This window comes from Paractinoplanes maris, from assembly GCF_023544465.1.
Lineage (GTDB): Bacteria > Actinomycetota > Actinomycetes > Mycobacteriales > Micromonosporaceae > Actinoplanes > Actinoplanes maris.
Genome location: NZ_JALPVL010000003.1, coordinates 329,520 through 381,362, shown reverse-complemented (window position 1 = coordinate 381,362; position 51,843 = coordinate 329,520). Strand labels below are relative to the sequence as shown.

Annotated in this window: 74 protein-coding genes (2 of these 74 running past the window's edge); 16 read left to right on the top strand and 58 right to left on the bottom strand. The window is 70.4% G+C overall.

All coding sequences use genetic code 11. From position 1 onward, the window contains the following. The 3 genes in view from NAG42_RS10880 to NAG42_RS10870 are tightly spaced (at most 52 nt apart) and all read right to left on the bottom strand, a layout consistent with a single transcriptional unit that may run on beyond the window. Positions 1–399, bottom strand: the start of a protein-coding gene (locus NAG42_RS10880; protein WP_250030020.1) for a DUF3500 domain-containing protein. Its footprint begins 729 nt before the window's first position; 399 of the gene's 1,128 nt are visible here — the first part of the coding sequence; its start codon is at positions 397–399; its stop codon lies off the left edge, out of view. A 38-nt stretch (positions 400–437) separates the two neighbouring features. Continuing rightward, complete coding sequence (locus NAG42_RS10875) at positions 438–1,253, bottom strand: hypothetical protein (protein ID WP_250030018.1); 816 nt, start codon at positions 1,251–1,253, stop codon at positions 438–440. Between the two features lie 52 nt (positions 1,254–1,305). Beyond that, positions 1,306–1,998 carry a DivIVA domain-containing protein gene (locus NAG42_RS10870; RefSeq protein ID WP_250030016.1) on the bottom strand — a complete coding sequence of 231 codons (693 nt, stop codon included), beginning with the start codon at positions 1,996–1,998 and terminating at the stop codon, positions 1,306–1,308. A 120-nt stretch (positions 1,999–2,118) separates the two neighbouring features. Between NAG42_RS10870 and NAG42_RS10865 the strand changes: the two genes are divergently transcribed. Next, positions 2,119–2,460, top strand: coding sequence for a hypothetical protein (locus tag NAG42_RS10865; RefSeq protein WP_250030014.1), 342 nt, complete (start codon positions 2,119–2,121; stop codon positions 2,458–2,460). Between the two features lie 6 nt (positions 2,461–2,466). Here the strand turns inward: NAG42_RS10865 and NAG42_RS10860 are convergent, their stop codons facing one another. The 6 genes from NAG42_RS10860 to NAG42_RS10835 form a co-directional block, all read right to left on the bottom strand. Then, entirely contained in the window at positions 2,467–3,258 is a 792-nt protein-coding gene (locus NAG42_RS10860) for an ABC transporter permease (RefSeq protein ID WP_250030012.1), read from the bottom strand. Then, positions 3,255–4,202, bottom strand: a complete 948-nt coding sequence (locus NAG42_RS10855) for an ATP-binding cassette domain-containing protein (RefSeq protein ID WP_250030010.1) — start codon at positions 4,200–4,202, stop codon at positions 3,255–3,257. Before NAG42_RS10855 ends, NAG42_RS10860 begins: the two co-directional genes overlap by 4 nt. An 80-nt stretch (positions 4,203–4,282) precedes the next feature. After that, positions 4,283–4,618 carry a dihydrofolate reductase family protein gene (locus NAG42_RS10850; RefSeq protein WP_250030008.1) on the bottom strand — a complete coding sequence of 112 codons (336 nt, stop codon included), beginning with the start codon at positions 4,616–4,618 and terminating at the stop codon, positions 4,283–4,285. 94 nt (positions 4,619–4,712) lie between these two features. Next, positions 4,713–5,150, bottom strand: a complete 438-nt coding sequence (locus NAG42_RS10845; protein WP_250030006.1) for a hypothetical protein — start codon at positions 5,148–5,150, stop codon at positions 4,713–4,715. Between the two features lie 132 nt (positions 5,151–5,282). After that, positions 5,283–6,569: a hypothetical protein gene (locus tag NAG42_RS10840; RefSeq protein WP_250030004.1), complete on the bottom strand. Its 1,287-nt coding sequence runs from the start codon at positions 6,567–6,569 to the stop codon at positions 5,283–5,285. Between the two features lie 200 nt (positions 6,570–6,769). Beyond that, positions 6,770–9,589, bottom strand: a complete 2,820-nt coding sequence (locus NAG42_RS10835) for an ATP-binding protein (RefSeq protein ID WP_250030002.1) — start codon at positions 9,587–9,589, stop codon at positions 6,770–6,772. A gap of 90 nt (positions 9,590–9,679) precedes the next feature. Between NAG42_RS10835 and NAG42_RS10830 the strand changes: the two genes are divergently transcribed. The 3 genes from NAG42_RS10830 (at position 9,680) to NAG42_RS10820 (ending at position 13,095) form a co-directional block, all read left to right on the top strand. Beyond that, positions 9,680–10,813 (top strand): AI-2E family transporter, encoded by a 1,134-nt coding sequence (locus NAG42_RS10830; protein WP_250030000.1) that lies wholly within the window; start codon positions 9,680–9,682, stop codon positions 10,811–10,813. A 72-nt stretch (positions 10,814–10,885) separates the two neighbouring features. Then, positions 10,886–11,746, top strand: a complete 861-nt coding sequence (locus NAG42_RS10825; RefSeq protein ID WP_250029998.1) for a family 43 glycosylhydrolase — start codon at positions 10,886–10,888, stop codon at positions 11,744–11,746. Beyond that, positions 11,743–13,095 (top strand): glycoside hydrolase family 43 protein, encoded by a 1,353-nt coding sequence (locus NAG42_RS10820; RefSeq protein ID WP_250029996.1) that lies wholly within the window; start codon positions 11,743–11,745, stop codon positions 13,093–13,095. The genes NAG42_RS10825 and NAG42_RS10820 overlap by 4 nt, the downstream gene beginning before the upstream one ends. A gap of 18 nt (positions 13,096–13,113) precedes the next feature. On the opposite strand, the gene NAG42_RS10815 is transcribed toward NAG42_RS10820, so the two are convergent. The 7 genes from NAG42_RS10815 to NAG42_RS10785 form a co-directional block, all read right to left on the bottom strand. Further along, on the bottom strand, positions 13,114–13,719 hold the full coding sequence (locus tag NAG42_RS10815) for a response regulator transcription factor (protein ID WP_250029994.1): 606 nt from the start codon (positions 13,717–13,719) through the stop codon (positions 13,114–13,116). Next, on the bottom strand, positions 13,716–14,867 hold the full coding sequence (locus NAG42_RS10810) for a sensor histidine kinase (protein ID WP_250029992.1): 1,152 nt from the start codon (positions 14,865–14,867) through the stop codon (positions 13,716–13,718). The genes NAG42_RS10815 and NAG42_RS10810 overlap by 4 nt, the downstream gene beginning before the upstream one ends. Before the next feature lie 20 nt (positions 14,868–14,887). Next, entirely contained in the window at positions 14,888–15,616 is a 729-nt protein-coding gene (locus tag NAG42_RS10805; RefSeq protein WP_250029990.1) for an ABC transporter permease, read from the bottom strand. Then, positions 15,616–16,365 (bottom strand): ABC transporter ATP-binding protein, encoded by a 750-nt coding sequence (locus NAG42_RS10800; protein ID WP_250029988.1) that lies wholly within the window; start codon positions 16,363–16,365, stop codon positions 15,616–15,618. Before NAG42_RS10800 ends, NAG42_RS10805 begins: the two co-directional genes overlap by 1 nt. A gap of 89 nt (positions 16,366–16,454) precedes the next feature. Beyond that, the gene (locus tag NAG42_RS10795) at positions 16,455–16,952 is read right to left on the bottom strand and encodes an AAA family ATPase (protein ID WP_250029986.1); all 498 of its coding nucleotides are present in this window, start codon (positions 16,950–16,952) and stop codon (positions 16,455–16,457) included. 10 nt (positions 16,953–16,962) lie between these two features. Then, positions 16,963–17,568: a ribonuclease FAU-1 family protein gene (locus tag NAG42_RS10790; RefSeq protein ID WP_250029985.1), complete on the bottom strand. Its 606-nt coding sequence runs from the start codon at positions 17,566–17,568 to the stop codon at positions 16,963–16,965. A gap of 74 nt (positions 17,569–17,642) precedes the next feature. Next, positions 17,643–18,992 (bottom strand): cellulase family glycosylhydrolase, encoded by a 1,350-nt coding sequence (locus NAG42_RS10785; protein WP_250029982.1) that lies wholly within the window; start codon positions 18,990–18,992, stop codon positions 17,643–17,645. Between the two features lie 195 nt (positions 18,993–19,187). Here NAG42_RS10785 and NAG42_RS10780 point away from each other — a divergent pair, with 195 nt between their 5' ends. Together NAG42_RS10780 and NAG42_RS10775 are read left to right on the top strand one after the other, a co-directional pair. Continuing rightward, the gene (locus NAG42_RS10780; RefSeq protein WP_250029981.1) at positions 19,188–19,697 is read left to right on the top strand and encodes an RNA polymerase sigma factor; all 510 of its coding nucleotides are present in this window, start codon (positions 19,188–19,190) and stop codon (positions 19,695–19,697) included. Between the two features lie 2 nt (positions 19,698–19,699). Beyond that, positions 19,700–20,764 (top strand): hypothetical protein, encoded by a 1,065-nt coding sequence (locus tag NAG42_RS10775; protein WP_250029979.1) that lies wholly within the window; start codon positions 19,700–19,702, stop codon positions 20,762–20,764. Positions 20,765–21,006: 242 nt separating this feature from the next. Here NAG42_RS10775 and NAG42_RS10770 read toward each other — a convergent pair whose 3' ends face one another. The 5 genes from NAG42_RS10770 to NAG42_RS10750 all read right to left on the bottom strand — a co-directional run bounded on the left by NAG42_RS10770 (position 21,007) and on the right by NAG42_RS10750 (position 25,454). Next, positions 21,007–21,444: a hypothetical protein gene (locus NAG42_RS10770; RefSeq protein WP_250029978.1), complete on the bottom strand. Its 438-nt coding sequence runs from the start codon at positions 21,442–21,444 to the stop codon at positions 21,007–21,009. A gap of 83 nt (positions 21,445–21,527) precedes the next feature. Next, positions 21,528–23,213 carry a glycoside hydrolase family 43 protein gene (locus tag NAG42_RS10765; protein ID WP_250029975.1) on the bottom strand — a complete coding sequence of 562 codons (1,686 nt, stop codon included), beginning with the start codon at positions 23,211–23,213 and terminating at the stop codon, positions 21,528–21,530. A 104-nt stretch (positions 23,214–23,317) separates the two neighbouring features. Further along, positions 23,318–24,184 (bottom strand): methylenetetrahydrofolate reductase, encoded by an 867-nt coding sequence (locus NAG42_RS10760; RefSeq protein WP_250029974.1) that lies wholly within the window; start codon positions 24,182–24,184, stop codon positions 23,318–23,320. A gap of 107 nt (positions 24,185–24,291) precedes the next feature. Next, positions 24,292–24,822, bottom strand: coding sequence for an acyl-CoA thioesterase (locus NAG42_RS10755; RefSeq protein ID WP_250029972.1), 531 nt, complete (start codon positions 24,820–24,822; stop codon positions 24,292–24,294). After that, complete coding sequence (locus NAG42_RS10750) at positions 24,819–25,454, bottom strand: TetR/AcrR family transcriptional regulator (RefSeq protein ID WP_250029970.1); 636 nt, start codon at positions 25,452–25,454, stop codon at positions 24,819–24,821. The genes NAG42_RS10755 and NAG42_RS10750 overlap by 4 nt, the downstream gene beginning before the upstream one ends. A gap of 62 nt (positions 25,455–25,516) precedes the next feature. Here NAG42_RS10750 and NAG42_RS10745 point away from each other — a divergent pair, with 62 nt between their 5' ends. Continuing rightward, positions 25,517–26,302, top strand: coding sequence for an SAM-dependent methyltransferase (locus tag NAG42_RS10745; RefSeq protein ID WP_250029968.1), 786 nt, complete (start codon positions 25,517–25,519; stop codon positions 26,300–26,302). A gap of 76 nt (positions 26,303–26,378) precedes the next feature. On the opposite strand, the gene NAG42_RS10740 is transcribed toward NAG42_RS10745, so the two are convergent. The 5 genes from NAG42_RS10740 to NAG42_RS10720 form a co-directional block, all read right to left on the bottom strand. Then, complete coding sequence (locus NAG42_RS10740) at positions 26,379–26,918, bottom strand: histidine phosphatase family protein (protein ID WP_250029966.1); 540 nt, start codon at positions 26,916–26,918, stop codon at positions 26,379–26,381. 132 nt (positions 26,919–27,050) lie between these two features. Beyond that, positions 27,051–27,797 (bottom strand): hypothetical protein, encoded by a 747-nt coding sequence (locus tag NAG42_RS10735; RefSeq protein ID WP_250029964.1) that lies wholly within the window; start codon positions 27,795–27,797, stop codon positions 27,051–27,053. A gap of 144 nt (positions 27,798–27,941) precedes the next feature. Next, positions 27,942–28,733, bottom strand: coding sequence for an SAM-dependent methyltransferase (locus NAG42_RS10730; protein WP_250029962.1), 792 nt, complete (start codon positions 28,731–28,733; stop codon positions 27,942–27,944). 53 nt (positions 28,734–28,786) lie between these two features. After that, entirely contained in the window at positions 28,787–29,662 is an 876-nt protein-coding gene (locus NAG42_RS10725; protein ID WP_250029960.1) for a Sco1979 family transcriptional regulator, read from the bottom strand. A gap of 33 nt (positions 29,663–29,695) precedes the next feature. Continuing rightward, a complete protein-coding gene (locus tag NAG42_RS10720; protein WP_438872388.1) occupies positions 29,696–30,478 on the bottom strand; it encodes an SAM-dependent methyltransferase in 783 nt (260 codons plus the stop codon). A gap of 206 nt (positions 30,479–30,684) precedes the next feature. Here NAG42_RS10720 and NAG42_RS10715 point away from each other — a divergent pair, with 206 nt between their 5' ends. Then, positions 30,685–31,998 (top strand): NAD(P)/FAD-dependent oxidoreductase, encoded by a 1,314-nt coding sequence (locus NAG42_RS10715; RefSeq protein ID WP_250029956.1) that lies wholly within the window; start codon positions 30,685–30,687, stop codon positions 31,996–31,998. Here NAG42_RS10715 and NAG42_RS10710 read toward each other — a convergent pair. From NAG42_RS10710 to NAG42_RS10700, 3 genes are read right to left on the bottom strand one after another with little or no spacing between them, the layout of a single operon-like run. Continuing rightward, positions 31,942–32,664: a hypothetical protein gene (locus NAG42_RS10710; RefSeq protein WP_250029954.1), complete on the bottom strand. Its 723-nt coding sequence runs from the start codon at positions 32,662–32,664 to the stop codon at positions 31,942–31,944. The two genes, NAG42_RS10715 and NAG42_RS10710, sit on opposite strands and share 57 nt — an antisense overlap. A gap of 60 nt (positions 32,665–32,724) precedes the next feature. Beyond that, positions 32,725–33,396 carry an MBL fold metallo-hydrolase gene (locus NAG42_RS10705; RefSeq protein ID WP_250029952.1) on the bottom strand — a complete coding sequence of 224 codons (672 nt, stop codon included), beginning with the start codon at positions 33,394–33,396 and terminating at the stop codon, positions 32,725–32,727. A 35-nt stretch (positions 33,397–33,431) separates the two neighbouring features. Then, on the bottom strand, positions 33,432–33,860 hold the full coding sequence (locus NAG42_RS10700; RefSeq protein WP_250029950.1) for a hypothetical protein: 429 nt from the start codon (positions 33,858–33,860) through the stop codon (positions 33,432–33,434). A gap of 220 nt (positions 33,861–34,080) precedes the next feature. Here NAG42_RS10700 and NAG42_RS10695 point away from each other — a divergent pair, with 220 nt between their 5' ends. The 4 genes from NAG42_RS10695 (at position 34,081) to NAG42_RS10680 (ending at position 38,565) form a co-directional block, all read left to right on the top strand. Next, entirely contained in the window at positions 34,081–35,175 is a 1,095-nt protein-coding gene (locus tag NAG42_RS10695) for a ScyD/ScyE family protein (RefSeq protein ID WP_250029948.1), read from the top strand. Between the two features lie 129 nt (positions 35,176–35,304). After that, positions 35,305–35,631 carry a DUF3817 domain-containing protein gene (locus tag NAG42_RS10690; RefSeq protein ID WP_250029946.1) on the top strand — a complete coding sequence of 109 codons (327 nt, stop codon included), beginning with the start codon at positions 35,305–35,307 and terminating at the stop codon, positions 35,629–35,631. A 334-nt stretch (positions 35,632–35,965) separates the two neighbouring features. Beyond that, positions 35,966–36,937, top strand: coding sequence for an ArsR/SmtB family transcription factor (locus NAG42_RS10685; protein ID WP_250029944.1), 972 nt, complete (start codon positions 35,966–35,968; stop codon positions 36,935–36,937). Between the two features lie 38 nt (positions 36,938–36,975). Further along, positions 36,976–38,565, top strand: coding sequence for an SLC13 family permease (locus tag NAG42_RS10680; protein WP_250029942.1), 1,590 nt, complete (start codon positions 36,976–36,978; stop codon positions 38,563–38,565). Between the two features lie 16 nt (positions 38,566–38,581). Here the strand turns inward: NAG42_RS10680 and NAG42_RS10675 are convergent, their stop codons facing one another. From NAG42_RS10675 to NAG42_RS10665, 3 genes are all read right to left on the bottom strand, one after another. Then, positions 38,582–38,905, bottom strand: coding sequence for an ArsR/SmtB family transcription factor (locus NAG42_RS10675; protein ID WP_250029940.1), 324 nt, complete (start codon positions 38,903–38,905; stop codon positions 38,582–38,584). Beyond that, a complete protein-coding gene (locus tag NAG42_RS10670; RefSeq protein WP_250029938.1) occupies positions 38,898–39,329 on the bottom strand; it encodes an SRPBCC family protein in 432 nt (143 codons plus the stop codon). The genes NAG42_RS10675 and NAG42_RS10670 overlap by 8 nt, the downstream gene beginning before the upstream one ends. Positions 39,330–39,398: 69 nt before the next feature. Then, the gene (locus NAG42_RS10665; protein WP_250029936.1) at positions 39,399–42,128 is read right to left on the bottom strand and encodes an ATP-binding protein; all 2,730 of its coding nucleotides are present in this window, start codon (positions 42,126–42,128) and stop codon (positions 39,399–39,401) included. Positions 42,129–42,178: 50 nt separating this feature from the next. Between NAG42_RS10665 and NAG42_RS10660 the strand changes: the two genes are divergently transcribed. Beyond that, entirely contained in the window at positions 42,179–43,240 is a 1,062-nt protein-coding gene (locus NAG42_RS10660) for an NACHT domain-containing protein (protein ID WP_250029934.1), read from the top strand. Here the strand turns inward: NAG42_RS10660 and NAG42_RS10655 are convergent. The 7 genes from NAG42_RS10655 to NAG42_RS10625 form a co-directional block, all read right to left on the bottom strand. Next, a complete protein-coding gene (locus NAG42_RS10655) occupies positions 43,233–43,565 on the bottom strand; it encodes a Uma2 family endonuclease (protein ID WP_250029932.1) in 333 nt (110 codons plus the stop codon). The two genes, NAG42_RS10660 and NAG42_RS10655, sit on opposite strands and share 8 nt — an antisense overlap. Before the next feature lie 339 nt (positions 43,566–43,904). After that, positions 43,905–44,135, bottom strand: a complete 231-nt coding sequence (locus NAG42_RS10650; protein ID WP_250029930.1) for a hypothetical protein — start codon at positions 44,133–44,135, stop codon at positions 43,905–43,907. Further along, positions 44,132–44,374 (bottom strand): hypothetical protein, encoded by a 243-nt coding sequence (locus NAG42_RS10645; RefSeq protein WP_250029928.1) that lies wholly within the window; start codon positions 44,372–44,374, stop codon positions 44,132–44,134. The genes NAG42_RS10650 and NAG42_RS10645 overlap by 4 nt, the downstream gene beginning before the upstream one ends. After that, a complete protein-coding gene (locus NAG42_RS10640) occupies positions 44,371–44,580 on the bottom strand; it encodes a hypothetical protein (protein ID WP_250029926.1) in 210 nt (69 codons plus the stop codon). Before NAG42_RS10640 ends, NAG42_RS10645 begins: the two co-directional genes overlap by 4 nt. Positions 44,581–44,582: 2 nt before the next feature. Next, a complete protein-coding gene (locus NAG42_RS10635) occupies positions 44,583–44,840 on the bottom strand; it encodes a hypothetical protein (protein ID WP_250029924.1) in 258 nt (85 codons plus the stop codon). Next, positions 44,837–45,133 (bottom strand): hypothetical protein, encoded by a 297-nt coding sequence (locus NAG42_RS10630; RefSeq protein ID WP_250029922.1) that lies wholly within the window; start codon positions 45,131–45,133, stop codon positions 44,837–44,839. Before NAG42_RS10630 ends, NAG42_RS10635 begins: the two co-directional genes overlap by 4 nt. Next, positions 45,130–45,516: a hypothetical protein gene (locus NAG42_RS10625; RefSeq protein ID WP_250029920.1), complete on the bottom strand. Its 387-nt coding sequence runs from the start codon at positions 45,514–45,516 to the stop codon at positions 45,130–45,132. The genes NAG42_RS10630 and NAG42_RS10625 overlap by 4 nt, the downstream gene beginning before the upstream one ends. Positions 45,517–45,622: 106 nt before the next feature. On the opposite strand from NAG42_RS10625, the gene NAG42_RS10620 reads away from it, so the two are divergent. After that, a complete protein-coding gene (locus NAG42_RS10620; protein WP_250029918.1) occupies positions 45,623–45,841 on the top strand; it encodes a helix-turn-helix domain-containing protein in 219 nt (72 codons plus the stop codon). A 41-nt stretch (positions 45,842–45,882) separates the two neighbouring features. Here NAG42_RS10620 and NAG42_RS10615 read toward each other — a convergent pair whose 3' ends face one another. The 19 genes from NAG42_RS10615 to NAG42_RS10525 form a co-directional block, all read right to left on the bottom strand. Then, positions 45,883–46,113 (bottom strand): hypothetical protein, encoded by a 231-nt coding sequence (locus NAG42_RS10615; RefSeq protein ID WP_250029916.1) that lies wholly within the window; start codon positions 46,111–46,113, stop codon positions 45,883–45,885. Then, positions 46,113–46,283 (bottom strand): hypothetical protein, encoded by a 171-nt coding sequence (locus NAG42_RS10610; RefSeq protein ID WP_250029914.1) that lies wholly within the window; start codon positions 46,281–46,283, stop codon positions 46,113–46,115. Before NAG42_RS10610 ends, NAG42_RS10615 begins: the two co-directional genes overlap by 1 nt. Positions 46,284–46,464: 181 nt before the next feature. Beyond that, a complete protein-coding gene (locus NAG42_RS10605; RefSeq protein ID WP_250029912.1) occupies positions 46,465–46,668 on the bottom strand; it encodes a hypothetical protein in 204 nt (67 codons plus the stop codon). Then, complete coding sequence (locus tag NAG42_RS10600) at positions 46,668–46,898, bottom strand: hypothetical protein (RefSeq protein WP_250029910.1); 231 nt, start codon at positions 46,896–46,898, stop codon at positions 46,668–46,670. The genes NAG42_RS10605 and NAG42_RS10600 overlap by 1 nt, the downstream gene beginning before the upstream one ends. Beyond that, entirely contained in the window at positions 46,895–47,137 is a 243-nt protein-coding gene (locus tag NAG42_RS10595) for a hypothetical protein (protein WP_250029908.1), read from the bottom strand. The genes NAG42_RS10600 and NAG42_RS10595 overlap by 4 nt, the downstream gene beginning before the upstream one ends. Positions 47,138–47,212: 75 nt before the next feature. Next, the gene (locus NAG42_RS10590; protein ID WP_250029906.1) at positions 47,213–47,389 is read right to left on the bottom strand and encodes a hypothetical protein; all 177 of its coding nucleotides are present in this window, start codon (positions 47,387–47,389) and stop codon (positions 47,213–47,215) included. A gap of 105 nt (positions 47,390–47,494) precedes the next feature. Then, complete coding sequence (locus NAG42_RS10585) at positions 47,495–47,734, bottom strand: hypothetical protein (protein WP_250029904.1); 240 nt, start codon at positions 47,732–47,734, stop codon at positions 47,495–47,497. Continuing rightward, a complete protein-coding gene (locus tag NAG42_RS10580; protein ID WP_250029902.1) occupies positions 47,731–47,913 on the bottom strand; it encodes a hypothetical protein in 183 nt (60 codons plus the stop codon). Before NAG42_RS10580 ends, NAG42_RS10585 begins: the two co-directional genes overlap by 4 nt. Further along, on the bottom strand, positions 47,910–48,131 hold the full coding sequence (locus tag NAG42_RS10575; protein ID WP_250029900.1) for a hypothetical protein: 222 nt from the start codon (positions 48,129–48,131) through the stop codon (positions 47,910–47,912). Before NAG42_RS10575 ends, NAG42_RS10580 begins: the two co-directional genes overlap by 4 nt. Then, positions 48,128–48,370 (bottom strand): hypothetical protein, encoded by a 243-nt coding sequence (locus tag NAG42_RS10570; RefSeq protein WP_250029898.1) that lies wholly within the window; start codon positions 48,368–48,370, stop codon positions 48,128–48,130. Before NAG42_RS10570 ends, NAG42_RS10575 begins: the two co-directional genes overlap by 4 nt. Next, the gene (locus NAG42_RS10565; RefSeq protein ID WP_250029896.1) at positions 48,367–48,645 is read right to left on the bottom strand and encodes a hypothetical protein; all 279 of its coding nucleotides are present in this window, start codon (positions 48,643–48,645) and stop codon (positions 48,367–48,369) included. Before NAG42_RS10565 ends, NAG42_RS10570 begins: the two co-directional genes overlap by 4 nt. Then, positions 48,645–48,827 (bottom strand): hypothetical protein, encoded by a 183-nt coding sequence (locus tag NAG42_RS10560; RefSeq protein WP_250029894.1) that lies wholly within the window; start codon positions 48,825–48,827, stop codon positions 48,645–48,647. Before NAG42_RS10560 ends, NAG42_RS10565 begins: the two co-directional genes overlap by 1 nt. Continuing rightward, positions 48,824–49,027 (bottom strand): hypothetical protein, encoded by a 204-nt coding sequence (locus NAG42_RS10555; protein WP_250029892.1) that lies wholly within the window; start codon positions 49,025–49,027, stop codon positions 48,824–48,826. The genes NAG42_RS10560 and NAG42_RS10555 overlap by 4 nt, the downstream gene beginning before the upstream one ends. After that, complete coding sequence (locus NAG42_RS10550) at positions 49,027–49,296, bottom strand: hypothetical protein (protein ID WP_250029890.1); 270 nt, start codon at positions 49,294–49,296, stop codon at positions 49,027–49,029. The genes NAG42_RS10555 and NAG42_RS10550 overlap by 1 nt, the downstream gene beginning before the upstream one ends. Continuing rightward, positions 49,293–49,442 (bottom strand): hypothetical protein, encoded by a 150-nt coding sequence (locus tag NAG42_RS10545; RefSeq protein WP_250029888.1) that lies wholly within the window; start codon positions 49,440–49,442, stop codon positions 49,293–49,295. Before NAG42_RS10545 ends, NAG42_RS10550 begins: the two co-directional genes overlap by 4 nt. Beyond that, positions 49,439–49,654 carry a hypothetical protein gene (locus NAG42_RS10540; protein ID WP_250029886.1) on the bottom strand — a complete coding sequence of 72 codons (216 nt, stop codon included), beginning with the start codon at positions 49,652–49,654 and terminating at the stop codon, positions 49,439–49,441. Before NAG42_RS10540 ends, NAG42_RS10545 begins: the two co-directional genes overlap by 4 nt. Then, a complete protein-coding gene (locus NAG42_RS10535) occupies positions 49,651–49,929 on the bottom strand; it encodes a hypothetical protein (RefSeq protein WP_250029884.1) in 279 nt (92 codons plus the stop codon). The genes NAG42_RS10540 and NAG42_RS10535 overlap by 4 nt, the downstream gene beginning before the upstream one ends. After that, positions 49,926–50,138 (bottom strand): hypothetical protein, encoded by a 213-nt coding sequence (locus tag NAG42_RS10530; protein ID WP_250029882.1) that lies wholly within the window; start codon positions 50,136–50,138, stop codon positions 49,926–49,928. The genes NAG42_RS10535 and NAG42_RS10530 overlap by 4 nt, the downstream gene beginning before the upstream one ends. Then, entirely contained in the window at positions 50,135–50,410 is a 276-nt protein-coding gene (locus NAG42_RS10525) for a hypothetical protein (RefSeq protein WP_250029880.1), read from the bottom strand. Before NAG42_RS10525 ends, NAG42_RS10530 begins: the two co-directional genes overlap by 4 nt. Before the next feature lie 265 nt (positions 50,411–50,675). Between NAG42_RS10525 and NAG42_RS10520 the strand changes: the two genes are divergently transcribed. After that, a complete protein-coding gene (locus NAG42_RS10520; RefSeq protein WP_250029878.1) occupies positions 50,676–50,894 on the top strand; it encodes a hypothetical protein in 219 nt (72 codons plus the stop codon). A 187-nt stretch (positions 50,895–51,081) separates the two neighbouring features. Further along, positions 51,082–51,843, top strand: the 5' portion of a protein-coding gene (locus NAG42_RS10515; RefSeq protein WP_250029875.1) for a Scr1 family TA system antitoxin-like transcriptional regulator. 93 nt of this gene lie beyond the right edge of the window; the window shows 762 of its 855 coding nt (coding positions 1–762); it begins with the start codon at positions 51,082–51,084; its stop codon lies off the right edge, out of view.

Genomic DNA, 51,843 nt, shown 5'->3' with positions numbered 1-51,843 from the left:
GAAACGCCAGCCCCACATGCCGCGGTCGCCCGGAGTGCCGAAGACCCGCAGGTAATACAGGCCCGGGTCGCGACCCCGCTCGCGGTCGAAGCGGGTCACGAAGCCCTCGGTGTGGTCGAGCACGTTCTCCAGGCCGATGGTGGTGGCCACCGTGACGAAGCCGGGGCGGGACAATCCCGAGGCCACCAGCCGCATCGCGGCCTGCTGCTGCGCCGGGCGTTGCTCGTGGAACGTCAGGCCACCGTGGTCGGTCGGGGTGTAGAACCAGCGCCGGCGCTCGTCGTCGGTCGCGCCGGCGGACGGCCCGGGGCCGACGGCGACGGCTCGCTGGTCGTCGGTCAGCCGCTCCAGCCAGCTCTGCGCGGCCTCGGCCATCCGGGCTGCCACGTCCTGCACCATGAGCGCCAATCTATCGGCCCCCCGGTGCCGATCCGCGCTCACCCGTTGCGGTGGTGCTTCTTGACGAAGGTGTAGCCGGGCGCCAGCGGGCCGATGCCCTCGTTCTCGACGGCTTCGCGATAGAGCGCCATCTGCTTCTCGGACGGCTGCGCGCCCCGGGGCAGCTTGCGGATGAAGCCGCTGACCCAGTGGTCGCCGCGATGGGACTCGAACGGGATGGGCTCGACCATCGGGGCGTAGAACACCATCTCGGTCAGGGCCTCGCCCTCGACCGCCGGGTAGGACGGATGGCCGGCCGGGTCGACGCTGCCGGTGACCCGGGTCAGGAAGCCCTCGCGGATGAGCTGGTCGACCGCGTTGCGCAGCAGGAACGCCGCCTTGGCGCCCCGGCCCAGACCCGATCGCCTGCTCAGCAGATCCTCGCTCAGCACGGCGCTGCCGTCCTCGAAGACCCGGCCCATTTTCCGTACGGTGTGCAGGACCTTCGCCCGGTTCGACTTGTCCGGCTCGTAGTCGCGGGTGACGACCTTGGGATCGTACGCATAGAAGTAGTCCACCCCGTCGACGCGCAACGGCTCGTCCAGCGGCTCGGGCCGGATCACGAAGTCACCCCGGCCGGGATGCCAGGTGACGGTGACCAGCACCCCCGGCCGATAGCCGATCGGCCAGCTGAGACCGGTGAGCTGCCACTCGACGTCCTGCTCGAGCACGCACTCGAACGTCTGCCGGTTGTCGAGCACCACGATGACCGTGTCGTGCTCGTGCAGCGCCTCGGCAGCCTCCTCGGGCGCCGCGCACACCCCGGCCTCGAGATCCGCCCGCCACAGCGCGAGCCGGCGGCTGACCGTCTTCATCGGGCGAATCTACCGTGGCCGGCCGGGTGCGCCGGCCACGGCGCGCATGAGGTCAGTCGAGGTCGCGGCCCGAGGCGCTGTCGAGCTCCTGCAGCTGCCGCTGGACGTGGTCACCCAGGGCCTGCTGATAGGTCTGGGCCAGCCGGCCCAGCTTGTCGATCTCGTCGAGGAGCTGGGCCCGCTTGTCGACCAGGCCGTTCATCGCCTCGGTGTGCTTGCGCCGGGCGTCGCTCTCGATCGTGCCGGCGGTCAGCTGAGCGTCGCTGGTGATCTTGTCGGACTCCGACTGGGCCCCGCCGATCAACGAGTCGGCCTCGTTGCGCGCGTCGCGCATGTGGTCGTCGGCGGTGCGCTTGGCCATCATCAGCACCGGCGAGTCGGGCCCGTCACCGGCCGACGGCGGCGGACCGGCCGGCGTCTCGCGCCGGGCCCGCTCGAGCTGGGTCTGCATGCTGCGGGCGTTCTGCTCGGCGCGGGCGCGCGCCTCCTGGAGCCGGCCGAGCTGGGCCGTCAGGTCGTTGAGCTCGGCCTCCATCGCCCGGTTGCTGGGCCCACCGGCGGCGGGGCCGCTCGGGCCGGGCCGCTGAGCCTGGTCGTGCAGAGCGCGGTTCTCTTCGAGGAGGCGGAGGAGTTCCTGCTCGACCTCGTCCAGGAACGCGTCGACGTCCTCCTCGTCGTACCCGCGCTTGCCGATCGCCGGCTTCTTGAACGCCACGTTGTGAACGTCGGCTGGAGTTAGCGGCATCGTGCTCCTCGGTTCCCCTGCTGTTTCGTACCGTGCCGCCGCATCCTACGCACAGAGTCTCGGTGCTCGCTCGGGTGTCATAGCATCAGTCGCCGACCCAACACCCGCGAAAGGTTCGAGGTGGCTGACGCCGACGCCGTACGCCGATTGGCTCTCGCCCTGGCCGACGTGGTCGAGATCGACAGCGAGGGATTCGACTTCCGCGTGCTCAACCGGGGCTTCATCTGGTCGTATCCGCAGCGTGAGCCGGGTAAGCCGCGGGTCATCCGCACCGACATCGCGGTTCTCTACGTCGGTGACGAGGCCGAGAAACAGGCTCTGGTCCTCGGTGAACCAGAGCTGTTCTTCACCGTTCCCGCGTACGACGGCCTGCCTTTGGTGATGCTGCGGCTACCCGAGGTAACCGGTGCGCGGCTGCAAGAACTTATCGGCGACGCCTGGCAGATGCGCCGCGACAGCTGAGCCCGCTCACCGCCCCAGCAGCCGATAGCGACGCACCGCGAGCGGCGCGAAGACGGCCAGTAACAGCAGCGGCCACGCCACGGCGAGCGCGAGGGCGTGCTCGGCCGCCCACGAACCACCGCCCGTCACCGGGTTGCCGAAGAGTTCGCGGGCGGCGGCCACGGTGGCCGAGATCGGGTTCCAGGCGGCGACCGCGCCCAGCCAGGCCGGCATCTGGTCGGGCGGGACGAAGACGTTGGACAGCGCGGTCAGCGGGAACGCCAGCGGGAAGACGATCAGGCTGACCGTGTCCGGGTTCTTGACGACGCTGCCCAGGAAGATGCCGACCCAGGTCAGCGCGAGCCGCAGCAGCAGGATCAGGCCGATGGCGCCCAGCGCGAGCCCGGCGCCACGATGCCACTGCCAGCCGACCAAAAGGCCGCAGATGACCAGGACCGCCATCTCGAGGAGGGCCCGGGTCAGGTCGGCGGTGCTGCGGCCGACCATCAGGGCCGAGCGCGCCGTGGGCATCGACCGGAAGCGGTCGACCACACCGCGGCCGATATCGAGCGAGATGGCCGTGGCGGTGGCGCCCAGCCCGTACAGCTGGGTCATGACGAAGACGCCGGGAAGCAGGAACTCGCGGTAACTGTCACCGCCGACGGCCATGCCGCTGCCGAACACGTAGCCGAAGACCAGGACGAACATGATGGGCAGGGAGAAGTAGATGACGATCTGCTCGGGCTCGCGGACGACGTGCCGCAGATAGCGGCCGGTCATCACCCAGCCGTCGGCGATGGCGGTGGTGGCGGTGGTCATCGGGTCTCCTCGGTGCGGTGGCCGGTCAGGCTCAAGAAGGCTTCGTCGAGCGTGGGACGGCGGACGCCGAGGTCGTCGACGGTGATCGCCGCGTCCCGCAGGGCCTGCGCGGCCCGGACGAGCGCCGCCACCCGGTCGGTGACGGCCACCCGCAGCCGGCGGGTGTCGGGGTCGGCCTCGACCGGGCCGATGCGCTCCAGGAGAGCGACCGCGTCGGGCAGCCGGTCGTGCTCGCGGATGACGACCTCGAGACGGTCGGCCCCGATGGCCGCCTTGAGCTCGTCCGGGGTGCCCTCGGCGACCACGCGCCCGGTGTCGACCACGCACACGCGGTCGGCCAGCTGGTCCGCCTCGTCGAGATACTGCGTGGTCAGGAGCACCGTGGTGCCGTCGGCGACAAGCTTGCGTACGGTGTCCCAGACCTGATTCCGGCTGCGCGGGTCGAGTCCGGTGGTCGGCTCGTCCAGGAAGAGCACCTGCGGTGCGCGGATGAGGCTGGCGGCCAGATCTAGGCGGCGCTGCATGCCCCCGGAGTATTCGGTGGCGGACCGGTTGGCCGCATCGGTCAGGTCGAACTGCTCGAGCAGTTCGTCGGCGCGGGCCCGGGCGGCCCGGTGGCCGAGATGATGCAGACGGCCGAACAGCACGAGATTCTGGCGCCCGGTCAGCGAGCCGTCCACGGCGGAATACTGCCCGGTGAGAGCAATGCGTTCCCGTACGAGATCGGGCCGGCCCGCGACGTCGGCGCCCGCCACCGTCGCGTGGCCGTCGTCGAAGCTCAGCAGGGTGGCCAGGATCCGGACGGCCGTGGTCTTGCCCGCACCGTTCGGCCCGAGCAGCCCGCACACGGTCCCGGCGGCAACGCTGAGCCGGAACCCGTCGAGCGCGGCCACCCCTCGGTAGGTTTTCCGCAGCCCCTCGGCCGCGATGGCGATGTCAGTCATGCCGCGAGGTTGCTGGGCCCCGCTGACGAGCCACGCACGAGCCGCTGACGAGAGCGGTGACCGGAGCTGACCCGGGTGCGCTACCGGTGGACCGTGGGGCGGTAGACGAGCTCCTGGGTGCGGCCCTCGAGTGTCCGCTGCTCCAGCAGCTCGAGGTCGAAGTCGCCGGCACCGCCCAGGATCGGGCTGGTGCCGGTGCGGCCCGAGACGACCGGGAAGATGGTCACCTGGAGGCGGTCGACCAGGCCGGCGGCCATCAGGGCCCAGTTGAGCGACAGGCTGGCCTGCGAGCGCAGCGGCACGTCCGACTCCTGCTTGAGCCGGGTGACGATCTCCACGGCGTCGCCCCGCAGGATGGTCGCGTCCGGCCAGCCGAGGGTGCCGGTCAGCGTCGAGGAGATCACGGTGGCCGGCATGCGCATCGTCCGGCGGTTCCACTCGTCGAGCGCGTTCGGGTCGAGGCCCGAGGGCGGCCGCCCGGTCCGACATCGGCTCCGGAAGTTTCCTGGATCAGCGTTCGGCCGGCGGCTGGTACACGTCGCACTGGCGGCCCTGTTCGGCCTGGGCCGGGTTGCGGCCGGCGCAGAGCCGCACCGAGGGCTTGACGCCCCGGAACAGATAGGAGGCCTCGACCCGGAAACGGGTGGCGCCGGGGCCGCAGTGCCGCCCGAACGTGCGCCACTCCAGGCCGTCGGCGGGACCGCTTCGAGCGACCTGGACGACGGCGCACCGGAACCGGTCACGCCCGATCAGCGTGCCGGTGATCCGGAAGGGTGGTTCGACCTGCTGCAGGCTCGTCCGGTATTCGTACGTCCCGTTCGCGACGGCACTGCCGGCGGCCAGCCGGAACTTCGTGGTGTCGGCGGCGGCCGCGGGCGGGGCGGCAACACTGAGGCCGGCACCGGCGGCGATCAGACCACTGAGCGTACGGGGAACAAGGGACCGCACTGTGTGCTCCTTCGACGAGCGGGCGGCGGCCCGGTCGAGCCCCCGGGGATCAACGCCGCAGCGACCGCTTTGGTCTCGGCCGAACGGCTACGCGGTGAGCGCCGGAGCTGGGCGCTCACCGCATCGGGCCGGTCAGGCGGGCAGGAATCCGTCGCGGCGGCCTCTCGCGCAGTCGCCCTTGGTGGGCTTGGCCGGAATCGGCTCGGTGTCGGCGCCGGGGAAGGCGAAGACGAAGCAGTTCGACCGGAGCTTGTCGGAGTTCGGGCCGGACGGGATATGGCCGCCGCTCGTCAGGAAGCCGGTGAAGTCGGCGTTCTGCGGCCTGCGCAGGGCCCGCACACCGTCCTGGTACACCGCTGTACTCGGGAAGTCGGAGAACACCAGGGTGGCGGAGGTGTGGCCGTCGCATCCGATCCGCGCGTGCAGCGTGGTCCAGATGTACGGTGCGTCGTATCCCGTCGCGAGGTAGCCGGGTCCGCGTTCGGCCAGGTTGAGTCGCGCGCCGGCCCGGAGTGTCACGTGCACCGATCGCTTGTCGGCTGCGGTGGTGACGGTGGGGGTCCTGGACGCGTAATCCGGGTCGTTGACGTAGGGATCGGCCGGGATGTACAGCGCCGGCTTGTGACCCGGGGTCGGGGTGTACCCGAAATTGACGTAGGGCTCGCCCTGCTTCTCGGTCGCCGTCACGGTGCCGCCGGAGCTGCAGGTGACCTTGTACGAGGGCAGCCCCAGAAGACCCCGGTACTCGCGCTTCTTGATCAGTTTCTGCCAGTTGCCGGCGGTCATCGCCCGGGCCGGCTCCGGATTGCCGGTGTTGAGAAGGAAGGCACAGGTCGGTCCGACTCCGATCAGGCGGACTCCGGCCTTCGTCAGGCGCTTCACGCACTTGGTGAAGGTGAGGTCACTGGCGTCCTGCAACGGCATGAACCAGCGGACCACTTTGTAGTCCGGCGACAGCACTGTGCTCACACCCGTGCCCTGATCGGAGCCGCCGACCAGCCAAAGAGCGGTCGATCCGTACGAGACACCGAACGTGTCCTGCAGACCGATGCGGACGGTGTTGACGCCCGGCGCGAGCAGGTGACTGATGTCGATCGGCGCTGACGGAGGCTGGAACTCGTAGTTCTTGAGGAAAGTGTTCTCCGTGCCGTCCGGGCGGGTGACCTTGACGAGGATCTGATCGTCGACCCCGACCTCACCCAGTCCGTCCAGCGTGCCGGCGATGACCCCTTTCCCGTCCGGCGTGTTGAACGAGAACGCTTTGTCGAAGAAGAGCTGGTCGTCCTCGGTGACAGGCGTCGAGGGGATCGCCTCGGTGATCAGGATTGCCTGCGGGGCGGCGTGCGCTGGTCCGGCGGGAACGGCCAGGCCGGTAACCATGAGCGCGGCGGCCACAAGTCGCGGGATGACGGCTCGCATGATTCAACTTCCTGTCGCGGCGTGAGTCGGGTCGCCTGGTGACGGCGACATCGACACCCTGCCGGACGACCCGCAGGCGGCCCATAGGTCGCCGGGGCCGGCCATGGTGGTCGTTCATCGCGGCGCGTTCCCGGGTCGGACTACCCCGAACGAGTCGGTCGTCCGCTTGTCAGGACGCCACTGGAGGCGGTGGCTGCGAACTAGTTCGGGTTCTCCAGGGCGGCCAGGGCCGAGGCGGCTTCGGCGGCGATGTTGGCGCCGTCGGGGCCGGCGGCGCCGGGGGTCACCTGGCGGTACCAGTGGGCGGCCTCGGCCGGGTCGGCGGCGGCTTCGGCGGCCCGGCCCAGGGTGAGCATGATGGTCTGGCGGACGCCGTCGGCGGTGTACCAACCGGTGGGGCACTCGGCCAGGGCGGTCCGGGCCAGGGCGCGCGCGGTGGCATGGTCGCCGTGCTGCAGCGCCAGGCGGGCCTGGCCCAGGCGGGACGACGCGACCACCTCGGGGGCGCCGCAAGCCGTGGCCAGCGACATCGACTCGGCGTAGTCGGCGGCGGCACCGGCCGGGTCGTCGGTGAGCAGGCGGGCGTCGGCCCGGGACCGCAGCATCTCGGCCAGGTCGACCTGCGAGCGCAGCTCGGCGGCCAGCCGCAGTGCCTCGTCCATCGGGGCGCGGGCCGCCTCGTGCTCGCCGCGCGCGACGGCCAGCTCGGCCAGGCCGGACTGCGCCAGCATCGTGCCCCAGCGCTCGCCCAGCGCCTGGAATCCCACCAGGGCCCGGGCGAACTCGCGGCCGGCCCACTCGTGATCCCCGCGGAACACGGCGATCCAGCCGCTGCCGACCGACGCCAGCGACACGCTCCACGGTGAGTTGCTCAGCCGGGCGCGCACGCTGTCCTGCAGCTCGACCATGTCGTCGTACGACGCCGTCGGTGGTCCGGCCGCGAAGGCCGACAGGTAAAGCAGGAACGGCTGGGTGGGTGGATCGTCCAGGGTCTCCAGATAGCGGGCCGGGTGGGGCTGGAACGGGCCGGACAGCCCGGCGTTCAGCTTGCACAGCACGTGTTCCTCGACGAGCCCGGGCGGCGCCACCGGGCCGACCCGGTCGAGCAGCTCGCGGGCCAGAGCCGACGCCTCGCCGCGGGCGCCGCGCAGCCACCAGTAGAACGACAGCGCCGCCACCAGACGCAGGGCGATCTCGTCGGGACCGTGCCGGATCGCCGCGTGCAGGTTGTCCCGGTCGGCGTCCAGCCGGTCGAGCCAGGCCAGCTGGTCCGGGCCCCGCAGGTGGGCGTCCGCGGTGCGGGCCAGCGCGAGGAAGTAGGCGGCGTGCTCGGCGATCGGGGCCGGGCCCTGGCCGGCGCAGAAGGCCCGGATCGTCGACAGCATCCGGTAGCGCGCGCCGTCCCGCTCGATCAGGGACTTGCTGACCAGGCCGTCGAGCACGTCCAGGGTGTCGTCGCCGAGCCCGCACACCTGCTCGACGGCGTCGAGCCCGCCGCCACCGTTGAAGACCGTGAAACGCTGCGCCAGCAGTCGTTCCGGCGGGGTGAGCAGATCCCAGCTCCACGCCACCAGCGCCTGCAGCGTCCGGTGCCGCGACGCGGCCGTGCTGCTGCCCCGCGACAGCACCCGGAACCGGTCGTCCATGCGGCGGGCGAGCTCGTCGACCGGCAGCACCGGCAACCGGGCCGCGGCCAGTTCCAGGGCCAAGGGCAACCCGTCCAGCGTACGAACGATGCGGCGCACCGCGTCCTCGTCCTGCGACGTGAGGGCGAAGCCGGCCGCGGCCGCGCCCCGCTCGGTGAACAACCGCACGCCGGCCTCGACCGGGAGACCCGTGACCGGCATCCGCACCTCACCGGTGACGCCCAGCGGCTCCCGGCTCGTGGCCAGCACCCGCAACCCCGGGCAGGCGGCGAGCAGCCGGCCGGTCAGCGTCGCCGCCGCCTCGATGACGTGCTCACAGTTGTCGAGCACTAGCAACAGCTCCCGGGTGGACAGTGCGGCCAGCAGCCGGTCGACCGTCTCCGGCCCGGCGCCGCGGTCGCGCAATCCCGTGCCGCGCAGGCCGAGCGCGTCCAGCACGGCCCGCGCCACGTCCTGCGGCCCGGTGGCGGCCAGCTCGACCAGGACGGCGTCGCCCGGCTGCCGAGCCGCCACCTCCAGCGACAACCGCGTCTTACCGGCCCCGCCCGGCCCGAGCAGAGTCACCAGCCGGGCCGACCGCAGCGCCTCCCCGGCTCGGGCCAGCTCCTCCTCCCGCCCCACGAAGCTGGTCAGCTGAGCCGGCAGACGGAGGCCGGTGGACCCGGTGTCCCCGCGCAGGACGGCGGTGTGCACCGCGCTGAGCTCGGCCGACGGGTCCGCGCCCAGTTCGTCGGCCAGCACCCGCCGAGCCTCCTGGAACACGGCCAGTGCCTCGGCCGGGCGCCCACCGGCGGCCAGCGAGCGCATCAGCAGGGCCCAGGTGTGCTCGCGCAACGGCGACGAGGCGAGCAGGGATCGCAACTCGCCGGCCGCGTCGGCTGACGGCCGCAGGTGCAGCTCGGCCTCGATCCGGTCCTCGACGGCCTGGCACCGCCGCTCCTCGAGGCGGTCGGCCGCCGCCGCGGCGAAGGGCGCCGATCGTACGTCGGCCAGGGCCTCACCACGCCAGAGCGCGAGGGCGTCGGTCAGCGTCGAGCTCGCGGTGGCGAAATCGCCCGCCCGCAGGGCGTCCCGGCCGGCGTGGGCCAGTCGTGTGAAGCGGTGGACGTCCACCTCGTCGGGTTCGGCCTCGAGCCGGTACCCCGAGCCGTCGTACGTGATGGGAATGTCGCGCCGCAGGCGGGAGACGTTGGACTGCACCGCGTTGACGGCTCCGGCGGGCGGCTCGTCACCGTAGAGATCGTCGATGAGCCGGGGCAGGGGCACCACGCGGCCCGCGTCGAGCAGCAGCCGGGCGAGCAGGGCGCGCAGCCGGGCCCCACCCGCCGCGGTGGCCGGGCCGGCGAGTGTCGGACCCAGAACCCCGTACGGCATGGGCCCCATTCTTGTCCGGGGACAAAATGATCGCGTGATCGCGGGGGAGTAGCCCAGCGGATGAGCGCGGTGCTCTCTAAGGTGAGCGGCATGCCTGCCAAGCTCAACCCCGACAAGGCGCGGTCCGCGTTACGGACCTCGGCCTTACTCTCGGCGCAGACGCTGCTCGTCCTGCTCATGGCGTACGTCGTGTTGTGGCTGATGGGCCGGGCCTGGTCGATCATCTGGCCGATCGTGGTGGCGCTGCTGCTGACCACGCTGACCTGGCCGATCGCCCGGTTCCTGCGCTATCGCTGGCACTGGAAGCCCGCGCTGGCCGCCGGGGTGGTCACCGTGTTGTTCCTGGCCGTGATGGCGGGCATCATCGTCGTGATCGCGGTGCCGGTGGCGTCGCAGTCCGGCGAGCTGGCCGACAAGGTGGTCGACGGCATCCAGAGCGCGCGCGAGTGGGCGTCCGGCCCGCCGCTGAACTTCGGTGACGACGACCTCACCGGCGCCTTCGACTCGGCCGTGGACCGCATCCAGGCCAGCGCCGGCAACATCGTCAACTACACCCTGACCGGCGTCAACACGGTGGTCAACGGCTTGATCACCACGGTGCTGGCGCTGTTCCTGATGTTCTTCTTCCTCAAGGACGGCCCGCGTTTCCTGCCGTGGCTGTCGCGCCAGCTGCCCGGCCGGCTCGCCGAGGACGTCCCGGCCGTGGCCGCGCGGGGCTGGGACACGCTGGGCGCCTTCGTCCGGTCGCAGGCGTTCGTCGGCCTGCTCGACGCGGTCTTCATCGGCCTGGGCCTGTGGATCGTCGGCGTGCCGCTGGTGCTGCCGCTGGCCGTGCTCACCTTCATCACGGCCTTCATCCCGATCGTCGGCGCGCTCTTCGCCGGATTTGTGGCCGTGCTGATCGCGCTCGTGTCGGAGGGCTGGGTCGACGCGCTGATCGTGCTCGGCATCATCATTCTGGTACAGCAACTGGAGGGCAACGTCTTCCAGCCCATGGTGCAGAGCCGCGGCCTGGGTCTGCACGCGGCGGTCGTGCTGCTCGCGGTGACCCTCGGCGGCGGCCTGGCCGGCATCATCGGCAGCCTGCTGGCCGTGCCGGTGGCCGCGCTGATCTCGGTGGTCTACGTCTATGTCCGCGAGCAACTCAGCGACGACCCGCCCGAGCCCGAGCCGGACGTGCCACCGGAGCCGGGTCCGGGCGAGGAGCCGGCCACCACGGTCTGAGCAATGAGGAAGGGGTGCGCCCCTTCCTCTTTTTCGTACCCCGATGTTAACGTTCACCACGAAGGGAGCGCAATGAAGATCATCAATAGCTGTCTGGCCGCCCTCCTCGCACTGGCGACCGTTCTCACCGTCCCGGCCCCGGCTCTCGGGGCCACCACGCTGGTCTACGCCACGTTCAAGGGCGACGCCCAGGCCGACGAGGAACTGTGGCTTTACCAGTCGACCAACGGCGGCACGAGCTACAGCGTGCTGGCCGACACCAACTTCCACGGCCCGACCGGTGTCCTGCGTGACCCGAGCATCCTGAAGTACAACGGGCGCTACTACATCGCGTACACCGTGCAGTCCTGGACGACCAACTCGACGTACTTCAACGTCGCGAGCAGCACGAATCTGACCACCTGGACGAACGTGGCCAGCGTGCCGTCGGGCATCGCCAACACCCGCTTCACCTGGGCGCCGGAGTTCTACGTCGAGGGCAACACCGTCCGCATCATCGCCAGTGTGGCCGCGACGACCTGCGCCGACTGCTTCCGGCCGTACGTCTACACGGCTCAGAACTCGGCACTGAGCTCCTGGAGCGGGCCGGCCCGGATGTGGGGCCTCGGCACCAATCACATCGACACCTCGGTGGTGAAGTCCGGCAGCACCTGGCACGCGTTCACCAAGGACGAGACGGGCAAATACATCGAGCACTGGACGACCACGGCCAACCTCACCGAGGGCTGGGTCAACCGGGGACGGCTGTGGAGTTCCGGGTACGAGGGTCCGTCGCTCGTCCGCCTGGACAACGGCGGCTGGCGCATCTACGTCGACCGGTACAGCACCGGCGGCGGCATTTACACCGCGACCAGCAGCGACCTGAACACGTGGACCGGGCTGACCTCGGTCGCCTGCCCCGGGTGCCGGCACGGGACGGCGATCGCGCGATGAGACGCCGGACGATCCTGGGCGCCGCCGTCCTCGGTGCCTTCGTGCGGCCGGCCCCCGCCTTGGCCGCGACCTACACCGGCTACGCCATGGCCTACTTCACCGAGTCGCCGACGATGGCCGCGGCCAGCTATAACCTGCACCTGGCGGTCAGCTCCGACGGGCTCAACTGGACACCGCTCAACCAGAACAACCCGGTGGCCGACCCGGCCCTGGGCAGCGGCGGCCTGCGCGATCCCTTCATCCTGCGCAAGCAGGACGGCACGTTCGCCGTGCTGGCGACCGACCTCAACGGCACCGACTGGGCGTACCAGAGTCAGTATCTGCACGTCTGGGACTCGGCCGACCTCCGGACGTTCCGCAACTACCGCCTCCTCAAGGTGCACAACCTGGCCACCCACGCGTGGGCGCCCGAAGCGGTGTGGGATCCGGGCCGCGGGCAGTACGCGGTCGTCTACTCGGCCGTGGTCGGCGGGCACAACGTCCTGATGGTCAGCTACACCGCCGATTTTGTCACCGCCACGAGCGGGCAGGTGTTCTTCGACCCCGGTTACGACGCGATCGACGGCACCTTCGCGACGGTCGGCGGGGTGAATTACATGTACTACAAGAACAACACCAACAGCACGCTGCTGGGCACCCGGTCGAGCTCGTTCAACCCGGGCAGCTTCAGCGTCCACACCGGCGCGATCACACCCGGCCGGGGCGTCGAGGCGCCGCAGATCGTCAAGTCCAACACGGCGAACACCTGGCACATGTGGGGTGACACCTGGAGCCCCAACGGCCGGTTCTTCTGCTGGCAGTCGACCAGCATTCCGGGAGGCTCCTGGAGCCTGCTGAACGACCGCTCGTACACGCAGCCGCTCAACTCCAAACACCTGGGCATCACGCCGATCACGGCGGCCGAGCTCTCCGGGCTGACCTCCCATTTCGGTACGCCGTCGTGGCGCCGCCTCAAGTCGTACAACTTCCCGGACCGCTACGTGCGGCACGCGAACAACGTGGCCCGCATCGACGTGTACCCCTTCGACCCGTACCAGGATCAGCTCTGGACTTTGGTCCCGGGGCTGGCCGACCCGGCCGGCGTCTCGTTCCGGTCGGTCAACTTCCCGTCGATGTATCTGCGGCACGCCGGCTACGCCCTGGTGCTGGCGGCCGGCGACGGCACGGCCACGTTCCGCGCGGACGCGACCTTCACCCAGGTGGCCGGGCTGGCCGACGCCTCCTGGGCGTCGTTCCGGTCGTACAACTTCCCCGACCGCTATCTGCGCCACGCGAACAACGTGCTGCGGATCGATCCCATCGCGTCGGCCACCGACAGGCAGGACGCCACCTTCCGGGTCGGCTACTGAGAACTGAGACCAATCTCGTCAGATCCAGCCGTTCGATCTGGCGCGGTGCGCCGCCTCGATCCGGTTGCGGGTGCCGGTCTTGCCGATCGCGGCGGACAGATAGTTGCGGACCGTGCTCTCCGACAGATGCAGGCGCCCGGCGATGTCCGCGACCGTGGCGCCGTCCACTGCGGCGTGCAGGACGTCCCGCTCGCGGTCGCTGAGCGGGTTGGGCCCGGCTGACAGGGCCGCCGCCGCCAGCGCCGGGTCGATGACCCGTTCGCCCGTCAGGACCCGGCGGACGGCTGCGGCCAGCTCCTCGACCGGGCCGTCCTTGACCAGGAAGCCGGTCGCGCCGGCTTCCATGGCCCGGCGCAGGTAGCCGGGCCGGCCGAAGGTGGTGAGGATCAGCACCCGGCAATCGGGCAGTTCGTCGCGCAGCGCCGCCGCGGTGTCGAGGCCGCTGCCGTCGGGCATCTCTATGTCGAGCAGGGCCACGTCGGGGCGCACGCGCAGGGCGGCGTCGAGGGCCTCGGCGGTCGTGCCGGTCTCGGCGACCACTTCGATGTCGGGTTCGAGGTTGAGCAGGAGGGCGAGGGCGCTGCGCATCATGCCCTGGTCCTCGGCGAGCAGCAGCCGGATCATCCGGTCACCGCGGCCGTCCGGTCGGCGGGGATGCGGGCGGTGAGTTGCAGACCGCCGCCCGGTGCGGCGCCGAGCTGCAGTGTGCCGCCGGTCTGTTCGAGGCGCTCGGTGAGCCCGCGCAGGCCGGTGCCCGGCCGGGGCTCGCCGCCGACGCCGTTGTCGCTGATGATCAGTTCGGATCGGCTCGTGTCCGTGCTGACCGTGATGGCGCAGCGGGTGGCCTGGCTGTGGCGCAGGAGGTTCGTCACTGCTTCGCGGAGCACCCAGCGGAAGGTGTCGTCGGCCTGGGCGCCGAGGGGGTGTCCGTTCTCGGTCACGGTGACGTCGATGCCGACGTCGGCCAGGACGGTACGGGCGTTGGTGAGCTCGCGGCTGAAGTCGTGACCGCGGTATCCGGTGACGGCTTCGCGGACCTCGGTGAGGGCGGTGCGGCCGATGCCTTCGATGTCGGCGGCCTCGGCGGCGGCGCGCTGGGGGTCGATCACCGTGAGCCGGCGGACGACTTCGGCTTTCACCACGATCAGCGACAAAGTGTGGCCGAGCAGGTCGTGCAGGTCCTGGGCGAAGCGGAGGCGTTCGCGTTCCACGACTGTCCGGGCGAGCTCGCGCTGGGTGCGACGCAGTTCCTCGACCAGCCTGACGAAGTGCAGGAACGCGATGGCCGAGGCGCCGGCCAGTGCGGTGATCAGCGCGGTGGGGAGGATGTCGCCGGCGGGCAGCCGGTGGGCGGCGCCGATCAGCAGTACGGCGGCGACGCTGCCGCCGGCCCAGGCGAACGCCCGGGCTGGTCGGGTGAGCCCGATCGCGCCGGCCGAGCACACGTACAACAGCGTGGTCAGCCAGCCGTCCGACTCCGCGGCGTACGCGGTGGCCAAGCCGATGCCGAGCAGGGCGAGCAGAACCAGCCCGGCGTGGTGCAACGCCGGCCGGACGGGCACTGCCGCCACGGGTACAGCGACGAGCGTGAGGTAGAGCAGCACAAAGACGATCAGTCCGCTCGCGGCGGGTAGCGCCGGGTGCACTCGGCCGTCCGCGACCGCGGCGGCCGCCGGCAGCAGGAGCCACAGCCATGCGGTGTGGGCGGCCACGAGGAAGAGTCCGCGCCGCCGCCCCCTGCGGTTGACGGGCTCGGGAAGGGAACCGGACACGATCGCCACCGTATCGGCTCTCAGCGGCGTGCGGTGGAGCGCCGGTAGCTCCAGGCCGCGACCGCGGCGAACAGCACGGTCCAGGCCGCGAGGACGGCCAGCCCGGCCGGGGCCGGCAGGTGTCCGGCGGCGGAGCGCCAGCCGAGTTCGGCGTACCGGTAGGTCGGCAGCGCGTGGGCCAGGTGCTGCAGGGCTTCCGGGAAGTAGGTGGCGGGTGCGAGCAGGCCGCCGAGCACCGACAGGGCCAGGAAGGTCAGGAAGTTGACCGGGACGGCGATCTGCGGGGACAGGCCGTAGCCGATGGCCAGCCCGAGCAGCGCGAACGGCACGGTGCCGAGCCACATCAGCAGGAGCAGGGCGAGCCATCGGCCGGCGCTGAGCTCGACGTGGTGCTGGATCGACGCGGCGATGCCTACCGTGATCACCGGTGGGACGGCGGTGATCGAGCCGATCAGGGCCTTCACGGCGACGACCTGCCCGGATGGCAGTGGGGTGACGCGCAACTGGTGCAACCAGCCGGCGGCGCGCTCCTGGGAGACCGCCGACCCGACCATGAGCACGCCGGCCACGGCGCCGTACCCGGCCAGGCCGATCATGACGGCGACCGGCGCGGCCAGGCCTTCGAGGCGGTCGCCCGCGGACCAGCCCGAGAAGATCAGATAGGTGGCGACCGGTCCGATGACGGAGAAGAACATCACCCGGGGGTCGCGGACCAGCCGGCGCAGTTCGAATGTCAGGTAGGCGCGCATCAGTGCTCCGTTTCGGCGGCCTTGGTCGCCGGCATCTCGGTGGTCAGGGCGAGGAAGGCCGCATCCAAACTGTCCGAGGTGCTGACACCGGCCCGGGCCCGGATCTCCGCGGGCGGGCCGTCGGCGACGATGCGGCCGGCGGTGAGCACCACGACGCGGTCGGCGACATCGTCGGCCTCGTGCAGCTGGTGGGTGCTGAACAACACCGTGTGACCGTCGGCGGCGTAGGTGCGGATGGCGGCCCAGAACTGCCGGCGGGCGGCGACATCCATGCCCGTGGTGGGTTCGTCGAGCACGAGCAGGTCCGGGTCACCGGCGAGGGCGAACGCGAACCGGGCGCGTTGCGATTCGCCGCCGGAGAGCCGGTCCACGCGCCGGCTCGCCAGGCCTTCGAGGCCGGCTGTGGCGAGGATCGACCCGGTGCCGAGCGGATGCGGATACAGCGCGCGAGCCAGTTCGACCACGTCACGAACGGTGGCACCGGGCACGAAACCGGCGTCCTGCAACATCGCGGCGACCCGGCCGGCTCGGACGGCGTCGCTGACCGGCCCCCCGAACAGGGTCACGGTGCCCGTGTCGGCTGGGACCAGACCCAGCATCATCGCGATGGTGGTGGTCTTACCGGCGCCATTGGGGCCGAGCAGGGCCACAACAGTGCCGGCCTCGACCGTGAGGTCGAGATCGTCGACAGCGCGGACGGCGCCGAAGCGCCGGGTGACTCCGGACAGGTGTACCGCAACGGCATTCATACCGTCCACGCTAGAAAAGCAGGGACGAGGGGAGCAGAGCCACGGATACCCGGTCCGCGGTGACAAATGTCCTGGCCTCCGCGCCGCACTCAATACTGGCGGGGCGAGGCAATCGCGACCAGGGCGGCGACGACCTCGTCGAGGGGGCGCGTGGCATCCAGCTCGTGGGTGCAGCCGGCCCGGAGCAGGGGCTCGACGTGGGTCAGGTCGTCCAGGATCATCGCTCGTTCCACCGCGGTCTTGCCGTAGTCGTTGGTCGTCCGGCGGGCGACCCGGTCCAGGATCACCTCGGCCGGGGCGCTGAGCAGCACGACCGCGTCGAAACGGGGGTAGAACCTCGACTGGTTGCGCACACACCCCTGGACGAAGAGGGAGCGGCCGTCGTCGGCGTCGAGCAGCTCGGTGATCCGGTCCTCGGCCCAGAGCCACTCACCGCGGTGCAGCTCGTCGGACGAGCCGGCGTCTTCGTGATACTCGCGCCAGCCCGGATCGTCGGTGTCGACGACGCGGTATCCGCGCCGGGCGAGCTCGGCCAGGGCCGACGACTTACCCGTGCCGGACATGCCGGTCAGCAGAATCCTCGACATCGCGACGACGCTACCGGCCGGGCGGCAGGGCCGGTGGCGACCACGACGGGTCGGGGTGGAAATCGGTGTGGGTGCCGTCGAACGGCCAGGCGCCGGCCTTGGCCAGGTCGATGAGGCGCTCGCCCTCGGCGCGGATCGCGGCCGCGGTGGGGGCGTCGAAGTAGTCCGGGGTGCCGACGCGGGCGGCGAACTCGTCCTCGTCCTTCCACTCGCAGGTGCGGTCGGGGCTCACCACGACGTCCAGGACGAGGTCGGTGGTGTCGACGCCGGTGGGGTGGCGGGTGGACGGGGTCTCCAGGTTCACGTACCAGCCGCCGAAACCGCCGGCGCCGAGGAACCACCAGATCGAGTGGGCGGCGCCGGGTGGCATGAGCACCAGGATGTCCCAGGTGCGCCACGGCCGGCGTACGAGAAGGGGCTGACGCATCTCGTGCAGCGCCTTGTCGTGCAGGGTGCTGCCGTCGGTGTCGGTCAGCTGGGCCACCTCGGTGCCGGCCGGCATCCACAGCAGCAGACCGGCCTCGTCGTCGGCGATCACCCGCATCGGCTTGGCGAAGGTCGTCCGGCCCGCTCGGACGTATCGGCGTACGACGATCTGACCGGGAGTGAAAGGCATGGGCGCGACTCTAGCGAGCCGGCGGGCGGTCGCTCTCCTCGTGCGGCGACCGCCCGTGGTGTGCCCGGTTCCGATCAGGAGGCGGCGCAGGTCACGGCGGGGACGGCGTTGGTGCCGGTCCAGGAGCCGAGGAAGCCGAACTGCGCGCTGGCGCCGGCACCGAGGCTGCCGTTGTAGCTGACGTTCTTCGCCGTGACGGCCGGGCCGCTGCCGGTAACGGTGGCGTTCCACGCCTGCGACACCGACTGGCCGTTGGCGTAGGTCCAGGTCACCGTCCAGCCCTTGATGGCGGCGGCACCGGCCGTCACCTTGACGTCGGCCTGGAAGCCGCCGCCCCATTGACCGGTGACCGCGTACGTGGCCGTGCAACCACCGGCCGGCGGCGGCGTCGTTGTTGTCGGCGGGGGAGTCGGCGTCGGGCTGGTCGGCGCGGGGGTCGTCGGGCCGCTGCCGAAGATGGTGGCCTGCTTGGCGGTGGCCTTGAGGCCGTTCGGGCCGTTGACGATGCGCTGACCCCAGGTGGTGAGCTGGGTGGCGTCGAAGTTGGTGGTCATGTCGAGGATCGGGTCGGTGTTGCCCGACCACGACCAGGCCAGGTAGCCCAGGTCGCGCTTGACCGCCTCGGACAGGATCGTCGCGTCGTCCACCTCACCCGAGGCGAACTGCCAGCCGAACTCGCCGATGACCAGCGGCCAGCCCTTGCTCGCGAACGTGTCCAGGTAGTTGGTGATCGAGCTCGCCGTGTTGAACACCGCGTACATGTGGATCGACAAGACGGTGTTCTTGCGGGTGTCGGCGTCCAGGATCGTCTGGCCGTTGTCCCGCATGACGTACATCCAGTCCTGACCCCAGTTGGGCGCGTCGACCATCAGCAGGTGCTCGAAGCCGTTGCTGCGCATCTTCTGGATCGCGGCCACCGTCGCGGCCGTCCACTGACCGGGGTTGGTGTTGCCGATCGGCTCGTTGCCGATGTTGATGACGACGTAGTCCTCCTGGCCGGCCAGCACGCTCTTGAGACCGATCCAGTAGTTCGCGGCCTGGTCGAGGGTGTAGGCCGCGCTGTCCTCGCCGTAACCGGTGGTGTCGTGGTTCTCCAGGACGCAGATGAGCTTGTTCTGCTTGCACAGCGCGATCACGTTCGACACGTCGCTCGCGGTGTTCGCCGTCCAGCGGCCGCCGCTGAGCACGACGCGGACGGTGTTGGCGCCGGCCGCCTTGATGTCGGCGAACGAGCCGGTCCGGTTGGCGTACCAGGCGTGCGGGTGGTTGACGCCGCGCATCACGAACGGCGAGCCGTCGGCCTCGACGATGGTGCGCCCGGCGACGTGCAGGCCGGTGGCGGCGTAGGCCGGGCCGGTGAAGAACAGCACGGAGGCGGCGGCGGCGAGCAGGGCGGTGGCGAGGACGCTGAGTTTCCTCTTCATTTCCTACCTCTGGAGTGGGGGCATGACATCACGTCAGCGTGCCCACTCACGCCGTTCACCGCGGTTGCCGCCGGCCCGGGGGTGGGGGCGTCGCCGGTTAACCGCAGTGACCACACCGTAATGCCCGTCATCGATGTCTACAACCTTTTCCCGTACGTCTGGGAACCTCTGAGGGTGCTGCCGCGTGTATCGGACATGGTGGTTCCGACTACAGCCCCCCGATCCGCCCCGGCCGACCCGGGTGTGGACGGGTTCGAGGCGTTCTACCGCGTGCACGTCGACCGGGTTTATCGCGCACTCGCGGTGACGCTGCGGCGCGACGACCTGGCTCACGAGGCGGTCGACGAGGCGATGGCCCGCGCCTATGCGAAATGGGACGTGGTGGGCACGCTCGACAACCCGGCCGGCTGGGTCTTCCGGGTCGGGCTCAACTGGGCGACGTCCTGGTGGCGCAAGCTGCGGCGGGAGAGCCCACCGGTCACCGAGGCCGACCATCCGGCGGTCGCCGACACCAGCCCGGCCGGTGCGCTGCTCGCGCTCGCCGCGCTCCCTCTTCCCCAGCGCGCCGTCGTCACGTGCCGCATCCTGCTCGACCTTTCCACCGCCGAGACGGCCGAGGCCCTCGGGCTGAGCGAGGGGACGGTCAAGAGCCGCCTCTCCCGCGGCCTGACCGCCCTCCGCGCCCAGCTGAGCTCCGAGGAGTGACCATGGACGAGATCCCACGCGACATCGAGGTGGCCGTCCGCGCCGCCGGTGAGCAGTCCAAGGGCTATGCGGGCGAGCTGTCCACGGTCTACCGGCGGGCCCGGCGCCGTCGCACCCGTCGCCGCGCCACCGCCGTGGCGACCGCGTTCACCGTGCTGGCGGGCCTGGTCGGCGGTGGCCTGATCGTGCGGCAGCGCACCGACGCGACACCGCACTACGAGCCGGCCTCCACCGCGCCGGCCCAGCGGCTGCTGCTCTCCGTTCCCGCCCGCACCTTCGTGGTGACCCGGGCCGACTCGACGCCGGTCGAGCTGGGTGGCGACCTCGACGTCGGCGAGCTGTCCGTCGCCGACGACCTGGTGGTTCATCCCGTCGTCGGCGCCGGTGTCTACGACAAGACGATCGGCCTGCCCGACGGCCGGCTGGTGTCGGTGGGCCCGCGCGACCGGCGGCCCGCATCCGCCCTCGACATGCTGCTCACCGTCGACACGCCGGGCGGCCGGCCACAGCAGCGCGCCATCACCCGGGAGGAAGAGCCGGTCAGCCTGGTCGCGGCCGACAGCACCACGGCCTTCCTGTGGCGGCCCTACGGGCTGTACGCGCACGACCTGGCCGGCGGTCTCGAACGGCTGGTCATCGCGTCCGACATGCTCGACCTGCCCAACGGGGACCCGGCCGCTGCCCTCGACGCGGCCGACGTGGCGGGCGACCGGCTCCTCATCGCCGCCAAGAGCCGGTCATGCCGGCCGCTGCTGACGAGCATCGCGCCGCCGCAGGGCATCCGGTTCCTGCCGCTGACGTCGATCGGCTGCAAGCGGGTGACCGGCCTGAGGATGTCCCCGTCGACCGGCCGGGTCGCGGTCAGCTACGAGACATCGGCCGGGACGGTCAATGTCGCCGTGCTCAGCACCGAGGACGGCATGCTGCTGGCCGATCGCCAGATCGTCCGGAAGACCGGCGTGACGGTCGACCTGGCCTGGACCGACGAGCGCACAGTCCGAGGGGTTGCCGCTCCCGGCCCCGGCGACGACCTCTACGAACTGAAGCAGTTCACCATCCCGACCTGAGCCGGTTGGGTTCTGTCCCGCGGATCATGTCGTCGGGGACGGCGCGTAGCCAGTCGAGGATCCCGACGAGGTCGAGGGTGGCTTGGTAGTTCACGCCGAGCTAGTGATAGCCGGCGCCAGTGTTCGCGCCGTGGCAAGGGATCGGCCGCGTCCGTCGGCAAGGGTGAGATCTTCGCAGTCAACCCGCCGCGGGCGCAGCCGATGCCTTCGCTTGTACCGCGAGACGCACGGCCCCGCTTCGCTCAATCCCGCATGTAGTTCTTCGGGATGGAGCAGAACTTCGCGGGATTGTAATAGTTGTGGCAGATCGTCACCTTGATGCGGTCGATGCCGCCCACCAGATTCGGGTCGCCGATCGTGAAGTCGTACTTCACCCAGTCGCCGAGCTCGCTTTCATCGTTCGCCGTCCGCGTCTCGGTCGCGATCTTGGTGGGGCCCGCGTAGGCCTCGAACGCCAAAGTCGTGTTCGTATTCGCCCGGTGGTCGGTCATGACGCCGTTGACGTATGCCGTGCGGTTGTACCAATAGATGTCGCCGAAGGCCGCGCCGTTCGCATACCCGATCGGGCTGTCGACGCTGAAGTAGTCGGATGCCCAGGCGGCCTGGGCGGGCGCCGGACCCGTGGCGACGACGGCTGTCGCCGCCGCCAAGGTCGCGGCGGGCCGGACGCCTGCCGCCACCTTAACCAGGTCGGACGCGGCTTCAACCGGTGCGGACACGGGTTACGCGCCGTCCCGGATGGACATGATTCGCGGGCCAGAATTCAGCTGTCGGCCGGTTTCGTGGTGACGGTGTAGACGGCGCGGTCGAAGTCGGCGTAGGAGCCCTCGCGGCCGAGGTCCTGCGCCCACAGGCCGACGAAGGCTCCGGTGAAGCCCCAGGCGGCGGGCTCGCCGTTGACGACCTGGGCGGCGTACTCGTCGGAGAGGGTGGTCGCGTCGAAGGCGGGCCCGGCGTTGTGCCACTCCGGCTGGGACGGGGCGCCTGAGAAGTCGTACGAGAAGGAGAGGGACGGACCCTCGAAGCGCAACCGAAGGCGGACCGGGCCGGCGGCCGGGACGGGGGTGCGGACACCGGGCACGACAGTGACCTGGCCGGTGTCGCAGGCCAGCAGGTCGAGCACCGGCGTGCCGTCGTCGTCGGCGGTCACGTGCAGGAAATACCAGTTGCGGGTGTTGTAGTAGGCGGTGATACCGGCCAGCTGGCGATAGTTACGGGGCTGGAAATCCATCACCGCCTCGAACTCGCAGTCCGGCGCGACGACCCGGCGGGCGACGAGGCTCGGCCGGTGGCGGCCCATCGGTGACATGCCGCCATGGAGGCGCAGGTGCGAGGGGCGTTCGGTCAGCGAGACCCAGTCCGGCGTGGCCGGGCGGCGCAGCGTCGACCAGTTGACGCCCAGCACCGGCCCGTCGAAGTCGTCGTCCTCGAACCGTTCCGACGACCGGGGCGGCTCGACCGGGATGCCGACGCCGACCGGCGCGGGCACGATGTCGGCGGGCCGGCCGTCGGCGATCCGGGGCCAGCCCTGATCGGTCCAGGTGACCTCCTGGATCGCCGACTCGCGGCCGAGCACGCACCGGCCCAGCTCCGAATACGGGCGGCCGACCAGGTGGGCCAGATACCACTGGCCGGCCGGGGTCTCGACCAGGCTGCCGTGGCCGGCTTTCTGCAGGGTGAGCGAGGGGTGGCCGGCCGCGGTGAGCAGCGGGCCGGCCGGGTCGGCCAGGTACGGGCCGAGCAGGTGGCTCGAGCGGGCGACGGTCACCTGGTGGTCGTAGCTGGTGCCGCCCTCGGCCGTGACCAGGTAATACCAGCCGTCCTTGCGGTAGAGGTTGGGAGCCTCGGTCACGGCGGCCGACGTGCCCTTGAAGATCAGGTGCTCGGGGCCGGTCAGCCGGCGCGCCTCGCGGTCGTACTGCTGGATCGAGATGCCGGCGAAGCGGTTCCGGCCCGGACGCCAGTCGGCCACCATCGACAGCATCCAGGTGGTGCCGTCCTCGTCGTGGAAGAGCGACGCGTCGAACCCGCGGCCGTGCAACACCACCGGTTCCGACCAGGGGCCGGTCGGGGTGGGGCCCGAGACGAGGAAGTTCTGCGGATCCCAGTAGCCGCCGGTGAACGTCGCGACGTCGGAGTAGAGCAGATAGAACTCGCCGTGGGCGTACGTGAGGTTGGGTGCCCAGACACCGTTCGAGTCGCCGGTGCCGGTCAGGTCGAGCAGCCGCTTGTCGTTGAGCGCGCCGCCGAGCGGCGTCCAGTCGGCCAGGTTGACGGAGTGGTGGATCCGCACCCCCGGATACCACTCGAAGGTCGAGGTCGCGATGTAGTAGTCGCTGCCCACGCGCAGAATCGACGGGTCGGGATGGAAGCCGGCCAGCACCGGATTGGTGATGTCGCGGCGCGCGGTGGTGGCGCTGCTGAGCGTGCCCGCTTCGGCACTCGTCATCGTGGCCCCCTGCCGTTCGATCCTCGTAAGTTCCGGACTCTACCGCAAGTTTTCCGCTTCATCGGCTCACCGTCTTTTCGAGTACGTGGCCACGGCTCCCTGAGTTATAGCGTCGGCTCGTCGTCGGCGTCGCGGAAATCGCTGATCCACCGCGCCGTGGCCCGCAAGCCGCCGAACGTGTAGAAGTGCAGCTTGACCTGGCCGTGCCGGTCCGGGTGGTAGTCGGTGGCGAGCGCGCGCAGGAAGTCGTCCGGCCCCGCGGTGGCCAGCAGGTCGGCGCCGTACCGCTGGGCCAGGCCGGCGCTGGTGGCGACCCCGAGCCGAGCGGCATAGCGGACCAGCCGCCGCAAGCCGGCCGGCCCGGGGACGCCGACGCGGATCGGGGCGTCGATGCCGCGCTCGCGAACCGTGGCGATCCAGTCGAGCACCGGGTCGGCGTCGAAGCCGAACTGCGTGATCACCTCGGCGGCCAGACCCCGGCTCCGCAGCGCGGCGAGCTTGCCGGTGAGTGTCAACCACAGCACGGGATCCGGGATTCGCGGGTGGCCCTCCGGATAGCCGGCGACACCTACGCGCCGGACTCCGTGCGGTTCGAGCAGGCCCGACTCGATGACCGACAGCGCATCGTCGAACGGTCCGTGCGGGTCCGGGTCGCCCCCGGCCACGAAGACGTTGTCGGCGGCTCCCGCGCGGTGCAAGGCCCCGAGGAAATCGGCGAGCTCGGCCCGCGACGAGAGCCGCCGGGCCGAGATGTGGGGGACCGGCGTGAAGCCCTGCGCCCGGACAGCCGCGGCGGCCCGCAACCGCAGCGACAAATCCTCACTGCCGAGAAACGTGATGTTGACGCGAGTGCCGGCGGCGAGCAGGTCACGGGCAGCGGTCAGCTCGTCCACGTCCTTGCCGGTCATCTCGAGCGAGTAGTCGTCGAGCAAACCGGCCAGCCTCAGCCCCGCGGCGTCCGTCCCCGTCACCCCTCTCGGTCCCCGCTCCGCTGTCCGGCGGTCCGTTGGTCCCCGCGCCGCTGTCCGGCGGTCCGTTGGTCCCCGCGCCGCTGTCCGGAGGGCGCGCCCCGGTTGCGTCAGTGGCGCAGCAGGGTGGCGGCCAGGACTCGGCCTTCGTCGGTCCACGGGGCTGGGCGCATGGTGGTGGGGTCGAGGCGCACGTTGATGCGGCGACCTTCGGCGTAGACGGTTTCGCCGCTGACGTCGGCATCGCCGTTTCCGGTTGCTTCGCTTTCTCCGGTACCCGCGCCGTTCGCTTCTGCTGCGCCGTTTCCGTTTGTTTCAGCGCCGGTCGCGGAGGTCACCTGGAAGCTGTAGTCGGCGCTGGTCGTGCCCATGCGGTCGAGCCAGAAGCGGATGTTGATGTCGCCGGTGCCGCGGATCGGGCGGTGGAAAGTGATCTGGTATTCGCGCACCACGTTGAAGGCGTCGGGTGTCGTCGGGCGCCCGCCGGTGAACGAGACGCCGCGCTCGGCCCACCAGGCCACGATGGCCCGCTCGACCAGCACGGCATAGCGGGCGTTGTGGAGGACGCCCATCGCGTCGAGGTCGTCGAAGTGCACAGGTTGGGGGACAACGGCGCCGTAGGTGTGGACAGCGGTGGTCATGTCTGCTCCGGAAGGATCGTCGGGTCGGTGGCAACAACTCTCAGGTGACTGAGCAGGGCTCGGCGGGCATGCCGGAAGGTGACGTCGGCACCGAGCACGGGGGCCTGCATGACAGCGCACACGCCGAGCGACTCGGTCTCGTATGCCATGCCGCCCGGATCGGTGCCGGTCCGCACCTCGCCCAGAGCGACGGCATCGGTGGCCAGGTTGGTCAGGAACCCCATCCAGTCGCGCAGCTCGACCGACAGCCGCTCCCGCACGGAACCGGGCCGCTCGCTGAACTCGAAGTGCGCATTCGCGAAGAAGCAGCGCCCCGGCAGGGCACCCGACTCGTAGAAGTCGAGCCGCCGGTTGTGCACAGCCCACAGTCGTCGCAGGCCGCGGGGCGCCTCCAGGGCCGGGCTGATGACCCGGTCGGTCCACTGGGCACGCGCATGGGCGATCACGGCCAGTTGCAGCTCTTCCTTGGATCGCCAGTGCGCGAAGAGGCCGGACTTGCTGACCCCGAGCGAGTCGGCGACCTGGCTCAGCGAGAGCCCGTCGAGCCCGGCCGTGGTGGCCAGCTGCAGGGCGCGATCGAGCACGGCGGTGCGGGTGCGCTCGCCCCGGAGCAGCCTGCCGTCCGATGTCATGCCGTCGACCCTACAAAACGACCGACCGTTCGTAAATATATCCGTCGTGTTGACTGGACCACGTGGATCGTCAACGTGTCAGCTCCCTCGCCCATGCACATCACCCCATCGCCGCGCCGGTCGCCGGGGTCAACGTGAACAAGCTGCTGCGCCGCGCGGGCCGGGGGCCGGCCGCCCGCATCCTCGATCTGGGATGTGGACAAGCGGCGTGGGCACTGCAGGCCCTCGCCCACTATCCGGATGGCCAGGCGGACGGGGTGGATCTGAACCCGTACGCCCTGGAGCGCGCGGCCGAAGCGGCGGCCGTGCGCGAACTGGCCGACCGCCTGACGCTGCATGAGCGGGACGCGCGCACCTATGTCCCCGACGGCGACTACGATCTGGTGCTCTGTGTCGGCTCGACGCACATCTTCGGGGGTTTCGCCGAGACACTGGAGCTGGCCGGCCGGCATGTGAACCCGCACGGCGTCCTGATCGTGGGCGAGGGATTCTGGGAGACGACCCCGACACCGCAGGCCCTGGCCGCACTCGATGCCAAGCCGTCACACTTCACCGACCTGCCCGGCCTGATCGACACAGCCGCCGCCGCGGGTTGGCACCCCGTCCATGCCCACGTGAGCGACGCCGCCGAGTGGGACGACTACGAGTGGTCGTGGACGGGCTCCCTGCTCGAGTGGGCCCTGGAGAACCCGGGCCACCCCGACGCCCCCGAAGCTCTGCGCACAGCCCAGGAACACCGGACCCAGTGGCTGCGCGGCTACCGGGGCATCCTCGGCTTCGCCACCCTGGTACTCCGCCGTCAAAGCGGCGCGCCCACCTTCGCCGGCCACCCCGCCACAAGCAGGTAGCCGCCGCACGTCGCATCAGCGGCCACGAGGAGTGCCCCGCCTCGCTGCGGTGGTTCGCGTCGGTCAGCGGCGTGCTTCAGGGGAGTCGATACTCCCAGCCTTCGGGCTGCCACTCGAAGGTGTCAGCCAGCAGGTCGGGCACGGTGCGGCCGTGGACCACGTGCTCCAGGGCCCGGTAGGTCGCGAGGTGGCCGATCAGCATGACCCGGCTGCCGGCCCAGCGGGTGGGCAGATCGGCGAGGGCGCGGGCCACTCGGGCGATGGCCTCGCGGTGGCTTTCGCCTTTCGGGTACGGGCGGTCGCAGAAATCCTGGCGGTCGGCGCTGACGTCGCTGGACGGTGTTCCGTTGCGTTCGCCGAAGTCGCACTCGCGCAGGCGCCAGTCGTAGAGGATCGGGACGCCGCTGCCGCCGAACGCGATCTCCGCTGTCTCCGCGGCGCGACGCAGATCCGAACTGAACACTGCCACGATGCCGTCGTCCCGGCGCCGCCGTCCCATTGCGGCCGCGTTGAGCCGGCCCTGTGCGCTGAGCCGGCCCGGCAGCCACCCGGTGGCGACTCCGCGTTCGTTGTCCTCGCTCAACGCGTGCGTCTCGTAAACAACCTCGATCGACACCGATGCTCCTCATTTCGACGGACCGCCGCACTCCCCATTGATGCATGCTGGTGCAGGCCCGGCGAGAGGCGCGGACCGGGCCGGCCGCTCCATCACGCCCCGAAATCAGCGGCTCGCGGCGGTGGGGACGGGTCAGTCGAGGGCGGGCATGGTGGCCTTGCCCTTGTCGGCCAGGATGAACGGGGTGTCGATGTCGGGAGTGCCTTCGCCGATGGTCACGGCGGCGACGCCGGTGCCGGTGCCGGCGATCTCGCCGGTCGGGTCCTGGATGATGAAGGTGTCGCGGCCGGTGCGGATCGTGTAGGTGGGCTTGCCGTTCGACTCGCCCGTCTTACGGAATCGGAACAGCTGGTCGGCGGCGGCGGCGTCACAGGCCGTCGTCCTCACGGCGGCGGGGCGGCCGCCGGGGCCGAGCTTGGCCGAGAGGCAGTACGGTTCGCCGCCCTTGCGCAGCTTGGCGGTGCGGATCCAATACTGGTCGCCGCCCGGCTTGACCGCGGTGAGCACGAAGAGTTCGCCGTCGCCGAACTTCTCCGACAGGCCGATCTTGCCGTCCTGGACCACGCCCAGCGTCCCTTCGCTGTTCTTGGGCAGGAGGTAGACCTGGCGGGTGCCGCTGAAGACTCCGCCGCCTCCGCCACCGCCGCCGGCGGCGGCCGCGGTGGTGGTCTTGGTGGACGACGGCGTGGACGTCGGGGCCGGCGATGACGCGGTCGGTGACGACGCGGCCGGCGGTGACGCGGTCGGGGCCGACGACGGGGAGGTTGAGGCCGGGGTGGTGGCCGACCCGGTGGTCTCCTCGGCGGCGGCGCAGGCCGTGGTCAGCAGCAGCCCGGCCAGGACGGCAGTGATGGCCGGGACGCGGGTCGAAATGCTCACGAAGGACTCCTCATGGTCGGGGGCTTGGTGAGCATCTTTCGGGAGATGTCCACCCCGTCCCCGGCCCGGAGTCGTTCATGGCAGTAATAGGGGAGAGCGAGCGAGGCCGCCCCGAGCACCGGCCCGCCGGCCGTCAGGTGGGTGTCAGGGCTTGCGGCCGATGGCGCCGTAGGCCTCGATGGGCTCGATGCCGTCGCCGTCGGGGCGCCATGAGCTGATCTGGGTCAGGCCGGGCTCGACCAGTTCCAGGCCCTCGAAGACCGTGGCCAGATCCTTCGGGCTGCGCAGGATGTAGGGGATGCCGCCGCTGTCGGCCAGCTTCTTGGCGCCCTCGACCACGGCCTGTGACGTGTCGGTGCCGTCCCAGAAGACCAGGTAGCTGCCGGACGGGACGCGGGCCATCACCGTGCTGACGATCGAGCGGATGACCCGCAGGTCGGGCTCGTAGCCCATCACGCCCATGAACATGACCGCGACCGGCTCGGAGAAGTCGAGCGCCTGCTCGGCGTCGGCCAGGATCTTCTCGGGATCGTGGTAGTCGGCGTGGACGTAGGTCGTCACGCCCTCGGTGGTCGCGCCGACCAGCAGGGCGCGGGCGTAGGCCAGGACCATCGGGTCGTTGTCGACGTAGACGATCTTGGACTCGGGAGCGATGCTCTGGGCCACCTCGTGCGTGTTCTGCATGGTCGGCAGGCCGGTGCCGATGTCGAGGAACTGGCGGACGCCCGCCTCGCCGGCCAGATAGCGGACCACCCGGATCAGGAACTTGCGCGACTGCTGCGCCATCAGCACGATCTCGGGATAGACCTGGGCCACGGCGTCGCCGGCGGCGCGGTCGGCGGCGAAGTTGTCCTTGCCGCCCATCCAGTAGTTCCACATGCGCGCCGCGTGCGGCACGTCGGGCTGCAACTCGGCGGGGGCCTCTTGGTCCGTCATGGGGAAGTTTCTATCTGCTGCGCTCCCTGAGCACAACCACCCATTGTGGAGACTTAGAGCCGTTCCAGATCGATGAGCACGGACTTGAGGATGTCCGGCGTCCGGGCCGGCGGGGCGGCCTCGATGATGAGCCGGCCGAACGCCGCCGCGTAGTGGTCCACGTCCTCGCGTTTGTCCAGGTAGAGGGCACTGGTCAGATGCTCGATGTAGACCACGTCGTCGAGCTCCTCGTGCGGGAACCGCAGGATGCTGAACGCGCCGCCGGCCGCCGCGTGCCCGCCCGAGTCGAAGGGAATCACCTGAAGGCGTACGTTGGGCTCCTCGCACGCCGCCAGCAACGCCCGGATCTGCTCGCGCAGCACCTCGCGCCCGCCGATCAGCCGGCGCAGCACCGCCTCGTCGAGCACCGCCCAGAAGGTCGGCGAGTCGGGCCGGGCCAGCGTCTCCTTGCGGGCCATCCGCAGCTTGGCCAGCCGGTCCACCTCGTGCTGGCCGGGGTTGTTGTGCCCGAGGCGGATCACGGCCCGCGCGTACGCCTCGGTCTGCAGCAGCCCGGGGACGAACTGGATCTCGTACGTGCGGATGAGCTCCGCCGCCTGCTCGAGGTCGAGGTAGCTGTGGAACCAGCTCTCCAGCACATCGCCGTAGGTGTGCCACCAGCTGGGTGAGTTGGCCGCCTTGGTCAGCTCGAGGAGCCGCTGGTGCTCCTGCTGGTCCTCGACGCCGTAGAGCACCAGCAGGTCGCTCACGTCGCGGGCTTTGAAGCCGACGCGGCCCAGCTCCATCCGGCTGATCTTGGATTCGGACGCGCGGATGCGGTAGCCGGCGGCCTCGCGGCTCACGTTGGCGGCGAGGCGCAGTTCGCGCAGCCGTGCGCCCAGCTGCAGCCGGCGCACGGTCGAACCGCCGCTGTCCCCTCGCCCGATCATGGTGACCTGCTTATCAAGAACGTGGCCGGCGCGCTACGGCTTGCGGCCGACGGCGCAGTACTGGGAGATCTCCGGATCATCAGATCGCCACTTGGTCACCGGAACCACCCCCGGATGGACGAGTTCCAGCCCTTCGAACAGGTGAGCGATCCGAGCCGGACTGCGGAGGTGATATTTCGGATTGGCCGAGAGGTTCCAGATGCGGCTGGCCTCGAGGGTGGCCGGGTCGGTGTCGGAGCCGTCGTACATCGCCAGGTAGCTGCCCGACGGCAGGTCGCGCAACAGCCGGACGATGATCGCGCGGGCGGTGTCGTCGCTCTCGATGTGCCCGAGCACTCCCATGAGTGCCAGCGCGACGGGCCGGCCCAGGTCGAGTGTGCGCGACGCGGCCCGCAGGATCGCCTCGGGGTCACGCAGATCCTCGTGCACGTAGTCGGTGGCGCCCTCGGGGGTGCTGGTCAGCAACTCGCGGGCGTGCGCGAGGACCAGCGGGTCGTTGTCCACGTAGACCACGCGGGTGTCGGGCGCGGCGGCCTGGGCCACCTGGTGCGTGTTCTCGGCGGTGGGCAGCCCGGTGCCGATGTCGAGGAACTGCCGGATGCCCGCTTCGAGCGTGAGGAAGCCGACGGCCCGGGCGAGGTAGGCCCGGGAGAGCCGGGCGTGCTCGGCGAGCTGGGGGAGGGTGGCCGTGATCTGGTCGCCCACGGCGCGGTCGGCCGCGAAGTTGTCGGTGCCGCCGAGCAAATAGTTCCAGATCCGGGCGGTCTCCGGAACATTAGTGTCCAGCCTGGACACGTCTACTGCCACGCGAAACATCCTCACTCGGGTGGACAGGGACGTCCAGTGTGGATCGGACGCGAACGTGAGCGCCGGGCACGCACAGTACCGTACCCGGCGTCGCTTCGCGCCTACTCTCCGACTGTTTCCGGATTTGCCGGTGCCGGCGCCCAGAATGTGACGCCGCTATCACCGCGTCACGCCGGGTACCGCCGGCTCGTCCCGACGGTATGAACGAGCATCGAGTGGTCATCGTCGGCGCCGGGTTCGGCGGTCTGTTCGCCGCCAAGGCGCTGCGCAAGGTCCCGGCCCGGGTCACCGTCGTCAACGGCACCACCTATCACCTCTTCGAGCCGCTGCTCTATCAGGTGGCGACCGGCATTCTGAGCGAGGGCGAGGTGGCGCCGCCGATCCGGGAGCTGCTGCCCGGGCGCGACATCCAGCTGGGCTGGGTCGAGGACGTCGATGTCGCCGCCCGCGAGATCGTGGTCAGCTCACCGGACGGGCGGGAGAGACGTGTTCCGTACGACTCGCTGATCGTCGCGGCCGGAGCCGGCAACTCGTACTTCGGCCACGAGCGGTTCGCCGAGCACGCCCCCGCGCTCAAGGACATCGACGACGCGCTCGAGGTGCGCGGCCGGATCTTCCACGCCTTCGAGATGGCCGAGCTCGAGGAGGACCCGGAGCGGCGCCAGCAGTGGCTGACCTTCGTGCTCGTCGGGGCCGGGCCGACCGGGGTCGAGCTGGCCGGGCAGATCGCCGAGCTGGCGCATCGCAGTCTGCGGGGGCAATACCGGCGGGCCGACCTCACGACGACCCGGGTGGTCCTCGTCGACGCGGTGGACCGGGTGCTGCCGGCCTTCGACGAGGCCCTGTCGGTGTCGGCCCTGAAGCAGCTGCGCAAGCTGGGCGTCGAGGTCCGGCTGGGCACGCGGGTCACCGACGTCGACGCGTACGGGGTGAAAGCCGAGACCGCCGGGGGCGAGGAGCGCATCGAGGCGTACACGAAGTTCTGGGCCGCCGGAGTCGCCGCGCCCGCCCTGGCCGGCCGGATCGCCGCCGCCACCGGAGCCGCCACCGACCGGGCCGGCCGCATCGCGGTCGAGCCCGACCTCACCGTGCCCGGCCACCCGGAGATCTTCGTGGTCGGCGACATGGCCGCGACCGGGCTGCCCGGCGTCGCCCAGGTGGCCATGCAGGGCGGCACCTATGCGGCCCGGACGATCGCGCGCCGGTTGGCCGGCAAGCCCGCCGGCAAGCCGTTCAAGTACTTCGACAAGGGCAACATGGCGACGATCTCGCGCTTCTCGGCGGTCGCCGACGTGGGGCCGCTGCACCTCGGTGGACTCGTCGGCTGGCTGGGCTGGCTGGGCGTGCACCTGTTCTATCTGGTCGGCTTCAAGAACAAGGTGACGACGTTGTTGCACTGGCTGGTCAGCTTCCTCGGGCGTGGCCGGGCCGAGCGCATCTCGACGACGCAGCAGATCCACGCCCGCAACGCGCTACAGCTCGTGCGGCAGCAGGTGACGCCAGGCCGCCCGGACGAACTCGACCGGTGAGACGCGGTAAGCGGGCCACGGATCGCGCCCGGCCGGCAGCGTCCGGCGGGCGAGCTGTGCCTGCTCGCCGTACACGGTCTGCTCGGCGTAAGAGGTGCCGGGCCGCGGCAGGCCGGTGGGCCAGGGCGCGGCGGTGCCGGGCGGATCGTCGAGGCGGACGGTCGCGATCAGGATCGCGTTGGGCCGCCACGGTTCGCCGCCGGCCAGGACCGTACGCCGGAGGTCTTGAACGTGCCGGTCGAGTGCCCGCAGCGGGTCCGGGAAGTCGTGGCGGGGATCGCCGTCGCCCCAGCCCGCGAGCTCGGCCGTGAGGTGGGTGCCGTCGTCCCGTCGGACGGTGACGTGGTCGACCGGGCGGTCCCGGACCGGGCGGTCGGGGTCGCGGCGGGTGTTGCGCGGGTCGCTGAGCACCTCGACGGCGTGCCTGCGCAGGGATTCCGCCTGGCGCGGGCGCAGCGGAAGGCCGGCCGCGGCATCGGCGTACGCGGTGTGGTCGTCGTAGACGGCCAGGGCGGGCGGGGTCAGAACTCCCTCGCCAGGGAAGAAGAAGCCGCCGGGGCGGGCCCACTCGAAGACCGGCCGGCGGGCGGCGGCGTGGGCGGGCGCTCCGATCAGCACGGCACCGGCGAGCGCCCCACCGGCGAGCAGCAACGTCCTACGGTCCATGGGCAGGACACTAACCGGGCAGAAGCCCCCCGGGGCGCGTCCGCCGAAAGTTCGCCCGACTCAGCTCGCGTGCTCCCGGAAGCGCTCGACGGCCTGACCCGAGACGGCCTTGCCGTGCCCGAAGACGGCGTGCTCGAAGGTGTAGGACCCCAGCTTGGCCAGGCTGCGGGCCTGTTGCGCCGGGTCCTCGGACACCTGGGTGGGCCCGTCGGTCACCTTGCCGTCGCGGGTGCTCGACGCCGTGTCGCCGGCGAACAGGATGCCGCCCGCCCGGTCGAGCAGATAGGACACGTGCCCGCGGGTGTGGCCGGGAGTGTGGATGGCGGTGAAACCCGGCAGCGGCTCGGACTCCTCGCCGGTGATGAGCTGGTCGAGTTTGGTCGGCTCGGCGGTGCCGATCAGGCGGACGGCGAACCGGGCCAGCCCCTGAGGCTCGGGCGGGCGGATCGCCCCGGTGATGCCGGGGGCGTCGGCGGCGTGCGCAAAGACCCGGGCGCCGGACCGCCGCCGGACGTCGGCGACGTTGCCGATGTGGTCGAAGTGCTGATGGGTCAGCAGAACCGAGGTCACGTCTCCGATCTGCCTGCGCAGGCTGTGCAGGGCGCGGTCGATCCGCTTGGCGTTGCGGGGGAGCCCGGTGTCGACCAGCACCACCCCGTCGTCGGTGACGACGAGATGCATGTTGACGAAGCCCAGGCCGAGTTCGAAGACACCATCGATTACTTCGCGCACCCGCTCATCCTGCCAGCCGGCCGCGCTGACCGGCGTCAGGCGAGCTCGTCGACCCGGTGCGGGCCCAGCGACTCGGGCTGCGAACCGGTGACGGTCACCTGCTCCGGGATGTCGGACAGGGGCAACTGGGCCGCGCCGGCGCCGGCGATCGGGCGCGGACGCCGCGGGCGGGACTCGCCGGCGCTGCCACCCCGGCCGGGGTGGATGAACAGGCCGTGAGCCGGGTCGGGGACCGCGTCGAGCGCCGCGGAGACCAGTGGCAGGGCGCGGTAGGAGCTCCACGACTCATCGGTGCGGAACGCGATCTCGAAGAGCACGCCCCACGTGTGGGTGTGCCACTCCCACTCATAGGCGCCGTGCGTGACGGCGGCCTCGGTCAGGGCGTTGCCCAGGGAGTCGCGCCAGGCGCGCGCGGTGCCGCGAGGCCCGTCCAGCACCTCGATCGACCACCACCGCAGGTTCATGACATCGACTGTAGAGCTGTCCCGCGAGCCCGTCGGCCCCGTGGAAAAGGTGGCACACCCCGGACCGGAATTGATCAGACTTTATTTGATCGAAATGCGCCACTAATCGGGGAGTCCTTTTTCTTCGATGGCTGGCCGAAAGGATGGTTGCCGGGTGCGCGGCACGTTCCTAGGTTGGATTTGCTGATAACGCGGGAAACATATCTGTCGGGGGGACAGGATGAAATTCACGCATACGTTGAAAATGGTCGCGGCGGTGGGGACCGGCGCGATCACCGTCCTGGCGGGCGTGCCCGCCTATGCGGGGGGTGGTCACGGTGCGAAGCCCGCAGTCCGGACCATCACCACCAAACTGAGCGGGCCGTTCGGCCTGGACGTCCTGTCGTCGCGGGTCGCCCTGGTCGCCGAGTCGGACAGCGGTGAGGTCACCGCCGTCAATCTGAGATCCGGTCGCCGCACCACGCTGATCTCGAAGGTGCCGGGGGTGTCGGGGGTCGCCGCCACGCACGGAAAGATCTATACGCTGATCGGCGGGCCCAATGAGGAAGGCGCCGCGCCGCCGTCGAAATATCCGCCGGCCTCGGTGCTCGTGTCCGATGCGAGAGGCAAGCACGTCCGCGTTCTGGCCGATCTGCTGAAATACGAGTTGCGACACAATCCCGACCGGCAGAAACAGTTCGACAAGTCCGGAAAGCCCTATGACGCGTTGTCCAACCCGTTCAGCATGGTGGCCACCCGGTGGGGTCTGCTGGTGGCCGACGGCGGGGCGAACGACGTGCTCCGGGTCGACCCCCGGACCGGGCGGGTGTCCACGTTCTTCGTGCCGCCGAACCCGAAGACCAAGGCCTGCCTGGCCAAGGGCGCGCAGGCCAACCCGGGGACGATCGGCTGTGACCCGGTGCCGACCGGCATCGCCGTGCAGGGCCGGCACGTCTACATCTCGACCCTCGGGGCCGAGCAGCCGGGCGCCGCGGCGATCTACAAGCTGGACGGCCGCAGTGGCCACGTGCTGAAGAAGTGGTCCGGCTTCACCTCGCTGACCGGTGTCGCGGTCAGCCCGCGGGGCACGCTGTTCGCCTCCGAGGTGCTGTTCGGCGCGCCGGCCGGTGACCCGCCGCCCGGGTTCGACCCGTCCAAGGTGGGTCGCCTGACCCGCATCGACCACGGCCGGGTCACGCACGCCGCGGTGACGATGCCGACCGGGCTCGAGTACTTCGACGGCAAGCTCTACGCGACCTCGTGGAGCATCGCCGGACTGCTCGGCATCAAGGACGCCGGTCGCCTCGTCCAGGTGAACCCGTCCGCCTTCAAGTAGCCGTACGACCTCTCAAGTAGCCGCACGACCGCAGCCGCCGGGGTGACGACCAGGTCACCCCGGCGATCGCTGTCAGGAACCGCGGATACGATCGGACGCCGTCGAGGTCAGGTCGAACCAGGGGGCACCGTGCAGCCGTACCGCATCTTCCGGATCACCGCGATCGCGGAGGCGTTCTCGTGGGCGGGCCTGCTCGTCGGCATGTATCTCAAGCGGGTCGCCGAGGTCACCGACCTCGGCGTCTGGCTGTTCGGCCGGATCCACGGGGCGCTGTTCGTCGCGTACCTCGTCGCCGCGCTCTGGGTGGCCCGTCGCGAGCGCTGGTCGCTGCCGCGCACCCTGGTCGGTCTGGCCGCGTCGATTCCGCCCTTCACGTCGCTGATCTTCGAGCGCTGGGTCGCCCGGCGCCGCACACCTACCGATGCTGCTATTTCGGAAATGTCTATTCCGAGCTGAACGGCAATGCCGGATCGGCCGTTCGGATGAACCCGCTCCCAACGTTTCAGGGACGCATTAAACGTCTTGTCCCACCGCACCCCGGCCAGCGATTGTTCTCCGGCCGGGTCGGCCACGAGCCGGGCCGACGTGCTGCGGTCGCAGGACGGATATGCCGTTATCGGGGGTGCATATCCGAAGACCGCCGTTTCGTCGGTGCTGCTCGTGGCGACACCCGCTCCTCCGTGTGGCCGAGGCCGCACGGATTGTCGTCGTGGACCGGTTCTCGACCTGTCGCGCACTCCGGATAGACTTTCGGCCGTGAATCATTGCTGAATGGCAACTGGGGGCCGACGTGTTGCGCATCCACTTCACGCCGGAGGATGTCGGCCGCGTGCGGATCGCGGGCGAACCCGATCCGCTGTGGGAGACGATCTTCAGTGTGTGGCGGCTGCGCCGTCCCGGTCCTGAGCTGATCTACGGCCGCTGGCGTGAGCACGCCCTGCGAGTGAGCCGCCGCGACGACCTCGAGCTGTTGCTGCCGCTGGTCCGCGGCGCCTACTACCCCGACTTCCTCACCCCGGCCGAGGGCTCGCTGGGTCTGCCGGCCGCGCTCGAGGTCATCAAGTCGACCCCGGCCACCCGGTTGCGGGGCGAGCTGGCGGAGCTCGTCCGGCACGCCGGGCCCAAGCCGTCCTGGATGAGCAGCCTGGCCCAAGGGGACGCCGAGACCGTCCAGCGCCTGGCCGCCGCGCTGCAGTCGCAGTACGACGGCGTGATCGCCCCGTTCTGGGCCGAGGGCCGGGCCCACATCGAGGCCGAAAGGTCCCGCCGGGCCCGTGTGCTGCTCGACCAGGGTGCCGAGGGCCTGCTCGACAGCTTCCGGCCGATGATGCGCTGGGAGCCGCCGGTGCTCGAGGTCGACACCCCGTTCGACCAGACGCTGCACCTCGACGGCCGCGGCCTGATCCTGCTGCCGTCGTTCCTCTCCTACGGCACGCCGGACGCGCTGCGCGACACGACGCTGCCGCCCGTGCTGGTCTATCCGATCGAGCACGACCTCACCCTCAACCCCGGCCTGCGCCCGGCCGACGGCGCGTCGCTGGCCGCGCTGATCGGCAAGACCCGGACGTCGCTGCTCGAGTCGCTGGGTGACGGCCGGACGACCTCCGAGCTGGCCCGCCGGGTCGGGGTCAGCGCCGCCTCGGTCAGCCAGCACACCGCCGTGCTGCGCGAGGCCCGTCTGATCCAGACGAATCGCGCCGGCAAGGCCGTCGTGCACACCCTGACGCCGCTCGGTGAGGCATTGCTGGGTGATCAGCCCTAGTATCAAGTGATGTAGATCACTCGATCCAAGGGGCTGGTATGGACGGCGCCAAGACCGACGTGGAAGATCGCCTGCTCGGCGGGGCAACCTACCGCAGTTTGGGCGAACAGCAACTGTCCCCGGCCGAGGAGCGATTCGAGCGGGGCCGCCGTACGGTGGGCCTCTTCCTCGCCCCGGCCATCACTCTGATATTCCTCGCCCTGCCGCTCAGCATCCCGCCCAGCCAGCAGGTGCTGGGCGGGCTGCTGCTCGGGGTGATCGTTCTCTGGATCAGCGAGGCCGTGCCGATCCCGATCGGCGGCCTGATCGGCGTCGCCCTGATCGTGGTCTTCGGCGTGGCCGAGGCGGCCGATGTGCTCGCGCCGTTCGGCTCGTCCACGGTCTTCACCTTCATCGGCGCCTTCATCCTGGCTCAGGCGATGCTCAAGCACGGCCTGGCCCGCCGGTTCGCCTTCCGGATCCTGTCGCTGCCGGGAGTCGGCCGATCGACCACCCGCGTGATCATCGCGTTCGGCGTGGTGACGGCGCTGTTGTCGGCGTTCGTCTCGAACACCGCCACGGTCGCGATGCTGCTGCCCACCGCGCTCGGCATCCTGTCGGTCGTCGCCAAGCTGCTGCAGGACCGCGGGCTGGTCGAGCCCGGCTTCGACCCGACCCGGCTGCGGGTCGGCGCGGCGCTGATGCTGATGTTGGCCTACGGGGCGAGCGTCGGCGGGCTGCTGACGCCGGTCGGGTCGCCGCCCAACCTGATCGGCCGCGGGTTGATCGAGGAGGCCACCGGCGAGCGCATCTCGTTCGCGCAGTGGATGGCCGTCGCGGCACCGATCTGCCTGCTGATGTTCGCCGTGCTGGCGGTGGTCCTGCTGCTGCTCAACAAGCCGGAGATCCGTCGCATCGAGGGCGTCGCCGAGTACGTGACGGCCGAGCGGGCCAAGCTAGGCAAACTGTCGGTGGCCGAGCGCAACACCCTGATCGCGTTCGTGGTCACGGTCAGCCTCTGGATCTTCCCGGGCATCGTGGCGGTGGTCGCCGGCACCGATTCGGCGGTCTACGACACAGTCTCGGCCCGGCTCAACGAGGGCGTGGTCGCCGTACTCGGGGCGTCCCTGCTCTTCCTGCTGCCGGTGTCGTGGCGGAACCGGGAGTACACGCTGAACTGGAGCGACGCCGCCCGCATCGACTGGGGCACGATCGTGCTGTTCGGCACCGGCATCATCTTCGGCTCGCTGCTGGCCGACACCGGCCTGGCCGAGACGATCGGCCGGTCCAGCGCCGACGCGCTCGGCCTGAGCAGCATGTTCGCGATCACCGCGTTCGCCGTCATCCTGGCCATCGTGGTCTCCGAGACGACCAGCAACACCGCCTCGGCCGCCGTGGTGGTGCCGATCATCATCCCGATCGCCGTCGCCGCCGGCGTGAACCCGCTGGTCCCGGCCCTGGCGGCCACGTTCGCGGCGTCGTTCGGCTTCATGCTGCCGGTGTCGACGCCGCAGAACGCGGTGGTCTACGGCTCCGGCGTCGTCCCGATCACCACGATGATCAGGTCGGGCGTCTCGTTCGACGTGCTCGGCGCGATCATCATCCTGCTGCTCCTGCCGCTGATGGTGGCGGCGGTGGGCCTGGGGTAGGGCGGCCGGCCGCCCGCTACGCGTCGGTGGCGGCGTCTCGGAGCCGGGCCAGCGCGCCCGACCAGTACGCCTCGTAGCGGGCGACCCACGGCGCCATGGCCTCGGCCATCGTGTCGGCGTCGATGGCGTAACGCTGGTGGCGGCCCTCGCGGGTCGCGGTGACCAGGCCGGCCGCGCGCAGCGCCATCAGGTGCTTGGAGATGCCCGACGCCACCAGATCCGGGAAGTGGGCGGCCAGCTCGCTCACCGTGAGCGTCCCGTGCTCGGCCAGCAGATCGAGGACGCGCCGCCGGGTCGGGTCGGCCATCGCCCGGAACAGGTCGTCGCTGCGGTCAGGCACTGACGCTCGCCACCGCCCCGGCCAGCCGCTGGAGCACCTGGTGCTTGTCGGCTCCTCGCTCGTACGCCTCCTGGATGCCCGCCCAGCCGGGCCGGCCGATGCCCGCGAACCCGTCGTGGACGAGCGCGACCCGGGTGCCGCCCGTGATCGGCTCGAGCGTGATCACCAGCCGGCCGGGGTGCACCCAGCCGGAGTCCTCCTCGAGCCAGGACAGCACGAGCCGGCCCTCGGGGACGATCTCCAGCACCGTGCCGCTGATCCAGGTCGAGCCGTCGCCGCCGGGCATCCGGTAGGCGCCGCCCACCCGCAGGTCGATCTCGAGCTCGGCGGAGAGCCAGCGGCGCAGACCCTCCTGAGTGGAGAGCTGCCGCCACACGGCGCTCGGCGGTGCGGGAATCTCCAGGGTCCGGGTGACTTCGGGCATGGTCGACCTCCTCGGTGACATCTTACCGCTTGGTAATGCATTACCGTACGGTAAGACGTCGCCCGCTGTCTATCCAGCCTCGGTGATTTTCTGGCTGACCGCGGCCCCGGCCGGATGCTGAAGCTCGTTGAACAGGGCCAAGGCCCGGCGCCAGGCGGTGATCGCGTCGGCCGGGCGGCCCATCGCGGTCAGGGTGTTGCCGATGCGGTCGAGGGTGGCGGCCTGCTCGAAGACGTCGGGTATCTCCTCGTACAGGACGCGGGCGCGCTCGTAGTGGGTGAGGGCCTGGCCGAAGCGGTGCGCGCGGTGGTGGATCAGGCCGAGGCTGTCGCTGGCGGCCGCGATGCCACTGCGGTCGGCCAGCCGCTCGAAGCGCTCCAGGGCCCGCGCGCAGTTCTCCAAGGCCGGCTCGGGCCGGTGCAGGACGGCGTTCCACCAGCCGACCTCGTTGAGCGCGACCGCCACCGCCCGCTCGTCGGCCGAGTCGCGGGCCGACGCCAGGGCCTGTTCCGCGCTGGCCAGCGCCTCGGGCACCCGGTCGAGCAGGCCGAACAGCCACGCCTGAAGGGTCCGCAACCGATAGAACCGCCAGGCTCCGGTGGCCAGCGGGATGGCCCGGTCGACCTGCCGCAGGGCCTGCTCCGGGCGGTTCAGCCAGCCCAGCGCGCGGGCCAGGTCGGCCAGCGCGTCGGCCACCTCGTCGTCGCCGAACTGCTCGGCGCCGGTCAGGGCGACCCTCCGCGACTCGTACAGCTCCTGCCAGCGACCTTGGCGGATCTGGTCGGCCGCGGTCAGGTGCGGGATCCGCACGGCGTAGCGCGGTTCGCCGAGTTGCAGGGCCCGCTCGGCCATCGCCATCAGGTTCAATGCCTCCGCGCGCAGCCAGGCGCCGGCCGCCGCGACATCCGGGGGCCGGACGACCACGGTTCCCGGCGCCGGGGGTTCACCGTCGAACGTGTGCGAGAAGGGTTCCTGCAACTGGTGGGCCGCGGCCGCGGTGTGCAGGTAATGGTCGAACAGCCGGCCGGTGGCGGCCGGATCGTCGTCGTCGACCTCGGCGGCGTAAGCCCGGAGCAGCGCGTGCATCGCGAAGCGGCCCGGGGCCGGTGAGCTGATCAGGTGGGCCGCGGCCAGCTCGGCCAGCGGCGGGCCGGGCTCGCCGGTCAGGCTGGCCGCCGCGTCGGCGGTGAAGTCCGGGCCGGGGTGGCGCGACAGCAGCCGGAACAACCGCGCCGCCCGGGCGGAGAGCCGGTGGTAGGACCAGGAGAACGTCACCCGCGGGTCGGTCGAGCCGTCGCCGGTGGCGATCGCGTCGAGCCGGCGGCCCTCCTCGCCCAGCTGGGCCACGAGATCGGCCAGGGGCAGCCCGGGGCGCTCGGCGGCCTGCGCGGCGACGATGGCCAGGGCCAGCGGCAGCCCGGCGCAGAGCCGGATCAGCTCGGCCACGACATCGGCCGGCTCGCACTCGATGCGGTCGCGGCCCAGCCGGGCGGCCAGCAGCTCGCGGGCCGCCTCCTCGTCGAGCAGGTCGAGGGTGAGCGCGGCGCCGCCGGGCGCGACGGCCAGCCCGTTCAGCCGGGTGCGGCTGGTGACGACGGTCAGGCAGGAGCCGGCGCCGGGCAGCAGGGCGCGCACCTGCTCGTCGTCGGCCGGGTTCTCCAGGACGATCAGCAGGCGGCGACCGGCCGCGAGGCTGCGGAACAGCCCGGCCAGCTCGGTCTCGCCCGCGGGCATCCGGTCGGGCGGGACGCCGAGCGCGCCGAGGAAACCGCGCAGCACCTCGGCCGGCTTCCGGCGGCTCGGCCGGCGGCGGCGCCGGCCGAGCAGGTCGGCGTGCAGCTGCCCGTGCGGATAGGCGTCCGACACCGAGCGGGCCCAGTGGACGGCCAGCGTGCTCTTGCCGACGCCGGCGGTGCCGTAGACGAGGATCACCGGCGGGCGCGGGCCGGTCGGGTCGGTCAGCTCGGCCAGGCGGGCCAGTTCCCTCGTACGCCCGGCGAAGTGAGCCGTTACGGCGGGCAACTGGTGTGGCACCGCCGTGTCCTGGCCGTCGCCGCCCGGCGTGCCCAGGAGCGGATCCCGGACCCGGATCCGGTCGTTCAGGGCGCGGGTGGCGGGCTCCGGCGGGGTGCGGGCGGCCAGCCGCTCGTACGTCTCCACGGCCGCCCCGTAGTCCCCGGCCAGATAGGCGGCGTGCATCTCGAGCCGCACCACCCGCTCGTCGTCCGGGCTCTCCGCGGCCAGGCGCTCGGCGTCGGACCGGGCCTGCTCGACCGAGCCGCAGCGCAGCCGGGCCTCGGCCAGCCGGGTCGCCGCCTCCCGGCGTTCCCGTTCGAGCTGGCGGCGGATCCCGGCCGCCCAGTCGCCCGGCACATCCTCGAGGGCGGAGCCGTGCCAGAGGGCGAGCCCGCGTTCCAGCTCGGTGAGCGCGGCTTTCCAGTCGCCCCGGGCGGTCAGCTCCCGGGCGGTCCCGGTGGCCGCCCGGAACTGGTGGACGTCGACCCGCTCGGGCGCGACGTCGAGGCGGTAGACGCCGCCCTGGCCCTGGCGGGGCAGCGTGAAACCGTACCGGCGAAGGGCGAGCCGAAGGTCGCCGATGTAGCCCCGCCGGGTCTCGGGGTTGCGGGCCGCGGCGCCCCAGAGCGCGTTGTCGAGGAAGGGGCCGGTGACCGGCCGGGCCCGGGCCAGCAGCAACGCCGCCAGCACACAGTGCACCTTGGGCAGCTCGGCGTCGCGGCCCAGATGGATGCGGGTGTCGCCGTCGAACAGGCCGACCGGGCCGAGCAACCGGAAATCCATGCTCTTATGTTCCCCGCGGAATTCCCCGTTACCGCCGTCACTGTCTCGACATGGACATCGAGCGCGGCGGCGCCGGCCACGGGCCGCTCCTGCCGCCGGCGCTGCGATTGCTGCGGCCGCACGAGCCCGTCGAACAGCAGCTGTGCTTCGCCGAGGCGTTGTGGACGGCGGGGGAGTACGCCCGGAAGGCGGCCAACCTGCTGGAGCTGAACGGCGCCTGGCGCGCGGTCGTCTACGGCGGACCGGGCAGCGGCAAGTCGACGTTCGCCGCGCTGGCCGCGCGGGGCCTGCAGGAGCGGGGAGCGCCGGTCGTGCCGCTGCTGTTCTCGCTGAGCTCACGGCGCCATCCGGACGACCTGGCCGGCTGGCTCGGCCGCCGCCTGGCCCGGGCCTACCCGGAACTGCGGCGGGTGCCGGCGACCGGGCCCGGCGGGCGGGTGGCGCGGCTGGTGAGCAGCGGCGAATACCTGTTCATCCTGGACGGGCTGGACGAGATGCCGGCCCGGATGCGGCGGTGGGCGCTGGAGGAGGTCAACCTGCTCTTCGGCCCCGGCGACCCGGTGATGCTGCTGACCGGCGACGCCGGCCTCGACCACCCGTTGCCGCTGCCGGGCGCGCAGCACATCGGCATCGACCCGGCCGGTCCGGCCGCCGTGGCCGACCACCTCGACGCGATGGGCCGCCTGGAGAGACCCAACCTGGCCGGCTCCACCGCCGGGTTCGACGGCCTGGCCAAGGCTGTCCGCAACGACCCGTACGGTCCGCTGGCCGTGCTGCTGTGCCGCCCGCTCGACCTGGCGCTGGTCGTGCAGGCGATGCGCCGCGGCCTGCTCTGGCACTCCGACCTGACCGCCCGCGTGGCCCGCGCGGGCCCGGCCGCCGCCCGCGAGATGCTGCTCGACCTGGAGATCGCCGGCGCGCTGAACGGCCGCTGGCCCGCCCGCCGCACCGCCCACCTGGCCCGCCGCATGCGGGTCACCGACGTCGGCCCGCGCCCGGGTGCTTTCCTGCCCACCCTGCACGCGGCCGGCCTGCTCCACCGCGAGGGCCGTCTCTACCAGTTCCGCCACGCCGAACTGCGGGACCACGCCGCCGCGCTCGCCTTCAGCTGAGGTCGTGCTCCGACGGCGTCGAGTTGAGCACCCAGGCCAGCGGCATTGTCGCGCGCGCGGTGTAGTGCCCGTCCGCCAGCACGTGCATGGTCACCGTCTGGGCCGTGTCCTGGTCGACCACCCAATACTGCGGAATGCCGGCGGTGGCGTACTCACCGCGCTTGGTCACCGTGTCGATGCCCTCGGAGCCGGGCGGCGGCAGGATCGAAAGGGCTCCCTCGGGGCTGACCTCATATCGATGGTGCTCATCCGCGCCCATCATCGCGGTGAGGTCATCGAGCGTCACCACCGAGGGCATGAATCTGCCGACAGCTTCTGCGCTCATGCAGGCATCGTACCGAGCCTGCGGCGGCCGTTGTCGCTGCCGAGAGTGCCTGTGGATAACTCGGGCCGCGGCACGGTAAGTGCTCCTGGCCTGCGCCGCGGACCGCGGCCGTTGAACGGGGTGGTGAGGTTTCGGTCACGGCGGGTATGGGTCGGCGGGGATGAATCGTCATAACAAGAGCCTCCACCAGCGTTTGGAGCAGCGTCGCCGCGAGGTCGGGGTTGTCGGCGTTTGAGATGTTCACCAGCACGCTGGTCGCTGCAACGTAGTGGCCGTTCGCGATAGCGTCGACGAACTCCGCGGCGATCTGCCGGTCGTTGCTGTTCAGGTCGGTCATGGTCAGTTTTCCCTCTCCAGGTCGAAGCGGTCGGCGAGCAGCTCAGCCAGCCGCTCTGCGGTCAGCGTCTTGCCGGCGTTGACCCGGCCGACGTAGCCGGACATGTCCTTGGTCAGCTGACTGCCGCGATCAAGTCGCAGGCCGATGCGGTGGCCGAGCATGTCGGAGTCGACCTGGTTGTCGGGGTCGAGCTCGCGGATCAGGGCGGCGAGGTTGCTGGTGTCGTAGGTCATCGGGTCTCCTCATCCAGGTTGAATTCGGCGACGATCACTGTGGCGAGCTGCTCCGGGGACAGCTTCTTGTCCGGGTTGATGCGCTGAACGAACGCGCCCATGTCGCGGCACAGGATGCCGAAGCCGACCAGTTCGAACGTGCCGGCCAGTTCACCGCCGAGGTCGTACGGGCTGAGGTCGCCGTCATGGTCGAGTTCGCGGATGAGGGTGGCGATGTCGGCGGCGGTGCGGGCGGTCATCGGGCAACCTCAGTCCGCGGACGCCAGCTCAGGTCGTCGAGGTCTCGGCTGCCGTTCTCCGGGTAGACGGTCTCGAAGTCGGGGCAAGCGCCTTTGTGCGCGCCGATCTCGTTGTGCAGGCAGCCGCACGACAGAACGCCGGTGGCGGTGGAGCCCTCGTGGTTGTCGAGCCCGTAGCGCTCGCAGCAGCGCTGAAGGTCAGTCATGGTCAGTTCTCCTTGTTGTCGTTGGCGAGTAGCCCCGCGCCGTCCAGGGCGGCGGCGGCTTTCTCCGCGACGGGCCAGTCCATGCGGCAGCCCAAGTCGTTCGCTACTCGTTCCCGGGCGTCAGTGCGTGGTGTGGCGCCGAGCAGGTGACCGTCGTTGTCCAGGGAGGTGGCAATGCCGGTGGCCCGCTCAGCGCGTTTGAAGTTGCCGGTCAGGAACGGCTCGATGACGGCGGCGGCAGCGGCACGGAGGTCGTTCATCGGGTGCCCCGCGCGAGCGCCTCGGCCACGCTGATGCCGTTGCAGGTCATCAGTGGCGCCTGTTCCTCGGCCAGCCGCAGCGCGGCCTGCTCGTCGAAGCGGTGCGTATCCAGCCATTCGTCGGTGCGGCTTGACGGAGACGGCTCGTAGTCCCACTCCCCGTCGGCCCCGAAGCAGAACGGGCCGCTGCGGACAGCCCACCGGCCGTCGCCGCGGTAGGAGGCGGTGATCGCGTAATGCTGGTAGTTGATGTCGCCTTCGGGCAGGGCGCAGATGGTGTGCTCGGTGATCACTGGGCCGCCTCGAGGAAGCGGCGCACGTTCTCGATGTCACGGCTGTCCAGCCTGGCGCGCTTGAACGGCACGAAGGCGCCGTCCGTGGCAGTCGGATCGGTCAGCCATACCGAAGCGTTCTCGCCCTCCAGGAAGACCCGGTAGTGGTTTGCGGGCTTGGCACGCTCCACGACCAGTTGAGCTGCTCCGAGGGTAGGCAGAGTCGCCACCGCCAAGGCGGCGTTGTCTGCCGCGATGGGCAGTGAGGCGAGAGTGGTGGAGGAACCGTTGAACTTCGGTCCGGCAAGCCGGTAGCCGCTGTTCTCGTCTCCGATAGAGACCTGCGTGCCGCCGGTCCAGCCGTCCCGGCTGATGTCGATTGCGATAGTCACGAGGAACTCCAAGCTGCTGATTTGAGTGGGGAATTCTCAACCGACTCTACCGGATGAAGACCACGCCGATCGACACCCGAAGGTGGGGAATCCTCAACCAGTTCGCTACGGTGAGAACGTGATCCAAGAGCGCTACACCGACCGCCATATGCCGAAGTTGCTCAACCTCAACGGAGCGGCCGAAGTGCTCGGCGTCAGCCCTCAGTACGTGCACCGACTGGCCGAACGCGGGCAACTGGTCGGCGCGAAGATCGGCGCCTCGTGGTACTTCCGCCGCGTGGTTGTAGAACGACTTCGCGACCAGCGCGCCGGAAACGATGAAGGCCCCGGCGACTGACTCGCAGCCGAACGGGGCCTTCAAGCGCTGACTTCACGTCGCTACTTCCACGCGTCCGAATCCATCACGTCAGCGAGAGCGTCAGACACCTTCGACCCGAACGGCCTCTCCACGCCGTCGCGGTACACCAACACCTGCTGACGGCCAGACAGCACCACGTCGGCACACTCTGCCCACGCCGCCGCGTCGTCCGGATGCTCGACCGTCCACTCGTCCTTCACAACCGGCTGACCGGTGCTGAGGTCGGTCACCACGAACCGGTAGCCGGGCATCAGCGGTAGTCCCGGCCGGCGCCCGGTGTGACCGCGTCGGCGATCGGCGCCCGGTCCGCAGGGTCCAACAGCATCAGCAGGTCCCGGAGCGGCCTACCCGTGTCGAGGGCTTCCCGCATGACCTCGTCGAACGTCTCCCGCAAATGCGGCGGCAGGTTGCCCTTATCCACGACGCACCCGCACATCAAGCTGGGCGGCACGGGACCGGTACGGGTGGGTGTTCACACCAGGCGGGGTGGTTTTACGCCACCAGCCGGGCAGGTGAAGGTGAGTTAGCATCATGTCGTTCCTCTCAAGGGATCAGAGGGCCGCGCAAGCCTGGACAGTCGGCGCGGCCCTTCTTCGTGTCGGTCACAGGTCGTCGAACCACATGTGCACCGCCGTAGTGGGCACCTCGTACACCTCGCCTTGACGGGCGCGCACCCCGCAGTCCTCGACCCGGATCGTGCTGGTCGGGCCGTTGGTGCCGAGCACGTCAACGTTGACGACCGTGCTCATGCCGTAGCTGACCCCGAGATCGGGAATGTCGCTCTCGCGGACCTTGTGCATCGGCATCAGCTCGCCTCCCGTGCCCAGTCGAGTGCGTGGCCCAGCCGACCCCACGAGCCCGCGTAGCCCAGCGGCGGATCCCGCAGGAACTCGGTCGAGTCGCCCGTGAACACCGCGTACCTGCCCTTGTCGGGCACCGGGCGGGGCAACACCATCCGTTCGGTGCCATCCGCGCAGAACACCCGCCACCCCTTACCCTCGGGCTTGACGTCTTGGGCCATCGACACGGCGGTCACTGCGACGTCTCCGTCAGCGCCTCGGTCCGCAGCGCCCACTCGACCGTTTCCTCCACGCGGGAGGAACCCGAGTGGAGCATGCCGAACTGCGGGATCCGGCGCTCCGGGGTGGAGCTGTCGAAGAACACCGCCCAGTCCGGGCCGTCGCGCAGCACCTTCACCGGGCCGAACTCGTCGTTGATGACCCGGTAGCCGCCGTCGATCTCAGACACGCGGGGGTCGTCCAGGATGCTTGCCATCGTTCCCTCTTCCTCGGCGGCCAGTTCTGACCTACCGCCACGACGTCCGTACCTGTCGGACGCCATAGCGGGCGGTCAGCGCCGGTCGAGAGCCTCACGGACATGCGGCGGCAGGGCAGCCACCGCGTTGTCGTATTCGGCCCGCTCGTCCGGTGTCATCGACTCCGGGTCGGCGGTGAACAGCGGCGACCGGTGGAAGACGTCGTCGGTGTCGTTGTAGTCGGCGGGGTTCCACTGCGGGGTTGAGCTCACGGTGTTGCCTTCCTCGGCGATCAGGGCTGACCGTCCGCCGGGAGTCTCCAGTTCAGGGGAAGTGGGATGGCACGAGGTGCCCGAACTGGAGACCCGGGTGGCCGGTCAGGCATCGACGGTGTCGAAAGCCGCACGGACTGCACGCCGGCACCAACGCATCCGTCGGGCCGACTCCTCTTGGTGGTCGCCGAACTCCTCGGCCATCCGCACGGCGAGAGCTTGCGGGCCCCGCCAGTCGAGGCCGTAGGCGACGGCGTCACGGACCTGATCACCGGAAGGGGTGTGGGAGGGCTGCAAGTCGGAGCAGAACAACGCTTCGGCGCGGGCGATCTCGAGGTCGTTCACCGGGTCACCTGCTCCCGGTCGCCGGCCCACTCGCACTCCGGGCAGAACAGGATCGAACCGCGGTCGTCGAGGACAGCCCGGTCGTTCGGGCACCGCTTCACCCGCACCCGTTCCCGGCCCTTGGGGTCGTAGATGTAGCGCCGGTTCGTGGACTCGTAGGCCCGCTGCGGTTCGGTCACGACAGCACCAAACCTTCGGTGTCACCGTGGTCGCCGTCGCCACTGTCGGCGGTTCGCATCCGCGCCGGCTCGTGCGGGACCGTGGTGGTGCCGTGGCAGAGGGGGCCGATGCGGCGGACAGCGACCCCGTGGCAGGCCGGGCAGCAGAACACGGTGTCGCCGGCCATGGCGGCGTGAGCAGCCTCTTGGGTGGCGCGGGATAGGCGGAGGCCGGTCATGACGTCACCGCGCTGTCCGACATGCATGCGGGCAGTTGTTCCCGCCCGGCCACCGCCCCACAGGTCGGGCAGCAACGTTCACCCGACGCGGTGTACTCCGTCATCGCCTTATCGCAGGGCAGGCACACGTCCAAACCCTGATGGCCGTCCCACTCCCGCACGATGCCTTGAGGGTTGATGGCCCGGTCACCGACGTGCAAGTTGTTCGGGGTGGTCCACTCGCTGACGTAGCGGGTCATGAGCACCACGACCCGTCGTTGCAGCGGCCGTTCAAGTCGCGACGGTCGTGACCGCACATCAGCCACCCCGGCGAGGTCTTCAGGGTCTGCGTCCAGTCACCCTTCTCGGTCTGCAACTCCAGGCGGTAGTTCGGCGACCAGTAGGCGAGCTGGTTACCGAACCAGGCCAGCGCCTCAATATCGTCGTCGGCGTTCTGGCCACAGAATCCGGTCTGAGCCACCTGCTTGTCAGTGCCTTCGCGGTAGACGCGGAGCACGTAATTCGCACCCCACATCAGGCGGCCCTCCGCGTGCGTCCGGTGAGCGCGTGCCCATCGAAGCCGTCCCACGTGGGCAGTTCGGCGGGGATGGCCTCCTCGACCCGGACGAAGCCGGTACCCGTACCCAGCTGGGCCAGGTCGACGGGAGTGGTGGCGTGGCGGCGGACGGCGTGACGGCGGCGGTCGAGGCGGGTCATGAGAAGTCCCGCTCGGACTCGGTGATGGCCTTGGCAGTAGCGGTCGAACGGTGCGGGCGGTGCTCACGGACCGGGCCCTCAGCGGTCAGCTCGGCCAGGTCGTAGGCGGCAGCGGCTGGGACGGTGGCCCGGAACGCGGCCAAGGCGGCGTCACGGTCGTCGGAGTCGCCGGCCAGGGCGGTGTGGGTGGCGAGAGACATCACAGGACTCCTTCCAAAAGTGCATCTGCAACGACGTACCGATCACCGACCTCGCGGCCCAGCACTGTGACCGGCAGGCCAGAGGTCAGCAGGTGACCGCAGACGTCGTTCAGGTCGGGTGTGAGGGCGACTGTGTTGCCGTTCAGGGCGAACTGGACGAACCGGCGGCCATCTCGGCCGGGCAGGTAGTTGACCTCGGCGGGAAGGCCGGACAAGGAGATTGCGGGGCCAGGGACAAGTGACGGGAGCGCGGTTACGTCGGAACTCATCGGGTTTCTCCTTCCGGAGCGTCAGTCGGGAACGGCGGCGGGATGGTCCGGGCCGCCAGGTGCGTGTCGGGGGTGTCGTCGTCGTGCTCGGCCAGCCACAGGGCACGCAGAGCCTCGTTGGTGCGGTCGTCGACGAACGCGGTCACTTGGTCACCACGCGAATCCAGATCGCCGGTTTCGAGTCCTGCACCTTGCGCCAGTCCCGGCCGTCATCGACGTAGCCATTTGCTTCCAGCCAGCGGTCGGCGTCGGCACGGCCGTAGATCGGGTAGACCTCGATGTCGAAGGGGACGGAAGGGTCGCCGTCCTTGATCAGGCGTAGGTCTTGGTTCTCGAGCTCAGCGACGTAGGCGGTCACAACGTCACCGCCACAACCGGGCGGAACGTGATCGTCGTACGGGGAACGTCGGCGTCGAAGATCTCCACCTGGCGTCCGGCCCGCAGGTCGTCGGCTGTGCCCGGCGGCAGGGAGTACATGAGGTGGCTGTCCCCGACCGGGGCCGGGACAGGCGCCCAGCCCTCCGGTGCCACGTACACGGTGAGTTTCAGGTTGTCGCCCTCGACGGTGACGGTGCCACCGCCGGCCAAGACATTGATGTCGGCCGGGTGCAGAAACACGTCGTGGCGGGTCACGACAGCACCGCCGAACCCTGCTCCGACCCGATCGAGCGGTCCGAACCGTCCGGGTACAGCCAGGCATGCTCGGCGCCGGTCATCCACGCCGCGGCGTAGTCCCGCATCCAGGCCAGGGCAGCCGAGTCGTTGGTGGCGGCGAACGGTTTGGTCCGGTCCGGGGTCCAGGTGTTGGCGCTGGTGAAGATGCGCAGCTCGTAATGCCTCACCGGGTTGCCCCGTTCGCGTCCTCGACGGTCTCGGCGAGCAGGGCAACCCGGTCGGCGAGGAGCAGGGCGAGCTGGTCGGCCTGGTGCGCGGTCAGTTCGTATCCGGCGACGTAGACACCGCTGCGGTCGGCGGTGATGAACGCGGAAACGGGGAGTGGCCTGCCGTTCGTGGCGGGGATCTGGACGTCGTCCTGGTAGTGGACGGTCTCGCTGTCGAGGTGGACGCTGGCGCACCAGGCGGGGCAACCGGTGAGTGTGGTGGTCGTCGTCACGACGGTCCTCCAGGGTTTGCGCCCGGCCGGAACAGGGGGAGATCCGCGCCTGCCACCGGCCGGGAGTTGATGGCTTGTGCCTACCTCCACCATGCGCTTGGCTCGCAACCTAGTCAAGCAACCCGAGCAACATTTGCTAGCATGAGCGATGCCAGGTTGAATCCCGAGCACCACAGACCCCGGTTTTGCGCAGAGCAAGCCGGGGTCGTTGTGTTAAGGGACTTCCGGTGCAACCATCAGAAGCAACCGAACGAAGGGCGAGCCGATGAAGCTCATCTACCTGTTCAAGTGGCGTAACTCTGGCGGCGAGAACTGCCCGGCCGTCTACGACACCGACGGCGGAGACCTGGTCATCCAGGGCTACAACCTTGCCGGCGATGAGACGGACCAGCTGCGCAACCGGGCGGACGACGAAAGCGGCGTTCGCATCCCGTATGAGCTCGCCGAGCAGATCGCGGACATGGTCAACGCCAGGCGGGCCTGACCCCTCGAGACAGAACGCAAGCCGAGCCCCGGATCCGCCCGCTACAGGGCGACCGGGGCTCGGCTTAATCGCATCCCCCGACCTTGCCGCGGAGAGGCCGGACCATCATGTACTACGTGATCAACATTGCCTTCTTGCCTGGGAGTTCGACCTGGCAGTCGACAACACCCCAAGGAGAGAAGACAACATGAACGACGACAAGCAGCGTGACTACCTGCTCGGCAAGAGCCTGCGCAAGGCCCGCGCCGACGTCGGACTCAACCAGAACGACTTCGGCATCCAAGCTGGCTTTGCCGCCGGCACCGCCAAAGGCAAGGTCTCGAAGATTGAATCGGGCGAACAGCCACCCAGCGAAGACGACCTCGACCAATGGGCCAGAGTCGCCAACGCCCCTGCGCCACTGGTCGAGCAGTGGAAGGAGCTCGCCGCTGCGGAAGTTGCCAGGCGAGCCGCTAACTACAAGAGTCGCCTCAAGGGCGGTCAGCAGCCAATCCAGCAGGAGTGGACCAAGAAGGCGGAAGACACCACGCTGTTCAGGTTCTTTGAGACCTTCGCTGTTCCTCGCTATTTGCAGGTAGACGGCTACACGCGCGCAATGTTGTCCGAGTTCAAGAAGTTCAGCACCGTGGACGACCTTGAAGCCGCAGTCAGAGAGCGGCAGGCAAGCGCCAAGATCCTATACAAGGACGACGGCAAAACTTTCAAGTTCATCATCGATGAGCCCGTCCTGTTCCGGACCCGGTTCCCGCGCGCGGTCATGCGCCCGCAGCTGCTGCTTCTCCAGTCGTTCATCAGTGACGAGGACCAGCTCAGGGTCTATCCGTCCCTAAGCAGGCCAGTGAGCCACCTGCCGATCAGTTCGTTCGAGCTGTTCGACAACGTCGGGTACATCGAAACTGAAGTCGGTGGCGCCGAGCCGCTGCTCTACGACACCGTCGTGCCACTGGCT

Excerpts from the sequence above, each read along its gene's own strand:
- NAG42_RS10605 (WP_250029912.1), bottom strand. The coding sequence starts at position 46,668 with ATGCCGATGCACAAGGTCCGCGAGAGCGACATTCCCGATCTCGGGGTC.
- NAG42_RS10800 (WP_250029988.1), bottom strand. The coding sequence starts at position 16,365 with ATGAATGCCGTTGCGGTACACCTGTCCGGAGTCACCCGGCGCTTCGGC.
- NAG42_RS10860 (WP_250030012.1), bottom strand. The coding sequence starts at position 3,258 with ATGACCACCGCCACCACCGCCATCGCCGACGGCTGGGTGATGACCGGC.
- NAG42_RS10670 (WP_250029938.1), bottom strand. The coding sequence starts at position 39,329 with ATGCCCGAAGTCACCCGGACCCTGGAGATTCCCGCACCGCCGAGCGCC.
- NAG42_RS10520 (WP_250029878.1), top strand. The coding sequence starts at position 50,676 with ATGAAGCTCATCTACCTGTTCAAGTGGCGTAACTCTGGCGGCGAGAAC.
- NAG42_RS10725 (WP_250029960.1), bottom strand. The coding sequence starts at position 29,662 with ATGATCGGGCGAGGGGACAGCGGCGGTTCGACCGTGCGCCGGCTGCAG.
- NAG42_RS10765 (WP_250029975.1), bottom strand. The coding sequence starts at position 23,213 with ATGACGAGTGCCGAAGCGGGCACGCTCAGCAGCGCCACCACCGCGCGC.
- NAG42_RS10730 (WP_250029962.1), bottom strand. The coding sequence starts at position 28,733 with ATGACGGACCAAGAGGCCCCCGCCGAGTTGCAGCCCGACGTGCCGCAC.
- NAG42_RS10615 (WP_250029916.1), bottom strand. The coding sequence starts at position 46,113 with ATGCCCGGCTACCGGTTCGTGGTGACCGACCTCAGCACCGGTCAGCCG.
- NAG42_RS10575 (WP_250029900.1), bottom strand. The coding sequence starts at position 48,131 with ATGACCGGCCTCCGCCTATCCCGCGCCACCCAAGAGGCTGCTCACGCC.
- NAG42_RS10805 (WP_250029990.1), bottom strand. The coding sequence starts at position 15,616 with ATGCGCGCCTACCTGACATTCGAACTGCGCCGGCTGGTCCGCGACCCC.
- NAG42_RS10570 (WP_250029898.1), bottom strand. The coding sequence starts at position 48,370 with ATGACCCGCTACGTCAGCGAGTGGACCACCCCGAACAACTTGCACGTC.
- NAG42_RS10650 (WP_250029930.1), bottom strand. The coding sequence starts at position 44,135 with ATGACCTACGACACCAGCAACCTCGCCGCCCTGATCCGCGAGCTCGAC.
- NAG42_RS10645 (WP_250029928.1), bottom strand. The coding sequence starts at position 44,374 with ATGACCGCCCGCACCGCCGCCGACATCGCCACCCTCATCCGCGAACTC.
- NAG42_RS10875 (WP_250030018.1), bottom strand. The coding sequence starts at position 1,253 with ATGAAGACGGTCAGCCGCCGGCTCGCGCTGTGGCGGGCGGATCTCGAG.
- NAG42_RS10825 (WP_250029998.1), top strand. The coding sequence starts at position 10,886 with ATGAAGATCATCAATAGCTGTCTGGCCGCCCTCCTCGCACTGGCGACC.
- NAG42_RS10655 (WP_250029932.1), bottom strand. The coding sequence starts at position 43,565 with ATGAGCGCAGAAGCTGTCGGCAGATTCATGCCCTCGGTGGTGACGCTC.
- NAG42_RS10720 (WP_438872388.1), bottom strand. The coding sequence starts at position 30,478 with ATGTTTCGCGTGGCAGTAGACGTGTCCAGGCTGGACACTAATGTTCCG.
- NAG42_RS10695 (WP_250029948.1), top strand. The coding sequence starts at position 34,081 with ATGAAATTCACGCATACGTTGAAAATGGTCGCGGCGGTGGGGACCGGC.
- NAG42_RS10565 (WP_250029896.1), bottom strand. The coding sequence starts at position 48,645 with ATGTGGGGTGCGAATTACGTGCTCCGCGTCTACCGCGAAGGCACTGAC.
- NAG42_RS10710 (WP_250029954.1), bottom strand. The coding sequence starts at position 32,664 with ATGGACCGTAGGACGTTGCTGCTCGCCGGTGGGGCGCTCGCCGGTGCC.
- NAG42_RS10815 (WP_250029994.1), bottom strand. The coding sequence starts at position 13,719 with ATGATCCGGCTGCTGCTCGCCGAGGACCAGGGCATGATGCGCAGCGCC.
- NAG42_RS10820 (WP_250029996.1), top strand. The coding sequence starts at position 11,743 with ATGAGACGCCGGACGATCCTGGGCGCCGCCGTCCTCGGTGCCTTCGTG.
- NAG42_RS10855 (WP_250030010.1), bottom strand. The coding sequence starts at position 4,202 with ATGACTGACATCGCCATCGCGGCCGAGGGGCTGCGGAAAACCTACCGA.
- NAG42_RS10850 (WP_250030008.1), bottom strand. The coding sequence starts at position 4,618 with ATGCCGGCCACCGTGATCTCCTCGACGCTGACCGGCACCCTCGGCTGG.
- NAG42_RS10640 (WP_250029926.1), bottom strand. The coding sequence starts at position 44,580 with ATGACTGACCTTCAGCGCTGCTGCGAGCGCTACGGGCTCGACAACCAC.
- NAG42_RS10835 (WP_250030002.1), bottom strand. The coding sequence starts at position 9,589 with ATGCCGTACGGGGTTCTGGGTCCGACACTCGCCGGCCCGGCCACCGCG.
- NAG42_RS10560 (WP_250029894.1), bottom strand. The coding sequence starts at position 48,827 with ATGACCCGCCTCGACCGCCGCCGTCACGCCGTCCGCCGCCACGCCACC.
- NAG42_RS10750 (WP_250029970.1), bottom strand. The coding sequence starts at position 25,454 with ATGACATCGGACGGCAGGCTGCTCCGGGGCGAGCGCACCCGCACCGCC.
- NAG42_RS10635 (WP_250029924.1), bottom strand. The coding sequence starts at position 44,840 with ATGAACGACCTCCGTGCCGCTGCCGCCGCCGTCATCGAGCCGTTCCTG.
- NAG42_RS10555 (WP_250029892.1), bottom strand. The coding sequence starts at position 49,027 with ATGTCTCTCGCCACCCACACCGCCCTGGCCGGCGACTCCGACGACCGT.
- NAG42_RS10660 (WP_250029934.1), top strand. The coding sequence starts at position 42,179 with ATGGACATCGAGCGCGGCGGCGCCGGCCACGGGCCGCTCCTGCCGCCG.
- NAG42_RS10830 (WP_250030000.1), top strand. The coding sequence starts at position 9,680 with ATGCCTGCCAAGCTCAACCCCGACAAGGCGCGGTCCGCGTTACGGACC.
- NAG42_RS10755 (WP_250029972.1), bottom strand. The coding sequence starts at position 24,822 with ATGACCACCGCTGTCCACACCTACGGCGCCGTTGTCCCCCAACCTGTG.
- NAG42_RS10870 (WP_250030016.1), bottom strand. The coding sequence starts at position 1,998 with ATGCCGCTAACTCCAGCCGACGTTCACAACGTGGCGTTCAAGAAGCCG.
- NAG42_RS10700 (WP_250029950.1), bottom strand. The coding sequence starts at position 33,860 with ATGAACCTGCGGTGGTGGTCGATCGAGGTGCTGGACGGGCCTCGCGGC.
- NAG42_RS10785 (WP_250029982.1), bottom strand. The coding sequence starts at position 18,992 with ATGAAGAGGAAACTCAGCGTCCTCGCCACCGCCCTGCTCGCCGCCGCC.
- NAG42_RS10665 (WP_250029936.1), bottom strand. The coding sequence starts at position 42,128 with ATGGATTTCCGGTTGCTCGGCCCGGTCGGCCTGTTCGACGGCGACACC.
- NAG42_RS10775 (WP_250029979.1), top strand. The coding sequence starts at position 19,700 with ATGGACGAGATCCCACGCGACATCGAGGTGGCCGTCCGCGCCGCCGGT.
- NAG42_RS10550 (WP_250029890.1), bottom strand. The coding sequence starts at position 49,296 with ATGAGTTCCGACGTAACCGCGCTCCCGTCACTTGTCCCTGGCCCCGCA.
- NAG42_RS10780 (WP_250029981.1), top strand. The coding sequence starts at position 19,188 with ATGGTGGTTCCGACTACAGCCCCCCGATCCGCCCCGGCCGACCCGGGT.
- NAG42_RS10840 (WP_250030004.1), bottom strand. The coding sequence starts at position 6,569 with ATGCGAGCCGTCATCCCGCGACTTGTGGCCGCCGCGCTCATGGTTACC.
- NAG42_RS10790 (WP_250029985.1), bottom strand. The coding sequence starts at position 17,568 with ATGCCTTTCACTCCCGGTCAGATCGTCGTACGCCGATACGTCCGAGCG.
- NAG42_RS10595 (WP_250029908.1), bottom strand. The coding sequence starts at position 47,137 with ATGGCAAGCATCCTGGACGACCCCCGCGTGTCTGAGATCGACGGCGGC.
- NAG42_RS10680 (WP_250029942.1), top strand. The coding sequence starts at position 36,976 with ATGGACGGCGCCAAGACCGACGTGGAAGATCGCCTGCTCGGCGGGGCA.
- NAG42_RS10795 (WP_250029986.1), bottom strand. The coding sequence starts at position 16,952 with ATGTCGAGGATTCTGCTGACCGGCATGTCCGGCACGGGTAAGTCGTCG.